This window comes from Pseudarthrobacter sp. B4EP4b (assembly GCF_006680095.1).
GTDB lineage: Bacteria > Actinomycetota > Actinomycetes > Actinomycetales > Micrococcaceae > Arthrobacter.
The window spans coordinates 55,910-112,180 of record NZ_VHIJ01000018.1 but is presented as its reverse complement, the minus strand read 5'-3'; the positions used below and the strand labels follow the sequence as shown (position 1 = coordinate 112,180).

52 protein-coding genes (2 of these 52 only partly in view) are annotated in these 56,271 nt (G+C 66.0%); 27 read left to right on the top strand and 25 right to left on the bottom strand.

Translation table 11 applies throughout. The features are described from left to right. The 8 genes in view from FNL14_RS06960 to FNL14_RS06925 are tightly spaced (at most 14 nt apart) and all read right to left on the bottom strand, a layout consistent with a single transcriptional unit that may run on beyond the window. On the bottom strand, window positions 1-1,064 hold the 5' portion of the coding sequence (locus FNL14_RS06960; protein WP_255470730.1) for a mannitol dehydrogenase family protein. Its footprint begins 334 nt before the window's first position; the window shows 1,064 of its 1,398 coding nt (coding positions 1-1,064); its start codon is at window positions 1,062-1,064; its stop codon lies off the left edge, out of view. Window positions 1,065-1,078: 14 nt separating this feature from the next. Continuing rightward, on the bottom strand, window positions 1,079-2,482 hold the full coding sequence (uxaC, locus tag FNL14_RS06955) for a glucuronate isomerase (RefSeq protein WP_142058777.1): 1,404 nt from the start codon (window positions 2,480-2,482) through the stop codon (window positions 1,079-1,081). Window positions 2,483-2,486: 4 nt separating this feature from the next. Then, window positions 2,487-3,392 (bottom strand): sugar phosphate isomerase/epimerase, encoded by a 906-nt coding sequence (locus FNL14_RS06950; RefSeq protein WP_142058774.1) that lies wholly within the window; start codon window positions 3,390-3,392, stop codon window positions 2,487-2,489. 4 nt (window positions 3,393-3,396) lie between these two features. After that, window positions 3,397-4,563 (bottom strand): Gfo/Idh/MocA family protein, encoded by a 1,167-nt coding sequence (locus FNL14_RS06945; protein ID WP_091422341.1) that lies wholly within the window; start codon window positions 4,561-4,563, stop codon window positions 3,397-3,399. Then, window positions 4,560-5,408, bottom strand: coding sequence for a sugar phosphate isomerase/epimerase (locus FNL14_RS06940; protein WP_091422343.1), 849 nt, complete (start codon window positions 5,406-5,408; stop codon window positions 4,560-4,562). Before FNL14_RS06940 ends, FNL14_RS06945 begins: the two co-directional genes overlap by 4 nt. Before the next feature lie 2 nt (window positions 5,409-5,410). Continuing rightward, a complete protein-coding gene (locus FNL14_RS06935) occupies window positions 5,411-6,334 on the bottom strand; it encodes a carbohydrate ABC transporter permease (protein ID WP_142058772.1) in 924 nt (307 codons plus the stop codon). Beyond that, a complete protein-coding gene (locus FNL14_RS06930) occupies window positions 6,331-7,344 on the bottom strand; it encodes a carbohydrate ABC transporter permease (RefSeq protein WP_142058770.1) in 1,014 nt (337 codons plus the stop codon). The genes FNL14_RS06935 and FNL14_RS06930 overlap by 4 nt, the downstream gene beginning before the upstream one ends. Window positions 7,345-7,350: 6 nt before the next feature. After that, window positions 7,351-8,709, bottom strand: coding sequence for an ABC transporter substrate-binding protein (locus FNL14_RS06925; RefSeq protein WP_170850868.1), 1,359 nt, complete (start codon window positions 8,707-8,709; stop codon window positions 7,351-7,353). Window positions 8,710-8,920: 211 nt separating this feature from the next. Between FNL14_RS06925 and FNL14_RS06920 the strand changes: the two genes are divergently transcribed. Next, a complete protein-coding gene (locus tag FNL14_RS06920; RefSeq protein WP_142058768.1) occupies window positions 8,921-9,964 on the top strand; it encodes a LacI family DNA-binding transcriptional regulator in 1,044 nt (347 codons plus the stop codon). 84 nt (window positions 9,965-10,048) lie between these two features. On the opposite strand, the gene FNL14_RS06915 is transcribed toward FNL14_RS06920, so the two are convergent. Continuing rightward, window positions 10,049-10,393 (bottom strand): hypothetical protein, encoded by a 345-nt coding sequence (locus FNL14_RS06915; protein WP_091422354.1) that lies wholly within the window; start codon window positions 10,391-10,393, stop codon window positions 10,049-10,051. A gap of 238 nt (window positions 10,394-10,631) precedes the next feature. Between FNL14_RS06915 and FNL14_RS06910 the strand changes: the two genes are divergently transcribed. The 5 genes from FNL14_RS06910 (at window position 10,632) to FNL14_RS06890 (ending at window position 14,358) form a co-directional block, all read left to right on the top strand. Further along, window positions 10,632-10,841: a hypothetical protein gene (locus FNL14_RS06910; protein ID WP_142058766.1), complete on the top strand. Its 210-nt coding sequence runs from the start codon at window positions 10,632-10,634 to the stop codon at window positions 10,839-10,841. Window positions 10,842-10,911: 70 nt separating this feature from the next. Beyond that, window positions 10,912-11,979, top strand: a complete 1,068-nt coding sequence (locus tag FNL14_RS06905) for a nitronate monooxygenase family protein (protein WP_142058764.1) — start codon at window positions 10,912-10,914, stop codon at window positions 11,977-11,979. Between the two features lie 206 nt (window positions 11,980-12,185). Further along, a complete protein-coding gene (locus tag FNL14_RS06900; RefSeq protein WP_370455808.1) occupies window positions 12,186-12,758 on the top strand; it encodes a hypothetical protein in 573 nt (190 codons plus the stop codon). Window positions 12,759-12,854: 96 nt separating this feature from the next. Continuing rightward, window positions 12,855-13,610: a YcnI family protein gene (locus tag FNL14_RS06895; RefSeq protein WP_142058760.1), complete on the top strand. Its 756-nt coding sequence runs from the start codon at window positions 12,855-12,857 to the stop codon at window positions 13,608-13,610. Between the two features lie 103 nt (window positions 13,611-13,713). Then, entirely contained in the window at window positions 13,714-14,358 is a 645-nt protein-coding gene (locus FNL14_RS06890) for a DUF4232 domain-containing protein (protein ID WP_142058758.1), read from the top strand. A 128-nt stretch (window positions 14,359-14,486) separates the two neighbouring features. On the opposite strand, the gene FNL14_RS06885 is transcribed toward FNL14_RS06890, so the two are convergent. Then, window positions 14,487-14,957: a DUF4383 domain-containing protein gene (locus FNL14_RS06885; RefSeq protein WP_370455807.1), complete on the bottom strand. Its 471-nt coding sequence runs from the start codon at window positions 14,955-14,957 to the stop codon at window positions 14,487-14,489. 182 nt (window positions 14,958-15,139) lie between these two features. Here FNL14_RS06885 and FNL14_RS06880 point away from each other — a divergent pair, with 182 nt between their 5' ends. From FNL14_RS06880 to FNL14_RS06870, 3 genes are all read left to right on the top strand, one after another. Beyond that, the gene (locus FNL14_RS06880; protein ID WP_142058754.1) at window positions 15,140-16,690 is read left to right on the top strand and encodes an FAD-dependent oxidoreductase; all 1,551 of its coding nucleotides are present in this window, start codon (window positions 15,140-15,142) and stop codon (window positions 16,688-16,690) included. A gap of 86 nt (window positions 16,691-16,776) precedes the next feature. After that, complete coding sequence (locus FNL14_RS06875) at window positions 16,777-21,873, top strand: DNA glycosylase AlkZ-like family protein (RefSeq protein WP_142058752.1); 5,097 nt, start codon at window positions 16,777-16,779, stop codon at window positions 21,871-21,873. Next, entirely contained in the window at window positions 21,866-22,696 is an 831-nt protein-coding gene (locus FNL14_RS06870) for an Fpg/Nei family DNA glycosylase (protein WP_142058750.1), read from the top strand. The genes FNL14_RS06875 and FNL14_RS06870 overlap by 8 nt, the downstream gene beginning before the upstream one ends. Here FNL14_RS06870 and FNL14_RS06865 read toward each other — a convergent pair. After that, on the bottom strand, window positions 22,693-23,349 hold the full coding sequence (locus FNL14_RS06865; protein ID WP_142058748.1) for a YitT family protein: 657 nt from the start codon (window positions 23,347-23,349) through the stop codon (window positions 22,693-22,695). The two genes, FNL14_RS06870 and FNL14_RS06865, sit on opposite strands and share 4 nt — an antisense overlap. 61 nt (window positions 23,350-23,410) lie before the next feature. Between FNL14_RS06865 and FNL14_RS06860 the strand changes: the two genes are divergently transcribed. Then, on the top strand, window positions 23,411-24,958 hold the full coding sequence (locus tag FNL14_RS06860) for a PLP-dependent aminotransferase family protein (RefSeq protein WP_370455806.1): 1,548 nt from the start codon (window positions 23,411-23,413) through the stop codon (window positions 24,956-24,958). On the opposite strand, the gene FNL14_RS06855 is transcribed toward FNL14_RS06860, so the two are convergent. Continuing rightward, window positions 24,948-25,454: a DUF4188 domain-containing protein gene (locus tag FNL14_RS06855; RefSeq protein ID WP_142058744.1), complete on the bottom strand. Its 507-nt coding sequence runs from the start codon at window positions 25,452-25,454 to the stop codon at window positions 24,948-24,950. The two genes, FNL14_RS06860 and FNL14_RS06855, sit on opposite strands and share 11 nt — an antisense overlap. Before the next feature lie 77 nt (window positions 25,455-25,531). Here FNL14_RS06855 and FNL14_RS06850 point away from each other — a divergent pair, with 77 nt between their 5' ends. Next, entirely contained in the window at window positions 25,532-26,107 is a 576-nt protein-coding gene (locus FNL14_RS06850; RefSeq protein WP_255470729.1) for a TetR-like C-terminal domain-containing protein, read from the top strand. 150 nt (window positions 26,108-26,257) lie between these two features. Here the strand turns inward: FNL14_RS06850 and FNL14_RS06845 are convergent, their stop codons facing one another. Further along, the gene (locus FNL14_RS06845; protein WP_142058742.1) at window positions 26,258-26,950 is read right to left on the bottom strand and encodes an SRPBCC domain-containing protein; all 693 of its coding nucleotides are present in this window, start codon (window positions 26,948-26,950) and stop codon (window positions 26,258-26,260) included. Further along, window positions 26,943-27,602: a helix-turn-helix domain-containing protein gene (locus FNL14_RS06840; protein WP_142058740.1), complete on the bottom strand. Its 660-nt coding sequence runs from the start codon at window positions 27,600-27,602 to the stop codon at window positions 26,943-26,945. The genes FNL14_RS06845 and FNL14_RS06840 overlap by 8 nt, the downstream gene beginning before the upstream one ends. 99 nt (window positions 27,603-27,701) lie before the next feature. On the opposite strand from FNL14_RS06840, the gene FNL14_RS06835 reads away from it, so the two are divergent. Beyond that, on the top strand, window positions 27,702-28,679 hold the full coding sequence (locus tag FNL14_RS06835) for an RluA family pseudouridine synthase (protein WP_142058796.1): 978 nt from the start codon (window positions 27,702-27,704) through the stop codon (window positions 28,677-28,679). A 79-nt stretch (window positions 28,680-28,758) separates the two neighbouring features. Next, window positions 28,759-29,382, top strand: a complete 624-nt coding sequence (locus FNL14_RS06830; RefSeq protein WP_142058738.1) for a DedA family protein — start codon at window positions 28,759-28,761, stop codon at window positions 29,380-29,382. 5 nt (window positions 29,383-29,387) lie between these two features. On the opposite strand, the gene FNL14_RS06825 is transcribed toward FNL14_RS06830, so the two are convergent. From FNL14_RS06825 to FNL14_RS06815, 3 genes are all read right to left on the bottom strand, one after another. Then, window positions 29,388-29,693 (bottom strand): hypothetical protein, encoded by a 306-nt coding sequence (locus FNL14_RS06825; protein ID WP_091422388.1) that lies wholly within the window; start codon window positions 29,691-29,693, stop codon window positions 29,388-29,390. A gap of 114 nt (window positions 29,694-29,807) precedes the next feature. Further along, window positions 29,808-32,618, bottom strand: coding sequence for a phosphoenolpyruvate carboxylase (gene ppc, locus FNL14_RS06820; RefSeq protein ID WP_142058736.1), 2,811 nt, complete (start codon window positions 32,616-32,618; stop codon window positions 29,808-29,810). 113 nt (window positions 32,619-32,731) lie between these two features. Further along, the gene (locus tag FNL14_RS06815) at window positions 32,732-33,274 is read right to left on the bottom strand and encodes a hypothetical protein (protein WP_142058734.1); all 543 of its coding nucleotides are present in this window, start codon (window positions 33,272-33,274) and stop codon (window positions 32,732-32,734) included. Between the two features lie 117 nt (window positions 33,275-33,391). Here FNL14_RS06815 and FNL14_RS06810 point away from each other — a divergent pair, with 117 nt between their 5' ends. Then, on the top strand, window positions 33,392-34,228 hold the full coding sequence (locus tag FNL14_RS06810) for a DUF1684 domain-containing protein (RefSeq protein ID WP_142058732.1): 837 nt from the start codon (window positions 33,392-33,394) through the stop codon (window positions 34,226-34,228). Window positions 34,229-34,286: 58 nt separating this feature from the next. On the opposite strand, the gene FNL14_RS06805 is transcribed toward FNL14_RS06810, so the two are convergent. Both FNL14_RS06805 and FNL14_RS06800 read right to left on the bottom strand, forming a co-directional pair. Beyond that, entirely contained in the window at window positions 34,287-35,492 is a 1,206-nt protein-coding gene (locus FNL14_RS06805; RefSeq protein ID WP_142058730.1) for an acyl-CoA dehydrogenase family protein, read from the bottom strand. Beyond that, entirely contained in the window at window positions 35,489-36,295 is an 807-nt protein-coding gene (locus FNL14_RS06800; protein ID WP_091422400.1) for a 3-hydroxyacyl-CoA dehydrogenase, read from the bottom strand. Before FNL14_RS06800 ends, FNL14_RS06805 begins: the two co-directional genes overlap by 4 nt. Window positions 36,296-36,430: 135 nt before the next feature. Between FNL14_RS06800 and FNL14_RS06795 the strand changes: the two genes are divergently transcribed. The 4 genes from FNL14_RS06795 to FNL14_RS06780 all read left to right on the top strand — a co-directional run bounded on the left by FNL14_RS06795 (window position 36,431) and on the right by FNL14_RS06780 (window position 41,599). Continuing rightward, window positions 36,431-37,636 (top strand): glycoside hydrolase family 76 protein, encoded by a 1,206-nt coding sequence (locus tag FNL14_RS06795; protein ID WP_142058728.1) that lies wholly within the window; start codon window positions 36,431-36,433, stop codon window positions 37,634-37,636. 162 nt (window positions 37,637-37,798) lie between these two features. Then, on the top strand, window positions 37,799-38,848 hold the full coding sequence (locus FNL14_RS06790; RefSeq protein WP_142058726.1) for an iron ABC transporter substrate-binding protein: 1,050 nt from the start codon (window positions 37,799-37,801) through the stop codon (window positions 38,846-38,848). A 4-nt stretch (window positions 38,849-38,852) separates the two neighbouring features. Next, the gene (locus FNL14_RS06785) at window positions 38,853-40,445 is read left to right on the top strand and encodes an iron ABC transporter permease (RefSeq protein ID WP_181762559.1); all 1,593 of its coding nucleotides are present in this window, start codon (window positions 38,853-38,855) and stop codon (window positions 40,443-40,445) included. Further along, window positions 40,442-41,599, top strand: a complete 1,158-nt coding sequence (locus tag FNL14_RS06780; RefSeq protein WP_181762558.1) for an ABC transporter ATP-binding protein — start codon at window positions 40,442-40,444, stop codon at window positions 41,597-41,599. Before FNL14_RS06785 ends, FNL14_RS06780 begins: the two co-directional genes overlap by 4 nt. 12 nt (window positions 41,600-41,611) lie before the next feature. Here the strand turns inward: FNL14_RS06780 and FNL14_RS06775 are convergent, their stop codons facing one another. Further along, window positions 41,612-43,594 (bottom strand): glycoside hydrolase family 32 protein, encoded by a 1,983-nt coding sequence (locus tag FNL14_RS06775; RefSeq protein WP_142058724.1) that lies wholly within the window; start codon window positions 43,592-43,594, stop codon window positions 41,612-41,614. Between the two features lie 111 nt (window positions 43,595-43,705). Next, window positions 43,706-44,305: a YdeI family protein gene (locus FNL14_RS06770; RefSeq protein WP_142058722.1), complete on the bottom strand. Its 600-nt coding sequence runs from the start codon at window positions 44,303-44,305 to the stop codon at window positions 43,706-43,708. A 104-nt stretch (window positions 44,306-44,409) separates the two neighbouring features. On the opposite strand from FNL14_RS06770, the gene FNL14_RS06765 reads away from it, so the two are divergent. The 6 genes from FNL14_RS06765 (at window position 44,410) to FNL14_RS06740 (ending at window position 49,765) form a co-directional block, all read left to right on the top strand. Next, the gene (locus FNL14_RS06765) at window positions 44,410-45,144 is read left to right on the top strand and encodes a VOC family protein (RefSeq protein WP_142058720.1); all 735 of its coding nucleotides are present in this window, start codon (window positions 44,410-44,412) and stop codon (window positions 45,142-45,144) included. 9 nt (window positions 45,145-45,153) lie between these two features. Then, a complete protein-coding gene (locus FNL14_RS06760; RefSeq protein WP_050056434.1) occupies window positions 45,154-45,693 on the top strand; it encodes an NUDIX hydrolase family protein in 540 nt (179 codons plus the stop codon). A gap of 87 nt (window positions 45,694-45,780) precedes the next feature. Beyond that, the gene (locus FNL14_RS06755) at window positions 45,781-46,833 is read left to right on the top strand and encodes a DUF6707 family protein (protein ID WP_142058719.1); all 1,053 of its coding nucleotides are present in this window, start codon (window positions 45,781-45,783) and stop codon (window positions 46,831-46,833) included. Between the two features lie 60 nt (window positions 46,834-46,893). Continuing rightward, complete coding sequence (locus FNL14_RS06750; RefSeq protein ID WP_142058717.1) at window positions 46,894-47,619, top strand: SRPBCC domain-containing protein; 726 nt, start codon at window positions 46,894-46,896, stop codon at window positions 47,617-47,619. A 33-nt stretch (window positions 47,620-47,652) separates the two neighbouring features. After that, window positions 47,653-48,981, top strand: coding sequence for a tRNA guanosine(34) transglycosylase Tgt (gene tgt, locus FNL14_RS06745; RefSeq protein WP_142058715.1), 1,329 nt, complete (start codon window positions 47,653-47,655; stop codon window positions 48,979-48,981). A 34-nt stretch (window positions 48,982-49,015) separates the two neighbouring features. Next, complete coding sequence (locus FNL14_RS06740) at window positions 49,016-49,765, top strand: dienelactone hydrolase family protein (RefSeq protein ID WP_142058713.1); 750 nt, start codon at window positions 49,016-49,018, stop codon at window positions 49,763-49,765. Here FNL14_RS06740 and FNL14_RS06735 read toward each other — a convergent pair whose 3' ends face one another. Then, window positions 49,766-50,482, bottom strand: coding sequence for a queuosine precursor transporter (locus tag FNL14_RS06735; protein WP_142058711.1), 717 nt, complete (start codon window positions 50,480-50,482; stop codon window positions 49,766-49,768). Window positions 50,483-50,642: 160 nt separating this feature from the next. On the opposite strand from FNL14_RS06735, the gene FNL14_RS06730 reads away from it, so the two are divergent. Continuing rightward, entirely contained in the window at window positions 50,643-51,500 is an 858-nt protein-coding gene (locus FNL14_RS06730; protein ID WP_142058709.1) for a hydroxymethylpyrimidine/phosphomethylpyrimidine kinase, read from the top strand. Between the two features lie 6 nt (window positions 51,501-51,506). Here the strand turns inward: FNL14_RS06730 and FNL14_RS06725 are convergent, their stop codons facing one another. Beyond that, window positions 51,507-52,115 carry a TetR/AcrR family transcriptional regulator gene (locus FNL14_RS06725; protein WP_142058707.1) on the bottom strand — a complete coding sequence of 203 codons (609 nt, stop codon included), beginning with the start codon at window positions 52,113-52,115 and terminating at the stop codon, window positions 51,507-51,509. Window positions 52,116-52,213: 98 nt separating this feature from the next. Between FNL14_RS06725 and FNL14_RS06720 the strand changes: the two genes are divergently transcribed. Then, window positions 52,214-52,513: a hypothetical protein gene (locus FNL14_RS06720; protein ID WP_142058705.1), complete on the top strand. Its 300-nt coding sequence runs from the start codon at window positions 52,214-52,216 to the stop codon at window positions 52,511-52,513. A gap of 38 nt (window positions 52,514-52,551) precedes the next feature. Here FNL14_RS06720 and FNL14_RS06715 read toward each other — a convergent pair whose 3' ends face one another. Then, a complete protein-coding gene (locus FNL14_RS06715) occupies window positions 52,552-53,793 on the bottom strand; it encodes a serpin family protein (protein ID WP_181762560.1) in 1,242 nt (413 codons plus the stop codon). Between the two features lie 344 nt (window positions 53,794-54,137). Continuing rightward, on the bottom strand, window positions 54,138-55,529 hold the full coding sequence (locus FNL14_RS06710; RefSeq protein ID WP_142058702.1) for an MFS transporter: 1,392 nt from the start codon (window positions 55,527-55,529) through the stop codon (window positions 54,138-54,140). 346 nt (window positions 55,530-55,875) lie between these two features. Between FNL14_RS06710 and FNL14_RS06705 the strand changes: the two genes are divergently transcribed. After that, window positions 55,876-56,271 carry the 5' portion of a response regulator transcription factor gene (locus FNL14_RS06705; RefSeq protein ID WP_142058790.1) on the top strand. It continues 273 nt past the right edge of the window, so 396 of the gene's 669 nt are visible here — the first part of the coding sequence; it begins with the start codon at window positions 55,876-55,878; its stop codon lies beyond the right edge, outside the window.

Here is a 56,271-nt window from a genome sequence, read left to right as displayed (position 1 = left end):
CGGTGGGCTATCCGGGCATTACCGAAGCGCTCCAGCAGTGCCCGCCGGTACTGCGGGATCTCCAGTCCCTCCCCCTGCAGTTGTCTGGCTGCCTCGTCCCAGAAATCCTCCACGGCTTTGCGGCAGAGCGGGTCGGCCAGCGCCTCGGCAACGGTGGTGTGGCCGCGGAGCTGCCCGGCATACGCCAGGATCGAGTGGGAACCGTTCAGCAGCCACAGTTTGCGGTTTTCGTAGGGCTCGATGTCATCAACAACGACGGCGCCGGCTTCCTCCCAGCGCGGCCTGCCGGCCGGGAAGTCCCCGCTGAGCACCCAGTTCCGGAACGGTTCGGCCACGACAGGTGAGCTGTCCCGGTATTGGCAGCGCTCCGCCACTTCCTCGATGTCCGTGTGCCTGGTCCCCGGGGTGATTCGGTCCACCGAGGTGCTGACAAAGCTGACATTGCCGGCGATCCAGTCAGTCAGCTCCTGACCCCAGGCGGCGGCCATACCCAGGACAGCGCGGCGCGCCACGTCCCCGTTGGCCGACAGGTTGTCACAGCTCACGACGGCGAGCGGCCCGGCGTCTGCGTCCTTCCGGCCTGCGAGCGCCAGCACCAGCCGTCCCAATGGGGTTGAGGGTGTCCCGGTTCCCCCGGCTGCTGCCGCTGCCAACTCACGGAGGTCGCCGGCCGCGGCGGGAGCATCGGCGTCGAAGGTACCATCTGCGGCCAGCCCGTAGGCGGCCTCCGTGATGGTCATGGTGACGATGGCCGTCTCCCTGGCCGAGACCAGTTCGGACAGGCGGCTGATGTTGGCTCCGTCCACCGCCTCGACGATGCTGCCGATGACTTCGAAGCTGTCCCCGCCGGCCGACCGTTCTATCAGGGTATAGAGGCAATCCTGGCCGGATAGTGCTTGGGCGGCATCAGGGCGGCGGCCGGTGAAGGCAGCTATCCCCCAGCCCCCGGCGTCGGATGAATGCTGCGTGTACCAGGCCTGGTGGGACCGGTGAAAGGCACCCAGGCCAAGATGCACGATACGTACCGGTGCCTTGGGCAGCGGTTTCAGGCTGCGGTCCAGCACAGGGGGGACACCATTCACAGTTTGAACACCCGCCGTGGGGATGCATCAACGATGTCCACAATCAGCTCATGGGCGCGCTCCTCGCTGATCCGGTGCTCGGCCACCAGCCGGGCCAGGAAGGAAGCCTCAATTCGCCGGGACGTATCGTGCCGGGCTGGTATGGAACAGAAGGCGCGCGTGTCATCAATGAATCCTGAGGACCGGGAGAAACCAGCCGTTTCCGTCACTGCGGATCGGAAACGCAGCATTGCGTCGGGTGCGTCAAGGAACCACCACGGGGCACCGATGTACACGGAAGGGTAGAAACCAGCAAGCGGTGCCAGCTCACGCGAGAAGACGGTTTCGTCCAGCGTGAACAGCACGAGGTGGAAGTCCTTGGCCGTGCCAAAGTCCTTCAACAGCGGACGGATGGCCTCGGTGTAGTTCACGGCGAATGGAATGTCGTGGCCCGTGTCGGCGCCAAAGGCGTCAAATGTAGGGCCGTGGTGGTTTCGGTACGAGCCCGGGTGGATGGTCATGACCAGCCCGTCCTCTACGGACATCCGGGCCATTTGATAAATCATGTGGGCCTCGAAGGCATCCCGCTCCTTCGGGCCCGCCTGGCCGGCCCTGCCCCGCTCGAAAAGCCGCTCCGCCTCGGCGTCGTCCAGCTTGAGGGTGGCGGGAGTGAACACGCCGTGGTCCGCTGAAACTGCTCCGCGCTCAACAAAGTGTCGCCTGCGTGCCTCGAGCGCCCGGATATATCCCGCGTAACCGGAAGCACCCCCGCCGGCCACAGCAATGAGCCGTTCCACGTTGCCCTGCCAGGCCGGGTGGGCCATGTTGAGGTACTGGTCCGGCCGAAAGGTGGGCAGCACCCGGCCCGGAAACGCGGGGTCTGCCTGCAGAGCGGCATGGCTGTCCAGCGAGTCCAGGGGATCGTCCGTGGTGGCGAGCACCTCTATGTTGAACTCCTTGAACAGTTGCCGCGGCCGGAATCCAGGCTCTTCAAGCTTGGATGCGAGCGCGTCGTAGAGCCTGTCGGCGTTCTCCACCGTGGGCTCTTCGTGCAGACCGAAAACATGCTCGAACTCCTGGCGGATCCAATACCCGGAAGCCGTGCCCTCGAAGGCGGGCCATGCGGCACAGAAGTTGCGCCAGACCTCACGGGAGCCGGCCGGTGAAGCACCAAGGCCCAACCGGTCCATGGGAACACCGCCTGCGTGGATCAGACGGGTCACGTAGTGGTCGGGGGTGACCAGGAGGGCGGCAGGATCGGGGAACGGCAGGTTCTGCTCGATGACCCCTGCATCTACGTGTCCATGCGGCGAGATGATCGGCAGGCCGGCTACCCGGCTGTACAGGGAACGGGCGATCTCCCGGACTGCCGGCTCTGCCGGCAGGAGCCGGTCGGGATGTGCTGCTATTGAAGGTGCCATGGCCTTACCGGGCCCCGGCACTTGCGGTGAGGCCGGCGAGGGCAGCCGTGCGGCGCAGGTAGTCAAGGTTGCCGGCAGTGCGTTCGGCCAAGGGAAGTTCCGTAGAGAAGTCTTCCACCGTAACCCAGCCGTCGTAGCCATGGGCCGCCAACGCCTTGAAGTATTCCAGCACGCTCCCCTGCCCTGACTGCAGGGGTGCCCACTCGTTGCGGAAAACGACCGCACCGGACTCATCCGTCTCGTCGGCGCGGACCCATACGGCGTTTTTGACATGGATATGCGCCAGGTACTCTCCCAGCAGTTCGAAAGCGGGGAGATAGTCTTCCTGGCCCTCGATCAGCAGGTTGCCAAGGTCGTGAATGACCCCCACGTGCCGGGGATCCAGGCCCTCCAGCAGGCGCCGGGCAGAGGAAGCGGACGCCGTAATGGTCCGATGATGCAGTTCCACCAGTGCTTTCACGCCATGGTGGGCCGCCCGTTCCGCCACCCATTCAAAGTCCCGCCGGGCGGCTTCGAACAAGTCGGGGTAAGGAATGCCGCTGGGCTGTTCGCCTCCCCATTCCGCCGTTCCCAACGGAAGGGTGGTGACGCGGACCTGGCCCGCGCCCAAGGCTGCGGTAGCCCCGAGCATCCGTTCGACGTCGTTGTGGTTGTCACACCGGGCGTATCCTCCGATGCAGGACATCTGGAGGCCTGCTTCCCGGGTGATGGTGGCTACTCTTTGCAGGTTGTCTTCAAGGCCGGACAGCGGAATGGTCGCCTTGTTGCCGGCCCAGAAACCGGGTTCGGCCGTCTCAGCCTGGTCGGTGATGCGCCATTCGATGCCGTCCCAGCCCTGGGCCGCAAGATGGTTTACGGCTTCTTCGGGAGTCCAGTCAGGCGTGGACGCGGTGAACACTGAAAATTTCATGGCTTCAGGCGCTTTCTGTCGAAGTATTGCCCGTGCGGACTTCGAGGTCGTTGTACTTGCCGGCCAGGACGTCGTCGAAAAGTACCGCCTGGTTAAGCGTCGCTGACACGTAGACGGCGCGTACCGTTGCGAGGGCATTGACGGCGTCGCTCACGGTGACGCCGGGCTGCCTGCCTTCGGTGATGGCAGCGATAATGTCGCGGTACTGGCGTACGTGCCCCGCGGGATACACGGTGGGATCCTTGGCCTCGTATTCTTCGGCCGGATACTTTGCCAGTTCTTCCTGGGCCTGGTTTCCCCCGCCCTGCAGCCCCATGTCGGCGGACGCTCCGCCGGCATCTTTGGTATGAAAGTAGTGAAGCTGGTCATTGTCCACCACCGCGGACCCTTCCGAGCCCATCAGCTGGACCCGGACGGTCAGGCCGGGGTAGGCCGCCGTCGTGGCGTGCAGCACGGCCAGGCCGCCGTTCTCGAAAGTTACGGTGGCCACGGCCGTGTCCTCCACCTCGATACGTTCGTGCGCCAGGCGTGCTGTGTGGGCGTGGATCTCCACCGGCCGGCCCATGAACCACAGCAGCAGGTCAACCGTGTGGACGCCCTGGTTCATCAAGGCCCCGCCGCCGTCCATTGACCAGGTACCGCGCCAGTCACCGGAATCGTAGTAACCCTGGCTGCGCCACCACGCCACTGAAGCGATGGCCGAGGTCAGGCGGCCGAATCGTCCCTTGGCAACAGCATCGGCAACAGCAACGCTGGATTGGTCGAACCGGTGCTGGCTGATCACGGAGGCGACGATGCCACGCCGTGCGGCCTCATTGGCGGCCGCCTCGATTTCCTGGGCCCGGTTCAGGTCCACGTCCAAGGGCTTTTCGATAACCACGTGCTTGCCGGCGGCGAGGACCTCAAGGCCCTGCTGGATGTGCAGTCCGCTGGGGGTGGCCAACGCCACCAGGTCGATCCCGGTTGCGGCGAAGGCCTCCTCGAGGGTGGCGTGCACAGAAGGCCTCGGACGGCCGCTCTTTTGGATGAAGTCAGCAAGGGACTCGGCGGCGTCGGGGACCGCGTCCACGAGCGCCACGATGCTGGCTTCGGGAAACTCCTGCAGGGCTGCTGCGTGGGTTCGTCCGATGACGCCGCAACCGGTGATTGCGACCTTCAATGTCTCACTCATACCGTCTGGACTCCTGCTTCTGATGTGACTTTTGCGAAGGCGCGGGCAGCAATGCCAAATGCTGTGGGGCCGGAGAATCCGCCCAGGCCGTGGGCGCCGGCAAGGTGGGGTTCCAAGGAAGCGAAGCCGTCGAAACCGTCCGCTTTGAGTGCTTCCACCGTGCGCAGCACGTCGCCGTCGCCTTCCCCTGCCGGGACGACATGTCCGTTGGAGAAAAGGGCATCCTTGACCTGCAGGTACTCCAGGTGCGGGCGCAGCTTTTCATAGGCCTCATCAAACGGTTTGACGCCTACCTGCACGAAGTTGGCTGCATCCCATGCCACCTTCAGCGCCGGTGAATTTACGCTTTCAATGATGTCCAGCACGCGGTCCGGGACATCCCCGAAAATATCCTTCTCGTTCTCGTGCAGCAGGACCACACCTGCCTCCTCGGCGACAGCAGCGAGCGCACGCATGCGCTCGATCACGGCCTCGCGGATGCTTTCGACCGGGACGGTTTCACCGTAGTAGAAGGAGAAGATGCGGATGTACTTTGCGCCCAGGACCTTTGCGGCCTTGACGGCACGGTGCAGGCGATCCACTTCGTGCTCTACTGGCAGGCTGACATCCACTTTCCCAATTGGAGAGGCGATCGCAGACACTTTCATGTCCTTCGCGGCCAATAGTGACGCCAGGGACTGCAACTGCTCATCGCTGAGGTCCACGATGTTCGTGCCCCATGCGCTTCGAACCTCGATGTGGTTGGCACCGAGCGCCTGCAGCACCGCGATCTGGACAGCGGGGTCGTCGTCAATTTCATCGCCGAATCCGGACAGGGCCCAGGAGGCCTGGGGGGCTGAAACCATGCTTACTTAACTCCTCCGGCGGTGAGCCCGCCAACTAGATAACGCTGGAAAATCAGGTAGAGAATGACCACTGGAGCGGCGCATACGAGTGCCGCCGCCATCATCTGGCCATAGAACGGGATGGCGCCGCCCTCCTGCGACGCACCGAAGATCTGGAGTGCTACGGCGGCCGTCTGGCTTTCCGGCCTGGTCATCACGGATGCGAACAGGACATCGTTCCAGCCGAGCAGGAAAGCGAAAATTCCGGAAACCACAATCCCGGGCCAACTCAGGGGCAGGATGATCTTGAACAGGACACCGAGATTGCTGGCGCCGTCGATCTTGGCCGCTTCCTCAAGTTCTTTGGGAAGCCCGCGCAGGTAGGTGACCATGACCCACGTGGAGAACGGCATGGCGAACGTCAGGTACGTGACGAACAGTCCCCACTGGGTTCCGATGACCTGGATGCCCAAATATGTTGAGGCCGAGGAGAACAGCACGAACACGGGAAGCACCATCAGGGTGCCCGGCACTGACTGGAGTGCAAGAAGCCCGCGGAGGATGGTCAGGCGGCCCCGGAAGCTGTAGCGGACCAGGACGAATGCGGTCGAAACCGACAAAGCTGCCGAGACAACAGCTGTTGCTCCTGCAACCAGCACGCTGTTGGCAAGTCCCGTTGCCAGTCCCACGCTGGTCCAGATCTTCGAATAGTTATCGAGGTTGAAGCTGGAGGGCCAGAATTCGCCGTTCGCCACGCCGATATCCGAGTTCACCGATGCCAGGAAGATGTAAAGCACGGGGATCAGCACCAAGGCTCCGAGGAACACGAGGATGATCGTGAGCAAGGGGCCCGGGAGCAACCGCAGGACTTCGTGCTGGCGCTTTGAACCTGGACGCGGAATGTCCGTGGTGCCCGGACTCCGCCGGGTGGCAGTGGAGGTGCTCATTTCTTGGCTCCAGGTGACTCGGCGTCGTCGAGCTTGACGGCCCGGAGGTAGACGAACAGCGGGATGGCGATCAATACCAGGGAGATAAAGGCCATCGCCGCGCTCAGCCCGAACCGGAAGCTCTGGAAACTGGTGACGTAGGTGAGGATGGGAAGGACTTCCACATCAGCCGGCGCCGGGACACCGAACAGGACAAAGGGAAGCGTGAAGTTGTTGATGTGGTGCAGCATGCCAATCAGGAAGGCGAGCGACAGTGGGCCCTTCAGGTACGGGAACACCACGTACCTGAGCTTGTTCCACCACAGGGCGCCATCAAGTGCCGAAGCCTCGTGCACCTCATGGTCCACAGCCTGCAGTCCTGAGAGCGCCAGCAAGTAGATGAACGGCCACGATGCCCATATCTGCACCAGCACCAGCGTCCAGAACGTCTGTGGTCCGTTCAGCCACAGGCCGACGTCAATCCCCACCGTTCCGATGGCCTTGTCCACGATGCCGTCCGGCTGGAGCATGGTGCGCCATACCGTGGCCACTACGAAGGAAGGCAGGACATACGGAATCAGGAAGATTGACCGGATGACGGCGCGTCCTTTGAAGGCGTTCTGGGTTGCTACGGCGGCAGCGATGCCAAGCGGCAGCGTCACCACCATAGCGAGCAGTGAGTAGCTGACACTCAGCCAGACAGAGTGCAGAAGCGGAGAACTGGTCATTGCCTCAACGAAGTTTTCGACTCCGATGAACGGCGCGGAGACCCATTTCCGCAGCGTGTACTGGTCCAGGTTGAGGGCGGACATGAAGATGCCCAGCAGGAGGGGCACGACGATGATAATGATCATCAGCACCCCGCCGGGGATAAGCATCCAGAGCGGCCGGTTACGTTCGCTCAGGCCCTTGCGGCGCGGGCTGCTCGGCCCGCTGGGCTCTTGGCTGGAAGCATCACCGGCAGAGTGTGCCGCCCGGCTTGCGGCGGACTCCGCCGCAAGCCGGACTTCGTTGGAGGCGTCGGTTGACATCAGAAGTTATCCCTTGGAGGCCCGGTCCAGGGAAGCCTGGCCCTTGCTCTGGGAGTCCTTGATCCTCGATTCGAGGGCCGCCTCGTCCACCTTGCCTGCGGCAAGGTCCGGAACGGACTGCACGGTGACGTTGAGGAGGCCGAGCTGCATGTCGCCCCAAGCGCCGGTGAAGGGGGTTGCCTTGGACTTGGCGGCAGCGTCAGCGAGCGGCTTGAGCTTGGGGTCGGTCAGGCTGGCCAGGGCCTCAGCGTTCGCGGGCAGGTCGCCGAAAATTTTCTGGTAGTTCAGCTGTTCATCTTTGGAGGTGATCAGCTTAATGTAGGCGAAGGCGAGGTCCTTCTGCTTTGAGTAATCGGCCACCACGATGTTGTCCCCCGAGAGGATGCTTGCGGCATCACCGTCGGACTTGGACTTCGTCTCGCCCGGCGCGATGGTCGGCATCAGGGCGTACTCGTATTTTCCGGCGATCTCCGATTTATCCAGCGTTGGTATCGAGCTGGAAGTGGTCATCATGAGGTAGCCCGCCTTGCCGCTGGCAAAGGCTGCCACGGCATTGCTGTTGCTCCAGCCTACTGATGCGGGGTCAACCACTTTGTCTTCTGTGAGCCAGCCAAAGTACGTCTGGTAGGCCTTCTTGACTGTGGGATCGTCCAACTTGAACTTGTTGCCGTCCACTAAGGGGTTGCCGGCCTGGACGGACATCGCCCAGATGAACTTCCAGGGGTCGAAGTTGTCCTTGTAGCCGGTGGCGATGCCGAAGGTGCCGTCTTTGGTCATCTTCTTTGCCTGCTCCGCGAGCTCATCCCAGCTGGTGGCGGGCTTGTCGATTCCGGCGGCTGCCAGAAGGTCCTTGTTGTAGGCCATCACGAACGGGCGGCTGACGAAGGGAATGCCGGCCTGGTGGTCCGCATCGGGGCCGGAGATACCCAGCGTGGCGGGATTGAAGCGGTCCTTGCCACCCACCTTCTTCCAGTCATCGTCCGAAAGGGTGACGAAAGCTTTCGTGGCATAGGCGGTAGGAGTGAAGGTGGTACCGAGGCTGTAGACGTCCGGGCCCTGCCCCGAGACAACCGAGGTCTGGATACGGGTGAGCTCATCGTTGGCGGAGGCGAAAGTTTCAAACTTTACGTCGGCTCCGGTTTCAGCCTTGAATTTTGCCGCGATGTCGGCCTGCCACTGCTTCTGCTGTTCCGGATACTGGCTCAGAACGTTCACCAGGACGTTCAGGGTTTTGCCCGTTCCGTCCACTTTTCCGTCGGCGCTGGTGGAGCTGTCAGTGGACCCTGAGCCGCCGCCGCAACCGGTCAAAGCCAATGCCGCAGCCGTAACGATTGCCGCGAGCCCGGAAGATGATCTAAACCTCATTGTTTTCTCCTCTTTGGAAACCCGCATGGCCACAACGTCTAGTGGCGGACATCCCTGCAGGCGATTCGAAATTCAGTCTAGGAAGAGGGCAACAGTTGCGGCAAGCGGTTGCCAAAAGTTGCCAAAAGATGTTTTGATGAAGTCACGTCCTCCCTATGGACGTCGATCTCTTGTTTCATCGGCCGGGCTGCCCGGCACGAAAGGAATGGCCATGGTTACACCCGGAGCAGGGGGCGAGCCGAGAGAAGGGAGCGCGGTTCCGGAACGCATGCCAACCATCCGCGATGTCGCCCTGCTGGCAGGAGTAGCCACATCAACGGTTTCCCGCGCGCTCTCCAAGCCGGAACGGGTGAACCGCCATACCCGGGAACGGATTGAAGCAGCAGCAGCACAGCTGAACTACGTGCCCAGCTCACAGGCGCAGGGCCTCAGCTCGGGCCGCACCAACGCCGTCGCCGTCCTCGTGCCGGACATTACCAACCCGTTCTACTTCGACATCATTCGCGGCACCCAGCACCAACTCAAGGCCGCGGGATACACACAGCTCCTTGTGGACACAGAAGAGTCCAGCGAGATGGAACTTGAGGCACTGCACAAGATGCGACGGTCCGCAGACGGCTTCATCCTCGCGGCCTCCCGTTTGACGGACACGCAACTGGCCGAGGTTTCCGGGATCCAGCCCGTGGTAACCATCAACCGGGCATCAGCCAGCACCCCCACAGTTGTTATTGACACCCCGTCCGCCGTTGTACAGGCCCTGGAGCACCTGGCTTCGTTGGGTCATCACCGCGTTTGCTACGTCAGCGGTCCGCCCACCTCCTGGTCCAACCGGGCACGCTGGAATGTCTTCGAGGAGGAGTCATCCAAACGCGGCCTGGAAGTCCATCACATCGGCCCATTTACTCCCAAGACAACATCGGGCGCGGCGGCGGCGGATGCGGCGGCACGAACCGGCGCCACCGCATGCATCGTATTCAACGACCTCCTGGCGATTGGAATGCTCCAAAGGCTTCGCGAGCGCGGAATCCGCGTGCCTGAGGACATGAGCATCGTTGGGTCGGATGACATTTTCGGCGCTGATTTCTGCAACCCGCCGCTAACCACCATCGCCAGCCCCATCGAACAGGCAGGGCGGGTGGCTGTCTCCATGCTTCTTTCCCAGCTGAATCCTGTTCCCGGCCGCTCCAGCCGCCAGCTGGCGGTTATGCCTACGCACCTGACCATCCGCGCCTCCACGGGTCCTGCGCCGGCGTAGGCCTGACGGGACAATCAAGATCATAGGCACTAAGCAGAAAGCCCCGGCGGCGCTGCCGCCGGGGCTCCCCGGGATTGACTGCTGCTAGAGCCGGTCCGTCTTGTCGTCGCCCTTGTGGGTTGCCCCGCGCAGGTTCTCCTGGACCTTGCCGAACAGGTCCTTGATGGTGGACTCGGCGTTGGAGATAACGTCCACCGGCACATACACGTCATGGTTGAGCGGCAGGTCGTATTCGTCCTTCAGGTGCGTGCCGTTTCCCACCCCGGTCAGGGACAGGTAAACCATGGCCTCGGTGCGGGCGATTCCGGCAAGCTTGCCAAAAACCACCGTGAACTCGTTGGGCTGGAAGCTGATGGTCTGGCCGATATGGCTGCGGCCAAGTTCACCAGCGGGAACAACCTTTTCCGACTGGCTTCCGGTGTATTCCATAATTACTCCTCAGGTCGGGCGGGCATCTACGCCTGCAGTCTAGTCTCGCCCCGATCGCCCGGTACACCTCCCTGCCCCGGCACATCCCGCCGGCAACGTGTTGGTGCGGTGCACAAATCTGCGCCGCCCCGCGTGGCCAGTCCTCCATTGAACACGGCCTCACCGGCCCGCTTTGATGGAGGAGGGCCGGCATCATCCGTTCCCCAAATCCTCAACCAAAGAAAGCAGAGTGGCTTCGATGACGAATCGCGTCAAAGGTCCCGGCCTCTGGGAAGACGTACAAGTGGGCGACCCCGTGGAACTGAGCAGGAACGGCCGGGCAGCCTACGCAGGCCTGGTGGATGACCGCACTGCCGACGGAGACGTGGTGTGGGTCAGAACCCCGGTGGGAGGCCGCCGCCTTTTCCACATCTCCGACGGCTACGAGCTCGCAGTCGCCGCCTCCTGACGGGCTTGGGCGCAATGCCGCAAGCTGCAAGACTGGGTCCAACGCCTCAGTAGAACCACCAGGAGCTGCCATGACCGCGCATCACCCAGCCGAGAGTTCCAACCGCTTCACCAGCCTCCTGGGCATCGACGTTCCGGTGGTGCTTGGCCCCTTCGGCGGTGTCTCCTCGGTGGCGCTCACCGCCGCAGTGAGCGACGGCGGCGGGCTGGGTTCGTTCGGGCTCTACGGGTACGACGCCGCTGCCATCCATAAGACTGCAGCCCAACTTCGCGAGGCGACAGCCAAGCCGTTCGCCTTGAATCTTTGGGTGCCCACCGGAAGCGAAATCGCTGCCCTCCCGACCCAAGATTTCGAACGATACACCGCCACGCTGAAGCCCTATTTTGACGAGCTCGGCCTTCCCTACCCTGAGATGCCGGACCGGTACATGCCGGATCACGGCGAGCAGGTGGAGGCCGCACTCGAAGCGCGTCCCGCCGTCGTCAGTTTTGTCTTTGGTGTTCCTGGCCCCGACGTCGTGGAGGAGGCGCACCGCCGCGGCATCAAGGTGGTGGGCACCGCTACCACCGTCGCCGAGGCGGTGGCGCTGGAGGCAGGAGGTGTTGATGCGGTGGTGGCCACCGGGATGGAGGCCGGCGGCCACCGGGTGTCCTTCCTGAAGCCCGCCGAAGAATCGCTGGTGGGTACGTTTGCGCTGGTCCCGCAGGTGGCCGACGCCGTGTCCGTTCCGGTCATCGCGGCGGGCGGCATCGCGGACCGCCGCGGTTTCGCTGCCGCCATGGCACTGGGCGCTGATGCGGTGCAGGTAGGAACGGCTTTCCTGGCCACCCGTGAATCCGCCGCCGTGCCCGCCTACCGGGAGGTCCTGCACAGCCCCGCCGCTTCGCACACTGTGTTGACCCGCGCCCTCAGCGGCCGGCTCGCCCGCGGCATTCCCAACCGGATCATTGCTGAGCTTGAAGAAACCGGCGAAGTGGCCCCTTTCCCGGTGCAGAACTGGCTGACGGGGCGGTTCCGTCCGCAGGCCGCCGCCCAGGGAAACACTGACCTGATGTCCCTGTGGGCCGGCCAGTCGGCGCCGCTGCTCCGGCACCACACCGCAGCAGAGGTCCTCGCCGAACTGCTGGCCGGAGCCTGAGCGGGCCGGCTGCCTTCGGTTGCAGCCAGATACTGTTCCCGGACCGCGTGCCCCATCCACCATCAGCCGGACACCGAATCACCGATAGAATCTGAACGATATCTGACCGGCGCCGCCTGCCCGCGCCTGGTTCCGGCACCGGGAAGGGATGATCCGTGCGAACACACCGCCCGCGCGCGCCCTTTCACTTCCTCCGGACATCCGCGATGGCCACTGTCATCCTGGCGCTTGCCTCCGGCGCCCACCTTGCCGGCGGCGGGGAACTGCCGGCCCCGGCCATCCTGCTGGCGGTGCTGGCACTGACCACGCTCGGCAGCACCACTGCCACCCGCCTGAGGTTGGGGTTTCCAGCCATGGCCGGACTGTTGGGCGGCGGACAGCTGGCGCTGCACGAAGTGTTTACTGCCTTTGGTACTCCGGGCGCCGCGGCGGCGGGAGCACCCACCCTTCACGCCGGACACCTCGCGGGCGCCGATGTACTGCCTGTGGCGTTGGGCCACGCCCATGCCGCGGAACCTGCGTCCGGGCCCCTGATGCTTGCCGCACACGCCGTGGCAACGCTCGTTTGCGCACTCCTGCTGGCAAAGGGCGAGGAGGCCCTGTGGGCACTCGCGGCCTGGCTGCGGCCTTTGGCGGCCCTCCCCCACGCGGTGGCGCCCGACGCCGTTCCACCGGCTTTCGCTTCCTTTCCCACCGCTGCTGCGCCACGGCCACCCTGGCGGAACCTGCGTCAAGACAGCCGGCGCGGCCCGCCGCCCGCCGTCGTACTTTCCCGCTAGAACCGCCCCCGCACTCCCGGCGGCGGCACCCATACTTTTGCGCGCCTTGCTCCTATTCCTGTTCCTGACGGGACGGCGCGCCGGAAAGGCAACACCATGAACACCTCAGCACTTCGCCGCACCCTGCAAACAGCCGCCGCCACCGGAGGCGCTGCAGCCCTGCTGGTCGCCGTAGCAGGCGGGGCCTCGGCACACGTCGGCGTGACGCCGGACAAGACCGACGCCAACTCGTACGCCCTGCTCACCTTCGGAATCCCGCACGGCTGCGACACCTCAAGCACCACCAAAGTGGCCATCACGCTGCCGCAGGAACTCAACGATGCCCAGCCCACGGTCAATCCCAACTGGACCGTGGAAAAGGTCACCGAACAACTCGCCGAGCCGAAGAAGCTGGCCGACGGCACCTCCATTACCAAGCGGACCAGCCAGATTGTCTACACCGCCAAGGCGCCCCTGGCCCACGAGCTCCGGGATGCCCTGGTGCTCTCCGTGAAGCTCCCTGATGCTGCCGGCAGCACGCTGTACTTCCCCACCCTCCAAAGCTGCGAAACCGGGCAGACGGACTGGTCGGAGATCGCGAAAGACGGCCAGGACCCGCACGCCCTGAAGGCGCCGGCGCCCTCGATTACGGTCACCCCGGCAGCGGGCGCAGGACACAGCGAAGCCGCCACTGCCTCGGATTCGCACTCCAGCGCCGCCTCCACCGCGGAAGCCCTGGTGACGGACAGCGGGGCCGATGCCCGGAGCTGGGCGGGCCTGGCCGCGGGCATCGGCGGCCTGGTTCTCGGCGGCGTTGCATTCTTCCGCAGCGGCGCCAGGAGCAAGACCTCCGCGGACCCGGCGGCCAAGTAGGGCAAGGGCGTTGGTGCCCGGATCATCACGATCCGGGCATCAAATTGCCGCGCCACCTCGCCGCATCGTTGACGCGGCCCACCACTGCCGCGAAGGTGGTGCCATGAGGTCTCAGCGAATTTCACACGGGCTTGCCATCACGACGGCGGCAACGGCCGCCGCACTGCTGCTCAGCGGGTGCGGCCCCAGCCAGCCGCAATCATCAACGACCCCCACTCCGGGCACCAGCTCTGCCAGCCCCGGCGCCACATCCGCGTCGCCCACCCCGTCCGGGACGCCGTCGGACCCGCCGTCCACAACTGCTCCGGCTACCGCTCCCCCCGCAGGACCGGCGCTCTGCAAGGCCGCCGGGCTCTCCGCAGCCACGGACGCGTCCGGCGGCGGGGCTGCGGGCAGCGTCTACATGAAGCTCAACCTCACCAACACCGGTTCCGAGCCCTGCCTGCTCCGGGGTTTTGCCGGCGTATCCCTGACCGCCGACGCAGCCGGCGCCCCCATCGGTGCGCCGGCCATCCGCGACGAAGCCACCGCACCCACCGACGTCCTGCTGGCACCCGGGCAGACAGGCTCGGCCGTCCTGCGCTACACCCAGGCCGGCAACTATCCCGACTGCGCTATGGTGGACGCCGCCGGCTACCGGATCTATCCGCCGGAAGATACGGCGTCGCTCTTCCTGCCCCAGCCCACCAGGGCCTGCAGCAACGCGGAGATTACGCTGCTCACCATCGGAGCGTTCCAGCCGGCTTAGGTCCCCGAAGCAAAAGGCAAGAGCCCTCAGCACACAGAACTGAAGGCGGTCCGGCATGTGCCGGACCGCCTTCAGTCTGGTTTGGTTCGCGAGTCTTCCTAGTGGAGGTCTTCCTAGTGGAGGTCTTCCTAGTGGGCCGTGGTGGTTCGGCCGGCACGCGCGGTGCCGCGGGACAGCGCCACGCCCAGCCCGATCATGCCGACGCCCAGGACAAAGTGCAGCCAGTTGTCGGCGGTGTTCAGCGGGACGAAGTTCGCCGGCGTGTCATGTCCGATCAGCAGGCCGTAAAGCCAGAGAACCAGGTAGATGGCGCCACCAACGACCAGGTAGTTCCTCGACTGTGCAGCATTCCGGGCCAAGGCGATCCCGGCGACGCCAAACAGCAGGTGGACGATGTTGTGAAGAATCGACACCTGGAAAATGCCCAGCAGCAGGGCCTCAGAGTCATGGCCGGCGAAACCCAGGGATTCGTAGTTGCTGGTGATGCCCGGGATGAACCCCAGGATGCCCACCAGGAGGAACACTGCGCCCACCGCAAGGGTCGCTTTCTGGATATTAGTACGGCCCACGGTGCGACCGTTCGAACTCATACTTGTCATGATCACTCCTGCTGTTTTGTCGTTTCCGTTTACATCATGGCTGCCGGGTTGGGCCTGACCATAGACTTAAACACCGACATCATAAGTATACTTATCACCTACGCCACGCATAGATCAGGGCCGGTAACAGACCCATCACAAAAGGCCCGCCAGGGCCCGGACCAAAGGCAGGCTGAACAGGGATGACGTCGATTTGGTTGGACGGCCGGGAAGCATTCGCTTCCGATTCGTTCGAGCCCGGAAGCAGTTACGACACCGTGGTGGCAGGGGCCGGACTCACCGGCCTAGTGACCGCCCTCCTGCTGGCTCGTTCCGGGCAGAACGTCCTGGTGTTGGAAGCACGGTTTCCCGGTGCCGTGACTACCGGGAACACCACGGCCAAGGTCACCCTGCTGCAGGGCACTTTCCTGTCCCAACTGTCCCGCCAGTACTCGCAAAAGCAGGTGCAGGCGTACGTGGACGGCAACCGGGAGGGCCAGGCCTGGCTCCTGCGGTACCTCGATGAGCAGAACGTGCCCTACCAGATCCGGGATGCCTACACCTACGCGGCGTCCGCGCAGGGGACGGAAAAACTCCGCGAGGAAGTCAGCGCCGCCACGACAGCGGGCCTGGACATGGAATACGTGCGCGACGCCGGCCTGCCGTTCCCGGTGCACGGCGCCATCCGCCTCGCGGACCAGGCGCAGATCCACCCCGTCGACGTGCTGGACGCGCTGGTGGCGGACATCCGCGGCCGCGGCGGGTCAGTGGTGGGCGGCGTCCGGCTGCAGGACCTCACCGGCGGCCGCCCGGCCACCGTCCACACTGACCATGGGACCGTCACGGCCAACGAAGTGGTGCTGGCCACCGGGATTCCCGTGCTGGACCGCGGGCTGTACTTCGCCAAGCTCAAGCCCAGCCGCTCCTACGCGGCAGCACTCCAGCTGCAGGAGGACCAGGCGCCGCCCCCGGGAATGTACATCTCGGTGGAACAGCCAACCCACTCGTTGCGGGACTACGAGAGGGACGGCCGCAGGCTGCTGCTGGTGGGCGGGCACGGGCACCACGTAGGGCGGGCGAAATCGGAAAAACACCACCTCGGGAGCCTCCTGGACTGGGCCGCGCAGCAGTATCCCGGCTCGCAGGTGACGCACACGTGGTCGGCGCAGGACTACATGGCCGTGAACCTGATGCTTTTCTTTGGCAAACTGCCGCGGGGCAAAGGCCACGTGTACTTCGGCACCGGCTACAACAAGTGGGGCATGACCAACGCCGTGGCGGCGTCTTTGGGGATTGCTGCCGACATCCTCGGCGGCCATGTGCCGTGGGCCAACACCATCCACCACAGGATCACGTCACCGTCCGGAGCACTCTCGGCGGTTTCCCTCAACGCCGGGGTGGCAGCCAAACTGGCCTCCGGCTGGGGGCAGCTTGCCGCCGGAGGGCTGAAAACGGAAGGTGGGAAGGTCCTCAAAAAGGACAAGGACCAGCTGCCCCCGGCTCCCGCCCCTGTGGTCCCGGACGAGGGCCAAGGGCAGGTGTACCGTGAGGGCACCCGCCCGGTTGCCGTCTCCACCGTGGACGGAACCACCTGCAAGTTGTCCGCTGTCTGCACCCACCTGGGCGGCATTGTGCACTGGAACGACAGCGAGCGGACGTGGGACTGCCCGCTCCACGGCTCCCGCTTCAGCAATGAGGGAGAGCTCCTGGAAGGCCCGGCAACCCGGAATCTTCCCGCTGCCGGAAAGGCTTGAGCAGCCGCGCACCTCCGGGACAGCCGCATGATCCCGCCCCGGCAGAGGCCGGGTGGGCTGTCAGTGGGTTAGGGCATGATGGGAGCATGCAGCAGGAACAGGGCTCGACGCCGGACGCCTCCGCCTCCGGTACGCCCATGGGGCAGTTCAGCAGGCCCACCCGGGAGTGGTTCCTTGGCGCCTTTTCGGAGCCAACCCCTGCCCAGGACGGTGCGTGGCAGGCCATTTCCTCCGGCTCGCATGCGCTGGTAGTCGCCCCCACTGGCTCCGGGAAAACCCTGGCCGCGTTCCTCTGGGCTCTGGACCGGCTCCTGGTGTCTGGTTCCGCTGTGCCGGAAAGCCCCGTACCGGCACCCGAGGCACCGGCAAAGGGACGGCGTCCCCGGGCGCCAAAACGCAAGACCCGTGTCCTGTACATCTCACCCTTGAAGGCACTCGGCGTGGACGTTGAGCGGAACCTTCGTTCGCCGCTCATCGGCATCACCCAGACCGCCAAGCGGCTCGGACTGCCCGCCCCGCTGATCACCGTGGGCGTCCGTTCCGGCGACACCACCACGGCGGACCGGCGCGCGTTGCTGAGTAACCCGCCGGACATCCTGATCACCACGCCGGAATCGCTGTTCCTGATGCTCACGTCGCGGGCCCGCGAAACCCTCACCGAAGTGGACACCATCATCATCGATGAGGTCCACGCCGTGGCCGGAACCAAGCGCGGCGCGCACCTGGCCGTCTCACTGGAACGGCTGGATGCCCTGTTGCCCAAACCGGCACAGCGGATTGGGCTCTCCGCCACTGTTGAGCCGCGGGAACTGGTGGCCCAGTTCCTGGCCGGGACCGCACCGGTGGAAATCGTTGCCCCGCCGGCGAAGAAGAACTGGGACCTCACCGTTTCCGTCCCTGTCGAGGACATGTCAGACCTCCAGGGTGCCGCCGGCGCCTTCGATTCCGGCCCCGCGTCCGGACTGCAGCCGCAGGCGTCCATCTGGCCGCATGTGGAGGAAAAAATTGTCGACCTGGTGCTGGCCAACCAGTCCACCATCGTTTTTGCCAACTCCCGCCGCCTGTCCGAACGGCTCACGGCACGGCTCAACGAGATCTACGCGGAACGGCAGCTGGTATCGGCCGGGGGCGGCTGGGACGATCCCGAGCCGCAGCAGGCCGGCGTTCCAGCGTCCACGGCCACTCCGGCGCACATGATGGCGCAGGCAGGAAGCTCGGCCGGAGCGGACCCGGTGCTGGCGCGCGCCCACCACGGCTCCGTTTCAAAAGACCAGCGTGCCTTGATCGAGGACGACCTCAAGTCCGGCCGGCTGCGCTGCGTGGTGGCCACGTCATCCCTGGAACTGGGCATCGACATGGGTGCCGTGGACCTGGTGGTGCAGGTGGAATCCCCGCCGTCCGTGGCCAGCGGCCTGCAGCGGGTGGGCCGGGCCGGCCACCAGGTGGGCGAGGTTTCCCAAGGCGTCCTCTTCCCGAAGCACCGGGCAGACCTCGTGCATACGGCAATCACAGTGGAACGGATGCTGAGCGGAAAGATCGAGCGCCTCAGCATCCCCGCCAACCCCCTGGACATCCTTGCCCAACAAACCGTGGCCGCCACGGCGCTGGGCAGCATCGACGTTGAAGAATGGTTTGCCACCGTCCGCCGGTCAGCCCCCTTTGCGTCCCTTCCGAGGTCCGCGTTCGAAGCAACACTGGACCTGCTGGCCGGCCGCTACCCGTCCGATGAGTTTGCCGAGCTGCGCCCGAGGATCATCTGGGACCGTAACGCCGGCACCATCGAAGGCAGGCCAGGGGCCCAGCGCCTGGCGGTCACGTCCGGCGGCACCATCCCGGACCGCGGCCTCTTCGGCGTCTACATCATCGGCACCGAGGTGGAGGGAACAGCCTCCCCCTCAACGGACGGCAAGCCCGCTCCTGCGCCCAAGGGAGGCCGGCGGGTAGGGGAACTGGATGAGGAGATGGTGTACGAATCCCGCGTTGGCGACATCTTCGCGCTCGGTGCCACCAGCTGGAAAATCGAGGACATCACGCACGACCGCGTCCTGGTCTCCCCCGCGTTCGGCCAGCCCGGAAAGCTGCCCTTCTGGAAGGGTGATTCCCTCGGCCGCCCCGTGGACCTCGGCCGCGCCCTGGGCGCCTTCGTCCGCGAGCTGTCAGCGTCGGACGTCGGGCCCGCCACGGAACGCTGCAAGGCCAGCGGCCTTGACGACTTCGCCGCCAACAACCTCATCCAGTACCTGGGCGAACAGAAACAGGCCACGGACGTGGTCCCCAACGACACCACCCTGGTGGTGGAGCGGTTCCACGACGAACTGGGCGACTGGCGGGTGATCCTGCACAGTCCCTTCGGCATGCCCGTCCATGCGCCGTGGGCGCTGGCGGTGGGCCAGCGGCTGCACCAGAGATATGGCCTGGACGGGTCGGCCATGGCAGCCGACGACGGGATCGTGCTGCGCGTGCCCATGATGGAGGACGAGCCGCCCGGCGCCGAGCTGTTCCTGTTCGATCCCGAGGAACTGGAACAGATCGTCACCACGGAAGTTGGCGGCAGCGCACTTTTCGCTTCGCGCTTCCGTGAATGTGCTGCGCGGGCCCTGTTACTGCCGCGGCAGACTCCCGGCAAGCGGCAACCGCTGTGGCAGCAGCGGCAGCGGTCCGCCCAGCTGCTGGATGTGGCCCGGAAGTACCCTACCTTCCCCATCGTCCTGGAAACGGTGCGGGAATGCCTGCAGGATGTCTACGATCTTCCCGCGCTCAAAGACATCGCGGCGTCCGTGGAGCGGCGCGAGCTGCGGATCGTGCAGACCACCACCACCCAGCCATCACCGTTCGCAAAGTCACTCCTGTTCGGATACGTTGCCCAGTTCCTGTACGAGGGCGATTCGCCGCTCGCGGAGCGGCGGGCTGCAGCACTGGCCCTGGACTCCACACTCCTGAACGAACTGCTGGGCCGCGTCGAACTGCGGGAGTTGTTGGACGCGAAGGTTATCGACGCCACCGAGCGGGAGTTGCAGCGCCTGGCGCAGGACCGCCGGGCCCGCGGGCTTGAGGGCGTGGCGGACCTGCTGCGGCTCCTTGGACCGCTGGCGCCGGAGGAAGCTGCCGCCCGGCTGGAACCGGCCGCGGTGGTTGAGCCTGTCGAATCCGCGGTGGTTGAGCCTGTCGAAACCGAGCCTGCCGAATCCGCGGTGGTTGAGCCTGTCGAAACCGAGCCTGCCGACTCCCCGGTGGTTGAGCCTATCGAAACCGAGCCTGCCCAAACCGACACAGCCCACGCCAGCACGGAAACAGCCACCACCCACCTGGTCGCCCTGCAGCGCGCCAACCGCGCCATCAAGGTGAACATCGGCGGCGTGGAACGGTTCGCCGCGGTGGAGGATGCCGCCCGCCTCCGGGATGCCATCGGCGTGCCCCTGCCCATGGGGGTTCCGCTCGCGTTCATTGAACCCGTGGCGGATCCTTTGGGCGACCTCGTCTCCCGGTACGCCCGGACGCACGGACCTTTTACGGCGGACGAAGCGGCAGCCCGCTTGGGCCTGGGTGTGGCCGTGGTCAGCACTGCCCTGAAACGCCTTGCCGCCGACGGCCGGGTGGTGGAAGGCGAATTCCGGCCCCACGGCGGTGGATCTGCGGCACCCGACGTACCGGCCCTGGATGCACCAGCCACTGATGGGCAGCACCCCGAGACTCAACACCCCGAGGTGCAACACCCTGAGGCACAAAATCGCACCCCCGTCAGCGAGTGGTGTGATGCTGAGGTGCTCCGCAAACTGCGGCGGCGGTCCCTGGCAGCATTGCGCGCCGAGGTGGAACCGGTGGACGCGTCCGCCTACGGCCGGTTTCTGCCGGCCTGGCAGCACGTCCGGACCCCGGGCGGCGGCCGCGGTCAGCCGTCGTTGCGGGGACTGGACGGCATCGTCACCGCCATCGACCAGCTCTCCGGGGTTCCGGTTCCGGCCTCCGCCTGGGAGCCGTTGGTCCTGGCCAGCCGGGTATCCAACTACCAGCCCGCCATGCTCGACGAGCTCATGGCCGCCGGCGAGGTTCTCTGGTCCGGGGCCGGCGCCTTGCCGGGCAACGACGGCTGGATCAGCCTGCACCTGGCCGACTCGGCGGAACTGACCCTGAACCCGGCCATCGACTACGAACCCGGGGACGCCCAGCTGCGGCTCCTGGAGCACCTGCGCAACAACGGCGGCGGCTACTTCTTCCGGCAGCTGACAGACGTGGCCGGCGGCATGGACTCCGTCCTGACCGACCAGGAAGTGGTCACCGCCCTGTGGGACCTGGCATGGGCGGGCCGCATCACCGGTGACACCTTCGCACCGGTGCGGGCACTGATCGCCGGGGGCCACACCGCCCACCGGCAGGTGGCCCGCGCACCCCGCGCCCGCGCCCCGCGCCTCAGCCGGCTCGGGCGTTCGCACGGCACTGGGCTAATGGGTTCTGCCGGCCTGGGCAGCGGCCGCTATGGCGCGTCCTCAACGGCAACAGCCACCCCTCCCATGGCGGCGGGCCGCTGGTCAGCGCTTCCGCAGCCCGAACTGGACGCCACCATCCACGCCCGCGCCACCGCAGAGCTCCTGCTGGACCGCTACGGCGTGGTCACGCGCGGTTCGGTGATGGCAGAACAGATCCTGGGCGGATTCGGCCTGATGTACAAGGTCCTTGCCCGGCTGGAGGAGGCCGGCCGGTGCCGCCGCGGCTACTTCATCGAACACCTCGGCGCGGCGCAGTTCGCTGTTCCCGCAACGGTGGACCGGCTGCGTTCGTATTCTGAGGACACCCAGCTCGCCAAGCCGGAACCTGTTGCCCTCGCCCTGGCCGCCACCGATCCCGCCAACCCTTACGGTGCGGCACTCCCCTGGCCCGCCCAGCATGACGAAGCCGGAACCGGCCACCGTCCCGGACGCAAGGCTGGCGCCCTGGTGGTGCTGGTGGACGGGGCGCTGGTCCTGTACGTGGAACGGGGCGGCAAAACGCTGCTCGCCTTCAGCGACGACGAAAACATCCTGGCCGCGGCCGGCGCGGCACTGGTGGGGGTGGTGACCCGCGGCGCCGTGGACAAGCTGATTATGGAGAAAGTCAACGGGCACGACATCCTGGATACTCCGGTTGCAGCCGCGCTCAGCGCGGCCGGGGCCTACTCCACACCCAAGGGGTTGAGGATCCGTGCCTGAGGGGGATTCCGTCTGGCGCGCCGCCAACCAGCTGCATCAGGCCCTGGCAGGGCAAAAGCTCATCAGTTCTGACTTCCGGGTACCCCGCTTCGCCACCCTGAACCTCGCCGGCTGGACCGTGGCCGAGGTAGTCCCCCGCGGCAAGCACCTACTGATGCGGGTGGTAAGCCCGGAGGACAAAAAGCTCACCATCCACTCACACCTGAAAATGGAAGGCGCCTGGCAGGTCTACCCGCCCGGCGGCAAGTGGCGGAAACCGGGCTACACCGCCAGGTGCGTACTGCGCACCCCGGTGGCGGACGCCGTCGGATTCTCGCTGGGGATCGTCGAAGTGGTGGCCACCGCAGACGAAGACTCCATTGTCGGTTTTCTCGGCCCGGACCTGCTGGGCCCGGACTGGGACCTCGACGAAGCAGAGCGCCGGGTCCGGGCAGCTCCGGACGTACCCATCGGAGTAGCGCTGCTGGACCAGCGCAACCTCGCCGGCATCGGCAACATCTACCGCTGCGAAACGTGTTTCCTGTCCGGGGTGCATCCGGCGGCACCTGTATCCGCCGTCGAGGACGTCCGGACCCTGATGACCGATGCGAAGCAACTGCTCGAGGTCAACCTCGGTCCCGGCCGGCGCGTCACCATCCTCAATCCCAAAGGGATGCCGGTGGGCAGGATGGCGGGGCGGCCGGGCTACTGGGTCTACGGCCGGGAGCACCGGCCCTGCCTCAAATGCGGGACCCCCGTGCGGCGCGGCACCCTCGGCAAACCCAACGGCGAGGAAGAACGGGATATCTATTTCTGCCCGCGCTGCCAGCCGCTGTCAGGCTAAGCCCCGCTCTGCGCAGTCGAAGCAGCGCCGGCGGCAGCGGGCTTGCGCTCCTGTGTGTCGGCGTCCGCGGGCAAAGCCGCGGGAACCATAAACACCGGCAGCAGGAACTGGACCAGCGGACCGATGGCAAGGGCGTACACAACAGTGCCCACCCCCACCGAGCCACCGAGGAACCAGCCGGCGGCGAGAACCACAACTTCAATCAAGGTGCGGGACACCCTCACCGACCAGCCCGTCCGCCGGGCCAGCCCGGTCATCAGGCCGTCACGGGCACCCGGACCGAACCGTGCGCCGATGTAGCAGGCAGAGGCGATTGCATTGAGCAGGACGGCGCCTGCGAGCATACCGATCTGGCCGCCCAGGTGGGAGAAGGCGGGAATCACCGCGAGCCCGATGTCTGCAAAGACACCCACCAGAACCGCGTTGCACAGCGTGCCGAACCCCGGCCACTGGCGCAGTGGAATCCACAGCAGCAGCACCAGGAAGCTCACGATGATGACCACCGCCCCGATGCTAAGACCCGTCCTGCCCGCCACGCCCTGGTGGAAGACGTCCCACGGGTCGAGGCCAAGGCCGGCGCGGATGAACATGGCAAGGGAAATGCCGTACATGGCGAGGCCGATAAAGAGCTGGAGGAGTCTGCGGGTCAACATGCCCTTAACACTGCCAAGCAACTGGCCTTGAAATACATAGCCAGTTTGAGATACTGGCCTGATGTCTTCCCTGACCGCCTCCGCCCTTGCCCGCCTCTTGGGTGCGTGGAACCTCGGCGCCGCGCCCGCCTACCGCGAGCTGGCCGACGTCGTACGCCTTCTAGTGCTGGACGGAAGAGTGGCGCTGGATACGGCACTGCCCAGCGAGCGCGCCCTCGCCGAAGCCCTGGCCGTCAGCCGGACCACCGTCACGGCGGCCTACGGCCTGCTCCGCGACCAGGGATTCCTCAGCAGCGGGCAGGGCAGCAGGAGCCGGACCAGGATTCCGCGCGCGGCGACGGCCGGCACCACGATGTCCAGGGGGCCCCTGCCGAATACTCCCGATTCAGGCGGACTTGCTGCCGCCGGACTGGCGCCGGGACTCGCCGCACCCGGCCTGGCAGCACCGCCGGGACTGATCGACCTGGCATATTCATCCTTGCCGGCCAGCGGCGAGCTGGTCCACCGGGCGTTCGCAGCAGCGCTGACCGAACTGCCCGCCCTGCTCCCGGGCTTCGGCTATGACGCCATGGGCCTGCTGCCCCTGCGGGAAGCCGTGGCAGCACGCTACACGGCCGCCGGTGTCCCTACTGCCGCGGACCAGGTCCTGGTGACCTCCGGAGCGCAGCACGCCCTGAACATAGTGCTTCGCGCGCTGGCAGGCCGGCATGACCGGGTGCTGGTGGAACACCCGAGCTATCCGAACGCGCTGGATGCCATCCGCGCAGCGGGGTGCCGCGCCGTTCCGGTAGCCTTGGCAGCGCCCGTCGCCGGCAAACCCGAGGGAAGGGCCACGGTTGCCTGGGACATGCACGGGCTCCAGGCGGCGCTGGCGCAGCAGCGGCCCAGGCTGGCGTATGTGGTGCCCGATTTCCACAACCCCACCGGCCAGCTGATGCCGGACCTCCAGCGCCGCCAGCTGGTGAAAGCTGCCGCGGCCGCCGGGACCACCCTGGTAGTGGATGAGACCCTGCGGGAGCTGAATCTCGACGGCGCAGCCACCACGCCCGTTGCGGCTTTCAGTCCGGCGGTGGTCACCATCGGAACACTCAGCAAGTCGCACTGGGGCGGCCTGCGCACGGGATGGATCAGGGCCTCGCGGGACATGATCCAGAGGTTCGCGGCGGCGCGGACTTCCCTGGACCTCGGCGGGCCGGTGATGGAACAACTGGCGGCGGCCCACCTGGTCCGGGCCATGGACGAACCATTGCCGGCACGGCTCGCCGCCCTCCGGGAGAACCGGGCAGCCCTGCTGGAGCTCCTTGCCGGACACCTGCCCGAGTGGGAAACGCTCTACCCCTCGGGCGGACTGTCTGCCTGGTGCAGGCTTCCCGCCCCCATCAGCACCGCCCTGACGGTGATCGCCCCCGACTTTGGCATCCGGCTGGCCGCCGGGCCGCGGTTCGGGATCGGGGGCGCCTTCGAGCGCTACCTCCGGGTACCGTTCACGCTGCCGCCCGGGAAGCTGGAAACGGCGGTCCTGGCCCTGCGGTCAGCCCAGGACCGGCTGGATGCCGCTCCCCAGCTCCGGCGCAGCCTCAAGAGCGCCCCCGCTGTGGCTATTGCTTGACGGGTGCCGGCTGCCGGCCGAACCGGCCCATCCGCTGCTTGGCGGTATTGGTCCCGGCCCCGACAGGAACATGGGCGGTGGCCTTGGCCAGACCAAAAAGGGGCATTCCGTTGTAGATGACCTCGATCCCGGCAGCAGGCACCTGGTAGGTCTCATGCCAGACGCCCACGTCACCGCTGCCGGCCGTCTCCTTCATAAATTGGCGCCACGGCTCCAGATGCGGGGACTCCCGGTCCGCGGCAAATTTCCGCAGGTGTTCCGGGCTTTCCCAGTAGCTGAGCAGCATGGTGGTCCGGCCAAACCATTGCTGGTACCCCAGCATCCCGGACGCCGGATCCGCGGCCAGATGCTGGAGCATGCGGGGCATGGCGCCCGCCACCTTGCCGATTATTCCCAGCTTCCACCACCGGTTGGCCCGCATACCGATCAGGAAGACCGTCACTGAGTCCCGGCCTGGATCGGCGGTGTACCGACCCGGAAAAACACTCTGCGCCATGGCAGGCTCCTTGGGCTTATTTCATAACCTTGTTTTGTAACGGCGTTACGAAACAAGGTTATGAAACAATGGGACCCATGGCAAGACCTGTGATTCATAACGATTCCCTGCGGCAGGAACTGCTCGCTGTCACCGCTGAACTGGTGGACCGTGACGGGCCCGCCAAGGTGACGCTGCGCGATGTGGCCGCAGCCGCACGGACGTCCACCACCGCCGTCTACTCGCTGTTCGGCGGGAAATTCCAGCTCCTCACCGCCGTGGTGGACCACGGGTTCCAGTCCTTCCGGGACTCCCAGGTGGCAGCCGCCCCCGGGGGACTGCAGGGCCTCGGCCTCGCGTACCGTGCCTGGGCCGTGGAGCACCGGGCGCTCTACCGGCTGATGTTCGGCGGGGCACTGGCCGCGTACGTGGATTGCCAGCCCAGCCCGGAAGTTTCCGCCGGTGCCATGGAACCGCTGATGGAAGCGGTGGCTTCCGCCCAGGCGTCGGGCGCCCTGCGGGCTGAACCTGTGGAAGAAGTGGCCTTCGCCATCTGGGGCCAGGTGCACGGCCTCGTGAGCCTGGAACTGGCGCAGGTTGGACCACCCGGCGCCGACTGGGCTGCCGCCTACAACTCCGCCTTGGACGCGATCGCCCGTGGTTGGGCCGCCTGACACCGCGCTTTTCGACGCGCCCCCACCCTTGCCGCACTAAAAATGCCTGACGCGGGGGACATATCCCCCCGCGTCAGGCATTTCACCCTACCGATTTGTAGTTCGCGGATCGCTGCCCGTACAGGCCCGTCGCTGCCCCTTCAGAACCCTTTAGGCGTACACCTTTTCCAGGAAGTTGCCCCAGGCCTTGGCAGTGGTTTCGGTGTCACCGGCCCCGCTGAAATCGTGGACGGTCATTCCCACCGGCGCACCAAAGGCGTTGCGGCCGAAGAACCGGTAGAGCGCGTCCGAGGTGCGGATCCCCAGGAAGTGCTCGTTGGAGAAATCCACTTCGCCGCTCAGCCGGCCCACGCCGTCGAGCTCCAGCTCCACCTGCGACCCCGCGGCGGAGGATTCGACGCCCAGGGCCCGGCGCAGCTTCGCAAAACCGTCCGGGTTCTGCGACGCCGCGGGCGCCTGGATATCGGTGAAGACCACGGGGCGGCCGTCAAAATACTGCAGGTACTGGCCCAAGGTGTGGAGGTAGAACTCGGTGTGCCGGGAGGCGCCGTCGTACTGCCCGTCCCAGTTGTCCGCAAAGATCCCGCTGTGGACGTAGTGCAGGCGGGCGCGGCCGCCCACGAGCGGCTCCAGGACGTGCTCGAGCTGGTTGAACCAGCCGTCCGGGCCATCCATCCTGGACACGAGATGGCTCGGGTACTCCTCGACGGTTTTGACGTCCGGCCACTGGTCCGTAGGGAACATCCAGGCCGGAGTCCCTGCAGTCACGGCCTCCCATACCCGCTCCGGCGTGCCGGGCAGTTCGGTGTCGTAGACGATCTCGAATTCGCGCTTGTCAGTCATTGTCCTGCTCCTTTGCTGTAGGGATTTCCGGGCTTTCCGGCGTTTCCTTGGTCGTTTTGAGAGTTGTTGACTTGAGGACGGGGTGCAGCGCCACCACCAACCGGTGCCGCCTGCCGCCGGACGCCCCGGCACCGCCGTCGTGATACTTGTCCACCAGCCGCGTGACGGCCACGCCCAGCTCCTCCGCGAAAGCGGCACGGTCAGCGGCGGTCCGGAAGGTAATCTCGCCGTCGATGGCGAACGTTGCCAGCTTCTGCCGGGCAGCGGCAGCGCCGGCGATCAGCCTGCCCACCTCCTGGACCATACGGCCGGCAAGTGCCAGCAGCCAGAAGGCTGAGAAGCGGTCCGAAAACCGGTGCGGATCCGGCGATACCGAGGACAGGGCCTGCGGTGAAATCAGGTAGGAGGCCGCGCTGGCCTGGAGCACCCGCTCGGTCACATTGCCTTTGCGCCGTTCCTCCACCAGCTCCACCAGGCCGTGACGCTCGAGCGCCTTGAGGTGGTAGTTGACCTTCTGCCGGGGAAGCCCCACCTTCACTGCGATCTGCGTGGCCGAGCCCGGATGCGACAGTTCGTGCAGGATCCGCGTCCGGACGGGATCCAGGGAAGCTTCCGCCGCCGCGGGGTCCTCGATGACTGCTATGTCCAACATGCTTCAAGTCTGCCAACCGACAACTTTTTTTGTCAAGAACTTTTTTATCATCGGTTCCTAGATCGATGATCGGGCCGCGCCACGTAGAATTGTCCGGTGATGCAATCCCCCCTCCCCGTACGCGAAGGCGTGAACGCGACCCGCCTGCGCCTGCCCGGCGAGGGGCCCTGGGACACCGCGATGGACTACATGATGCACCGCTGGGGCCACATCGATCCGCAGGGCATCGAAGACAGGTTCGACGCCGGGGAGATTGTTGGCGAGGGCGGCGTTCCCCTGGACCGGGGTACTCCCCTGACGGACCACACCTTCATCTGGTACTACCGGACCCTGCCGCCCGAGACCCGCATCCCCGTGGAGCTGTCCATCCTGCACCAGGACGAACACCTCCTGGTGGTGGACAAACCGCACTTCCTGCCCACCACCCCCGGCGGGACCTACATCCAGGAATCCGCCCTGGTGCGGCTGCGCAACCAACTGGCTCTTCCGGACCTGATTCCCATGCACCGGCTGGACCGCATGACCGCAGGCGTGCTGCTGTTCTCCACCAACCCGGACACCCGGGGCAAGTACCAGGTGCTTTTTGAGAAGCGCCAAGTCCAGAAGGAATACGAGTGCGTGTCCGCAGCCGAGCCTGCGGAGGGGTACCCGGGCGTCGAATTTCCCGTGGTGGTACGCAACCGGATGACCAAGTCGCGCAGCTACCTGCTCGCCGAAGTGATCGAGGGCGAGCCCAACGCGGAGACGCGGATTGAGCAGCTGGCAACGTTCGACGTCGGCCCTGCAGCGCCCGGCACCGGCACCGCCGCTGCCGGGCCCGTTGATAACCCCCGCCGTGCCCTGTACCGGCTGGAGCCGCACACCGGCAAGACCCACCAGCTGCGGGTGCACATGGCCTCGCTCGGGCTGGGCATCATCAACGATGCCTTCTACCCGGACCTGCTGGACAAAGCTCCGGACGACTACAGCAAACCCCTGCAGCTCCTGGCCCGGGGCATCCGGTTTGTGGACCCGATGTCCGGAAAGCCGGTGGAATACCGCAGCGGCCTGCAGCTCAGCGAGGCCACAGGCGGCTGACCTGCGGAAAGGCCCCGTGGACGCACCGCTGTGGTTAACCTGTGGTCCCGGCAGGACCAATCTGCGGTACCTTGTGGCCATGGACTTTGGCAGCGCTGACAGCTGGGGGGCGGCCATCTATTTCTGGATCATCCCCGTCGTGCTGGGCGATGCCATCTTCCCGCCCATCCCGTCCGAAATGGTGGTGATCACCGGCGGAGCGCTGTCCGCGGACGGCCGGGCCAACGTGTTCCTGGTGGTCGCACTGTCCGCCCTGGCGTCCTGGCTGGGCGACATGGTGGTGTTCCAGCTGTTCCGGCGCCGGCTGAGCCACGTCCTTGACCGCTGGAGATGGGGCCGCCGCGTCCATTCCGGGATCCACGAAGCCCTGGCCAAGGCCGGGCGATCTTCCACCTACGGCGCCATTATCGGAGCCAGGTTCATTCCCGGCGGACGACTGGCCACCTCGGCTGCCGCGGGGATCGCCAACGTTTCCGTCCGCGGCTTCAGCCTGTGCGCCGGACTCGGCGCCCTGTTCTGGGCATGCTGGCTGGTGGGCCTGGGCTACTTCACCGGATCGGCCACCGGCCTGCCGTTCTGGGCCAGCTCCCTGATCGGGGTGGGGCTGGGGCTGGTGATCGGCGTCGTCGTCGGAATTATTGTTACGCGGCGCCGCGGCAACCGGTCCCCCGTCGTCGAAGAACCCGAGCCGCCCCTGCCGTAGCGGTTCTAAAGCGGCATCCAGCGGCCGCGGCTGCGCCGCAGGACCGTGAGGGAACCTGTCAGCGCAACGCGTTCGACGGCGTCGCGCATCATGGCTGCCGATTCGACCGCCTGGCGGTTCTCGCCGCTGTATTCGGTCGCCTCCACGAGGAAGCGCAGGTTCAGCTGCGGGACGCCGCCGGCAATCTGCAGCTGGTTGGACTCCACGTGGTGCCGCGTTCCCAGCGCCTCCACCGCTGCGTCCATCACGGCTTCGGGCGGGTTGCCGGGGCGCAGCCCGGTGATCTTCAGGCGGGTCTGGAACGAAGGCATGCCTTCAACCCTACCCAGACCCTCTCTCACTTAATGTCGGGAAATTCTTATCCCTCTCTCCTGAGTGAGAGAGCGATAAGGAAAAAGCCGCATCAAGTGAGAGAGCGTTGGTAGTTACCCGGTGTTGCGGAGGCCTGCTGCCACGCCATTGACAGTAATCAGCATGGCCCGCTGGAGGCGTTCATCGATCTCGCCTTCGCTGATGGTGCCGCTTTCGGCGCGGACGCGGCGCAGGAGTTCCACCTGCAGGTAGCTGATCGGATCGAGGTACTGGTCGCGGATCTCGAGGGAGCGCTTGAGCGTGGGCTGGGCGTCCAGGAGCAGCCGTTCACCGGTGAGGTTCTGGACCTCGGCCACGGTCAGCTCGTACTCCTCCCGGATGGCCCGGAAGATGTGGTGCAGGCCTTCCGGGACCAGGGTGGACACGTAGTATCCGGCGATGTCCATGTCCGTTTTGGCGAGCGTCATCTCCACGTTGCTCAGCACCGACCGGAAGAAATGCCAGTTCTCCCACATGTCCACCAGTTGGGCGGTGTTGCCGGCCTCGCGGGCGGCCTTGAGCCCTGAGCCGACGCCGAACCAGCCGGGCACGATCTGGCGGGACTGGGTCCAGCCGAACACCCACGGGATGGCGCGCAGGCCGCCAAGGCCCGCACCGGAATCCGGGCGCTTTGAGGGGCGGGAGCCGATATTCAGCGAGCCCAGCTGCTCCACCGGGGTGGAGGACATAAAGTACGCCGGCAGGTCCGGATCATCGATCAGCTTCCGGTATCGGTCAAACGCGGCATCGGAAATGGTTTCCATCACGTGCCCGTACCGTTCGCGCTGGTCCGCGGAGGTCCGGGGATCCCGGTGCAGGGCCGAACCCTGCAGCACGGCGGCGAGGGACAGCTCGAGGTTTTCGCGGGCCAGTTCGGGCAGTGAGTACTTGTCCGAGATGACTTCGCCCTGCTCGGTGAACTTGATTTCGCCTTCGAGCACACCGTTGGGCTGGGCCAGGATGGCGTCGTAGGTGGGTCCGCCGCCGCGGCCCACGGATCCGCCGCGGCCGTGGAACAGGCGGACGCGGACGCCGTGCTTGGCAGCCACGTCCCGCAGCTTGCGCTGGGTCTTGTGGATCTCCCACTGGCTGGTCATCACGCCGGATTCCTTGTTGGAGTCCGAGTAGCCCAGCATGATCTCCTGGACGTCCCCGCGCAGCCGCACCAGTTCGCGGTAGGACGGATCGGACAGCAGCCGGTCCACAATTTCGGCCGAGGCGCGGAGCTCCTCCACCGTTTCCAGCAGCGGCGCGAACCCGATCTTCGCGTAGGGCTTTTCGCCGAAAAGGTTCACCAGGCCGGCTTCGCGCGCCAGGACGGCGGCGGCGAGGACGTCGTCCGCGCCGCGGGTCATGGAGATGATGTACGTCTCGATGACATCCGGACCGTACGTGCGCAGGGCACGGCGGATCTCGCGGAAGACGTCGTACGTGCCGTCAGCGGCGCCGTCGAGCTTGATCGGGTGGCCGGACAGCGGACGGCGGGAGGCAAGCTCGGAACCGAGCACCTCGAAGCGTTCCTCACGGCTGAGCTCGGCGTACCGGAGGCCGGGGCCGCCGATCCGGTCCATCAGCTGGCCCACGGCGTCGTGGTGGTGGTCGGCGTGTTCGCGGATGTCCAGGGTGGCCAGGTGCAGGCCGAAGGAGGCGATGGCGCGGCGGACGCGGGCCAGGGCACCGTCCGCGGCGAGCGACGCCGAGTGGTTGCGGAGCGAGAGTTCCAGCAGCTCGAGGTCCGCCAGGAGTTCGTCGGTGCCGTTATAGTCCCGGCCGTGCTCGTGGTTGGAGTCTGCGGCCACGCGTTTGCCGGTGTTGATGAGTTTGGCTTTGATGCAGGTGAGCTTCAGCCGGTAGGGCTCCTGCGCGTTCAGTTCAAGGACACGGCGGTCCAGGCCGGGCAGCTTTTTCAGGTCCGCGTCGATGGACTCGAGCAGTTGCTGGTCCGCGCCGGCGAGCGCTGTGGAGTTGGAGAGGATGGAGATCAGTTCGTCGATCATGGCGATGCTGATCCGGACCGCGTGCTGGTTCTGGATCTGCAGGATTTCCCGGGTCACTGCCGCGGTGACGTTGGGGTTGCCGTCGCGGTCGCCGCCGATCCAGGACCCGAACCGGATGGGGGCTTCCTTGGACGCCAGGCTGACGCCGTGCTCGCCCAGCAGTTCGGAGAATTCGGCCAGCATTTCGGGCATGGCGTCGGTGAGGATGCCGCCCAGGTAGTAGATGGCGTTCCGGGCTTCATCCACCGGGGTGGGCCGGACCTGGCGGAGTTCGTCGGTCTGCCACATCTGGTCGATGATTTCAGCCAGCTGGCGGTCCTGGCGGCGGCGGGCTGTGGTCCCTTCGGCCGTGGGCTGGGCCAGGACGTCGGAGAGCTTGCGGATCTTGTCCAGCACCGAACGGCGGGAGGCCTCGGTGGGGTGGGCGGTGAAGATAGGCCGCACATCAAGCCCGTTCACTACTTCCTGGAGGACGCTGGGCCCGGCCTGGGCGGCGATCTCGTTGACGGTCTTGGCCAGCCAGCCGTCCTTCTCCGCGCGGGTCCGCAGGCCCCGCACCCGGTGGACCTGCTCGGCGGCGTTGGCGAGGTGGAAGTAGAAAGCGAAGGCACGTACCAGGTCCGTGGCCTGCTCGATGGGCAGGGAACCGAGGAGCTCGCGGACCTGGGCCACGACGTCGTGCGCGCTCCAGGGGCCGGTGGCATCGGCGCCGCCGCGGGCGGCTTCCTTGGATTCCTTGGTGAGGAGGCGGACCTGCTCTACCAGGTCCAGGAGCTCAGGCCCGTGCTGGCGGACCAGGGATTCGCCGAGGAGGGTGGAGACACGGCGGACGTCTGCCCTCAGTTCGGAGGCAAGGTCTGATTCGGGATGTGCTGCAGTGTGAGCCATGGAAGCTATCTTTCGAGGGTTTCGGACCGGGCTCGTACACTGCGCTGGATACTGTGAGCCACGTTACTAGCTAAAGATGCTACCCGCAGCGCGGCGTCACCGGGGAATCCGTCTCAGATAATGTCATCTGCCGGGTAACCTACGTGCCGCTTCACACGCTCAAGTTCCGCCCGCAGAGCCGCCAATTCGCTGCCATAGGCGGTGAGTTCGGCATTACGCCGCCTGGCCGCCCGCATGCTGGCGGCCAGGACCAGCAGGCCCACCGGCACGCACGCTGCAAAGGCCCAGCCGGCCGCGGCGAAAAAGTCGAGAGCCACCGGAAGCGCGGACTGGAAGTCCATAAAGCCGTTAACGCCGTCCGCCATGTCGCCGAGGGCCCCTTGCAGCGGCTTCAGGAAGTCCCCCACCACCGGGGCCTGAGTTAGATTGGGCGGCCGGACTTCCTGCCCGGTGCTGCCCCACCGCTGGTCACCCACGTGGTTCAGGACGTAAATTCCGGCGCCCACGCTCGCGGCGATAAACACCAGCAAGGCTGCCAGCAGCGCCTGGTCCGGCCGGCGCCGCCGCCAGGCAAGCATCGCCGCCCCGCACACCAGGGCAGCGATCCAGGTCAGGGCTTTGAGCCAGTCAGTGCTTATTGCTCCCAGGATGTCCACGCCACTATTCAACAGTGCGGACAGCCTCGGGGTTGGCATCCAGGAGCCGCGTTCTCCGGAATGAAAGCCGGTACAGTGCCGTTGTAGCCGGGGCATAACGAACCTCCGAAGGGAACCATGAACACCATTCCAGCCGCCAAGGTGGAACGCTGGCAGCGCTTCCGCGACAACCGGGACAAGGCCCTGGCCGCCCGCCACGGCTGGCTGACCCTCACCTCCTTCCAGTGGCTTGAAGACTCTCCGGCCGCCCTCGACCTGGTGCCCGGCCTCTGGTCCACGGACGGTACGACGGCGTCACTCACCGCAGTGCCCGCGGACGGTTTGACGCTGGTGGAGACAGGGCAATCGGTGGCTGGGACCATAACGGCGTCACTCGCCGACGAAGAATCACTGATGTGGGTCCAGTTCGGCGGTAAGGCCGGCGTCCGGGTGGTGGTTGAGCTGGCCATGCGGGGCGGCCGCTACGCCATCCGGACCAGGGACTCGGAATCCCCCGTTTTCACCGAATTCCAGGGCGTTCCCACCTACCCCTACAACCCGGACTGGGAAATTACTGGCCGGTTCGAGCCCTATGCGGAGCCCGTAAACATTCCGATCGCCACTGCCAACCCGCTGGTGGACGGCATCCACCGCACCGTGGGCGAAGTGGTGTTCCGTGTGCCGGGGAGTCCGCACGAAATGCGGCTGCAGGCGGAGGAGGAAAAGCTCGGGGCCCTGACTGTCACGTTCCACGACGAAACCAACGGCGAAACCACCGACGACTGGCGCAAGCTCACCATGCCCCGGCCGCGGCACGACGCAGCCGGAAACGCATCCGTGGTCCTCGATTTCAACCGGGCCATCAACTACCCCAGCGCCTTCACGCCCTATGGGACCTGCCCCATGCCGGTGAAGAACAACTCACTGGACGTGCGCGTGGAGGCCGGCGAGATGCAGCCGTACCCCGGTGAGTGAGCCTGAGGAATCCGGTGATTGAGCCCGTCGAAATCCGACCGGCTCAACCACCGGAAGGTCAGACAATGGCCGAAAGTCCGGTAATGGCCCGCCCCACGATCAAGGTGTTGATCTCGAACGATCCTTCGTACGTGTAGATGGCCTCGGCGTCCGAGAAGATCTTCGCCATCCGGTAGTCGGTGACAATGCCGTTTCCGCCCAGGATTGACCTGCCCAGGGCCACGGTCTCACGCATCCGCGCGCTCAAGTAGGACTTCGCGAGCGCCACCTGCGGCATGTCCGCGGCGCCGGCATCCTGCAGCCTGGCAAGCCCGGCCATCATGCCCATGCTGGCCACCGCATTGCCAAGCATGGTCACCAATTGCTGCTGGACCAGCTGGAACTGTGCCAGCGGGCGGCCAAATTGTTGGCGCTCCACGGCGTACTGCCGGGCCACGTCGAAGGCCGCCAGCTGCTGGCCCACCGTCTGCCAGGCCACCATGATGCGCGAGCCGCGCAGCAGTTCGTTGGTGTCATCAAAACTGCTGATGGCGGCGAAGCGGTCCGCCTCAGCTACCCGGACGTCGTCAAAGACGATGTCGGCATTCTGCACGGTCCGCAGCGCGATCTTGTTTTCGATCCGCGTCCGGGTAACCCCCGGCAGGGTGGCATCAACAATGAAGCCCCGCACCGAACCGTCCGCCTCGTCCCGCGCCCACACCAGCATGTAGTCGCAGAACGTCCCGTTGCCAATCCACCGCTTGGCACCGTTCAGCACCCAGGTGTCTCCGCCGTCGTCCGTTCTGCCTGTTGCGGAAGAAATCCGCCGGGCGCGCGTCTCCATGCCGCCTGCCACGTCAGAACCATGGTTCGGTTCGGTGAGGGCGAACGCGCCGGTGATCCGCAGGTTTGCGGCGTCGTCCAGCAGCCGCCGCTTCTGGCCGGGGCTGCCGAAGGCGTACAGCGACTCAACGAAGAGATCGTGATGGACCAGGAAGAACGTGGCAATGGACGTGTCCACCCGCGTCATCTCGGCGATCACCAGGCCGGCGAACAGGTGGCTGTATCCCCGCTGCGCAGGGGTGCTCAGCTGCAGGGCCGCGAGTTTGGGCAGGATGTGCGCGGGAAATTCCGCTTTGTTCCACCAGTCGCCGGCATAGGGAGCGATTTCCGCGGCCAGGAACTCCCGCAATTCAGCCAGCTTGTCCCGCTCCGCCTGGTTCAGCAGGGATTCGACGGCGAAAAAATCCGCCGACGGCAACGCGTCAGTTTTAGGAAGGGTCATTTCGGTCCCATCCGGATGGCGCCGTCCAGCCGGATGGTTTCGCCGTTCAGCATCGCGTTGTCCACGATATGCGCCACGAGGTTCGCGTACTCGGCAGGCTTGCCCAGCCGCGAGGGGTGCGGCACCTGGGCGCCCAACGAATCCTGGGCTTCTTGCGGCAGGCCCGCCATCATGGGTGTTTCGAAAATCCCCGGTGCGATGGTGACCACCCGCACCAGCGAGCGCGCCAGCTCCCGTGCAACAGGCAAGGTCATCGCCGCCACGGCACCTTTGGAGGCCGCGTAGGCGGGTTGCCCGATCTGCCCTTCAAAAGCTGCTACCGAGGCGGTATTGATGATGACGCCGCGTTCGGGTCCGCCCAGTTCCGAGGTGACGGGCTCGGTGGACACCATGGCTGCCGCGGCCAGCCGGAGCACGTTGAAGGTCCCCAGGAGGTTGACCTGGATGACCCGGTTGAACGCCTCCAGGGGAAGCACGCCATCCCGGCCCAGCACCTTGCCCGGGGTGGCAATGCCGGCGCAGTTCACCACGATGCGGAGCGGGCCCAGCTCCTGGGCGGCGTCGACGGCGGCCTGCACCTGCGTTTCGTTGGTGACGTCCGCGGGGACAAAGACGGCGGACTGATCCGTTTCGCCGCTGTCTGCTGTTCCGCCGTTCAGCTCCGCGGCAAACGCTTCACCGGCAGAGGATGGAAGGTCAACAAGAACCACCGAGGCTCCGGCGCCGAACAGCCTGCGGGCAGTAGCTGCGCCCAGACCCGAGGCACCTCCCGTGATCAGCGCAACGCTGCCTGTGACGTCCATACATCCTCCTTGATGTGCGCGCGCTCCGGCCGAAGTCCACGAAGCGTTAGTTAGTGAATGTTAACTGAAATTACCCCGCCCGCGCACCATCCGGCGTTGCCCGGCGCTGCCGTGGGCGCGGCTAGGGTGGATGCCATGACTTCCGCGGATGCTTCCACTCCTGCTGACTGGCACGAAAGGGCCAACGAGGCCGCCCGGTCAGTCACCGCACTCTTTGGCAGGAGGCTGTTCTTCTTGCCGGGCACACATCTTGGCGCCGTGCAGTGGCCGGTTCCCGGCTGGCGCGACGACGTGAAGGGCAAACTGCTCCAGCCTTGGCACTACTGGTGGCAGGCCCACTACGTTGACTGCCTGGTGGATGCGGGCCGCCGGGAACTGGGCAACGCCGCCACCCCCGCCGCTAGGTTCAACGGCCCGGAGCATCCCAGTGCTGGAAGGCTCGCCTCCCGGCTGGTGACCGGGATCCGGCTGCGCAACGCCCTGACATTCGTCAACAACTACTACGACGACATGGCCTGGCTTGCCCTGGCCACCCTTCGGCTGGACACACTCGCGGAGGAGACGCGCCGGCCGGGGCGGCGGCGCAACGAGGCCGTCCGCAGGACCCTCACCCTCCAGTTCGATGCGGCGTGCACCGACGACCTGGGCGGCGGTTCCTATTGGAGCAAGAAACGCGATTTCAAGAACACCCCGGCCACCGCCCCCGTGGCCCTCTTCTATGCCCGCACGGGACAGCCGACCAAGGCGCAACAGCTGCTGGACTGGCTAAATGCGACCCTCTTGGACAAGGAGCAGGGCCTGTACCTTGACGGCGCCCGGCTCGGCCCGGACGGGAATGTGGTGATCGAGCGGGCTATCTACACCTACAACCAGGGCCCGGTCCTGGGCGCACTCCTTGAGCTGGGCGGTGAGGCGAACCTTGCCAGGGCGGCTGCACTGGTGGCAGCGGTGGAGCGCCGCCTGACTGTTCCGGCAGGTGAATCAGGCGTGGCCGGCCCGGTCCTTCGCTGTGAAGGAACGGGCGACGGCGGGCTCTTTACCGGGATCCTGTGCCGGTACCTGGCCCTGGCTGCTGCGGACAGCCGGCTGCCGGCGGGTACACGGGAAGCAGCGGCCGGGCTGGTCAGGAACACGGCAGCTGCTTTTTGGACCGGACGGCGCCCTGTGGACAGCACCGAGGCCGGCAGCCCCGGACATGCTGCAAGCATTTTTTCGATGCATGCGGACCAGCCGGCGGACCGGCTGTACCCGCCCGGAAACGCCGTGGAGCTGTCCACCCAACTCCAGGCATGGATGACGTTGGAAGCGGCGGCGTCAGTGGAGTCAAGATTCCGGAATTAAGTCACGCCATAGTCACGTAATTTTTGAGAGCCTCGTCACAAATGGCCCCTTCCGGCTATATTCTTAGGTTTGCCTACCCTACAGTTCCTTGCGTGGGCATCTTCTCCGAAAGCCCATGGGGGCTTCGTTCCCCGAGACTTTTCCCCAGAAAGCAGCTCCTTAATGAAGATCCGCAACCGCGCCCTGGCCGGCATCGCACTCGCCGCCAGCGCCGCCCTCGGCCTGTCCGCCTGTGGCGGCAGTGGCACCCCCGCAGCCAATGGAACATCCGAAGCAGCAGAGTCGGGCGGCATCACCGTATACAACGCCCAGCATGAAAGCCTGACCAAGGAATGGATCGACGCCTTCACGGCCGAGACCGGCATCAAGGTCACCATGCGCCAGGGTTCGGACACCGAGCTGTCCAACCAGATCATCCAGGAAGGCGCCGCGTCCCCGGCGGATGTGTTCCTCACTGAGAACTCCCCCGCCATGACGCAGGTCGAAAACGCGGGCCTCTTTGCCGACGTTGACAAAGAAACCCTCAAGCAGGTCCCCGCAGAGTTCGCTCCCTCCACCGGCAAGTGGACCGGCATCGCCGCCCGCTCCACCGTCCTGGTGTACGACAAGAACAAGCTCACCGAGGACAAGCTCCCCAAGTCCATGCTTGACCTGGCCAACCCGGAGTGGAAGGGCAAGTGGGCTGCTTCGCCCACCGGCGCCGACTTCCAGGCCATCGTTTCGGCACTGCTCGAACTCAAGGGCGAGGCCGCCACTGAGGAATGGCTCAAGGGCATGAAGGAAAACTTCAAGGCCTACAAGGGCAACAGCACGGCCATGAAGGCAGTCAACGCCGGCGAAGTGGATGCAGCCCTCATCTACCACTACTACTACTACGGTGACCAGGCCAAGACCGGCGAGAACTCGCAGAACGTCGCTCCGTACTACTTCAAGAACCAGGACCCGGGCGCCTTCCTGTCCGTTTCCGGCGGCGGCGTGCTGAAGTCTTCCAAGAACGCCGAAGCTGCCCAGCAGTTCCTGAAGTTCATCACCGGCAAGAAGGGCCAGGAAGTCCTGAAGAACGGCACCTCCTTCGAGTACGCCATTGCGTCGGAGGTTGCCGCCAACGACAAACTGGTTCCCATCAAGGACCTGCAGGCCCCCACGGTTGATGCAGCCAAGCTGAACTCCACGAAGGTCACCGATCTGATGACCAAGGCCGGACTCCTCTAATACCGTGAGCACCGATCTATCGGCTCCCCCATCAGGGAAGGGCACGACGACGGCGGGCCGGGGCAAGCAGCCCCGCCCGCCTTTCGGCGTTTCAGCGGTGTCCGTCCTGGCCGTACTGATCGCCTTCTTCTCCCTCGTGCCCCTGGGGTACGTGGCGTACATGACCGCGGCAACCGGGTGGGACACCGCCGTCGGCCTGATTTTCCGGCCCAGGGTGCTCGAACTGCTGCTCAACACGCTGCTGCTCACCGTCATTACGGTGCCGCTGTGCCTCCTCCTGGGGGTGGCCGGCGCCTGGCTGGTGGAACGCACAACGCTGCGCGGGCACCGGGTCTGGGCAGTGCTCCTGGCCGCGCCGCTGGCCATCCCGGCCTTCGTCAACAGCTACGGCTGGGTCTCGGCGGTGCCGTCCCTGGGCGGCCTGGGCTCCGGCTTACTCATTGCGACGCTGTCCTACTTCCCCCTGGTGTACATTCCCGCTGCCGCGTCCCTGAGCCGGCTGGACCCCGCCATCGAGCAGTCGGCGGCGGCGCTGGGCCTGGGCAACTGGGCCACGTTCTTCCGGGTGGTGCTCCCCCAGCTCCGCATCGCCATGACCGGCGGCGCCCTGCTGGTGGGGCTCCACCTGCTGGCTGAGTACGGGGCATTCGCCATGATCCGCTTCGATACCTTTACCACCGCGATCATGGTGCAGTACCAGTCCACGTTCAACGGCGCCGCGGGCAACATGCTGGCCAGCGTCCTGGTGTTCTTTTGCCTGCTCCTGCTGCTGGCCGAAGTCCGCAGCCGCGGCTCGGCCAGGTACGCCCGGGTGGGGCCCGGTGCGCAGGCCAAGGCACTGCGGCTGCCGCTGCGCGGATACCAGCTTCCCGCCCAGGCCTTCCTGCTGGCGCTGACCCTGCTCGCCGTGGGGCTTCCCCTGTTCTTCGTCCTGCGCTGGACTGCCCTGGGAGGCGCGCCTGTATGGGCGGCTGCGGAGTTCCTGCCCGCACTCACCACAACCCTGGCCTACGGGCTTGCCGGCGCGGCCGCCACCACGGTTGTGGGGTTTCCGATGGCTTACCTCGCGGTCCGCCACCCGAGCTGGTTCAGCAAGTCCCTGGAGCTCTCCAACTACGTCACCAGCTCAATGCCTGGCATCGTGGTGGGCCTGGCCTTTGTCACCGTCAGCATCCGCGTGGTTCCGGGCATCTACCAGACCGCCGGCGTACTGGTGGCGGCCTACGTGCTGTTGTTCCTCCCGCGCGCCCTGGTGAGCCTGCGGGCAGGGCTCGCCCAGGCACCCAAGGAGCTGGACGAGGCTGCGCAGTCCCTGGGCAAGCCACCGCTGGCCGCGTTCCTTCGGGTCACCCTGCGGCTGACCGCACCTGCCGCTGCCGGCGGCGCCGCCCTGGTTTTCCTTGCCATCACCAACGAGCTCACCGCCACGCTGCTGCTGTCCCCCAACGGGACGCGCACCCTGGCCACCGAGTTCTGGAGCAAGAGCAGCGAGATCGACTACGCGGGAGCCGCGCCCTATGCGCTGCTGATGATCCTGCTCTCGGCACCCATGACGTACCTCCTTTTCCAACAGTCCAAGAAAGTGGCCGGACAGTGACAGCACAATCCACCTCACGGCTGCCGGAGCCAAGGATCGCCCCGTCCGTGGCAGCCAGCACCAACACACACCTGGAGATCGCCGGTGTCACCAAAAACTTCGGCTCGCAGGACGTCCTGCGGGGGGTGAACCTTTTGGTGGCCAAGGGCGGAACCACGGCAATAGTTGGTCCCTCCGGATCGGGCAAAACCACGCTCCTGCGGCTGATAGCGGGCTTCGAGCACCCGCTGGCCGGCAGCATCGCGCTGAACGGCAGCACAGTGGCCGGTGATGGTGTCTGGGTGCCGGCACATAAGCGGAAGATCGGCTATGTGGCGCAGGACGGGGCACTCTTCCCGCACCTGACAGTGGCCCAGAACGTGGCGTTCGGACTGGATCCGGCAAAGCTCTCCGGAGGCCGCCGGGGCGTCGCCGGCAGGGTGGGTGAACTGCTGGAGATGGTGTCCCTGGATCCGGACATGGCGAAGCGCCGCCCGCACCAGCTTTCCGGCGGGCAGCAGCAGCGGGTGGCCCTTGCCCGCGCGCTGGCACGCGAACCCGAACTGATGCTCCTCGATGAGCCGTTTTCCGCCCTTGATGCCGGCCTCCGGGTAGCCACCCGCAGGGCTGTGGCCCAGGTCCTGGCCGAAACGGGCGTCACCACCATCCTGGTAACCCACGACCAGGCCGAGGCCCTGTCCTTCGCCGATCAGGTGGCGGTGATGCGCGGCGGGAAACTGGCCCAGACAGGCAACCCCTTTGTGGTGTACACCCGCCCGGCCGACCGCGCCACCGCAGAGTTCCTGGGAGACGCCGTCATCCTCGACGCCTGGATGGAAGGTTCGCTGGCTACGTGTTCCCTGGGCGGGATTCCTGTCCGCCGGCCGCCTGCCCAGGGCCGGGTGCAGCTGATGCTCCGGCCCGAACAGATCCGGATTGCCGAGGACAGCCCCATCCGCGGCGTTGTGGTGGACACGGACTACTTCGGCCCGGAAACCACGGTGCGGCTGAAGCTGGCGCTTCCGCCCGAGCTTGCCGGCGGCGCAGACCACAGGTACCCGGGCGGGGGCGAGATCATCACCATCCGGCACTGGAACGCGTCCATCGCCCGGCCCGGAATGGAGCTGTGCCTTCGCGTGGTAGGCGAAGGCGTGGCGTTTCCCATCGAACCCTGACTGGGCTGCGCCTCAGCGGATTCCCGCGAGCGGTGTAACTGTGCCGCTTTTGACGCTCACGGGACCGCCCGCCGCCGTGACGCGCACCTCTTGGGTGCCCGATGGCGGGAAGACGAGCGAGGTGAGGCTCTGCCTGCCGCCATCCACAAACACTTCCACCGAGGACCTGTCCACGTAGGTCGTCAGGCGGACGGCTCCACTTCCCGGGCCGCCATCCGACGCCTGGACCTGGCTGTACGTGTCGCGCCCCGCGGCCTTATCGCTGCCTGCGTCAGGGCGCGGGGCGCCGGCAACGTCGTCGCCGTCCCTGGCAACAAAAGCTTTGCCGGTCGCAAAGTCGTAGCCGACGGTGGCATAGGTCCTGCCGCCGCTTTGCAGGAGCACACGGGCTTCGCCTTTCCCCGATTCCGGCTTCCCAAGCTCAACATCCACCTTGAACGCTCCGCTGGCCGGAATGGACAGCGGAGCGCCAGGCCCGTCCCGGAGCAGTCCAGCCGGTATCGGCGTCGGGGCACCCTCCAAGGATTTGAGGGCGGGGGTGGGCGTGGACACCAAGGCCAGCCGCCCGCCGTCGGACTCCAGACGGATGTCCCGCACCACTGACGCTGCACCGAACCAGTCCCTGGTGGGCAGCTCGCGGGCGTAGGCCCAGTTGTTCATCCACCCGATCGCGTGCCGGGAGGACTTGCGCTGCCCGTCGGTCAGCCGCGGGTCGTCCCAGGTCACGGCGGCATAGAAGTCAGATCCGGCGTCGAGCCATTGGTGGCCATCGTCTGCCGTGAATCCCTTGCCGTCCCAGCTGCCCGTCCAGTACGCCAGCCCGGTGGTCCGGCCGTCCGCGGCGCCGTTGGCACTGGCAGCCAGCACCCAGGTGCGCCGTGCCGGGTCGCCATCGATGTCCAGCTGGAAGAAGTCAGGGCATTCGAGGACGCCCAGGCCCTCGCGCTCAAAGCCGGAAACGTACTTCCACTGCTTCAGGTCCTGCGACGTGTAAAAGCCAATCTTGTGGCCTTCTGCAAGCAGCATCAGCCACTGGTTGTTGGCCTCGTCGCGCACAATCCGGGGATCGCGCCAGTGCTCCGCGCCGGGATTCTCCATCACGGGATTCCCGTCGTAGCTGGTGAAGCTGTACCCGTTGTCCGTGGAGTAGAACATGGACTGGCGCTGGACGCCGTCGTGCTGCTGGGTAAGGATCGCCACCACCGCGCCTTTGCCGAAGCCGACCGTACCTTCGGTGTCCACGATGGCTGACCCGGTTTCGATGTCCCCCAGCCCGTTACGGAACTTGGGGATGGCCACGCCTTCGTTCTTCCAGTGGACCAGGTCCGCGCTGGTGGCGTGGAACCACTCGGTGCCGTTCCCTTCGGGGTAGTCGGCGTTGTAGAGGTAGTAGTAATGCCACAGCCCGTCCAGGAAGAACGGGCGCTGCGGATCGTTCATCCACCGCTGCTCGGGGGTGAGGTGGTAAGCCGGGCGGTACCCGGGGTTCCCGGCAGGAGCCTGCAGTTGGGCCGCATCGGCCGCAGGCCAGGTCCGCTCCTCGCCCAGGTCCGCGAGCAGGGCGTCCCGCGCCTCGGAACTGATGCATTCCGGAAGCTGCACCTCCTCCGTATCCTGCCGCACGGCGTCCGCTGTGCTGCTGCGCAGGAAAACCTGGCCGTCCATCCGGACCCCGGCCAGCCAGCCGCTGCCGCACTCGATGCTGCGCACATCCTCCGCGCCCTCCGCAGGTATGTCCTTCCCGCGCTCCGCCAGCGTCCGGTCGTTACCCTTGAGCCACAGCGAGGCGTAGGCACCCGTCTGCTCCCGGGCAGCGGCCTGGGCAGCTGCGACGCTGCCAAGGACATGGCCGGCCTTGGCGCCTGCCCCGGAACCGGCGTTGCCGGACAGGACCAGGGAGAGGACCACCACCAGGGCGGCAGCGGCCGCCGCGGCTGCCCACCACCAAGGGCGGCCCGGGAAAGCGCGGGGAGTTTTGAAGGATTTGCGGATCATGGGTTTCGTTCCGTCGCCGAACACACAAATGCCGCCCCCCGGATGAGGAGGCGGCATCAGCGCAAGTGAACCATCAACCCTACGCGTTCACACGCCAGGACCCAATTACTGTTACATCCCGGCCGGCCGCTTCTTCTGCGGGTATGGCGTCTCGCCGCGGGCCAGCATCTCCACGAATCCGGCAATTTTCCGTTCGCGGGTGGCGGCCTGCTTGACAGAGTTGGTCCGGTAAATCAGGGCGAACCGGTTGGTTTTGGTGAGGACATCGAACATCGACTGGGCGGCCGGAACGGCGGCGATGGCGGCGGCCAGATCCGCTGGAACCTCGGCCGTGGCCTGCCCGTCATACGCCTTGTCCCAGCGGCCGTCCGCCTTGGCGGCATTCACGGCTGCCCAGCCGGCGTCTGTCATCCGGCCCTCGGCGTCCAGCCGGGCCACATGGCCGACATTCCGGGCAGACCACGGGCTTTTGGGACCACGCGGCGTCATCCGCTGCAGTGATGTTTCGCTGTCCCGGCTCTTGCCCTGGCCGTCGATCCAGCCGAAGCACAGCGCCTCATCCAGCGCCGCCGCATAGTCCAGCGCCGTGACCTGCCCGCCCTTTTTATGCAGGACCAGCCACACGCCACGGCTGGTCTTGTGGTTTTCCTCCAGCCAGCCGCGCCAGGCGGCGGCGTCCGGCACCAGCAGTTCCTCGAGTTCAACAGCCATGGCCCTATTCTGCCTGTGACCCGGGACGGCACAACCCCTCCCCGGCAGACACCGGCCGTGGCACCATGGCCTTACGCCCGCTTCACCGAACAAAAGGAAAGACCATGCTGCGTGTCCGACCGCTCCATTTCACGTCCAGGACCGATGTCTGGGAGCTGCTGCTCACCGAGTTGGGCATGGTCCGCACCGAAAATGAGCCCGGGTGGCAGGTGTTCGACGCCGGTTCGGGCCGCCTTGCCCTCCACGCCGTTCCGGACGGAGCAGTCGAGGACGGAACCACCGCATTCGCAGTGGAGGTGGGTGACCTTGCGGAGTTCGCCCGCCGCACCAACCTCTCGGCCCGGGATGCTGGAACCACCCCCGCGGAAATCATTACGGCGGGCCACGGCGAAACCTGCCGGATCACAGCACCGGACGGATTCACTTTCCTGGCCGACAAGGCCGTCCACACGGCCCAGTGCGCCGACGCTGACCCGGCCCTGGCCGTCGTCGGGGTCTGGTTTACGGAGGACACAGCCTCGGCAACACGGACCCTGCAGCATATTGGCGCCCGTCCCCGCCCGGTGCCTGACGCTGACGAAACCGCCGACTTCACGGCCAAAAACGGAGGGGTGCTTCTGGTGCGTCCGGCCGCGGGCACGCCCCGGTCCGGCCTGGGTTTTGAGTACGACGGCGGCCTGGAACCATTGCGGGCACGCCTCGCCTCCGCGGGGTTTGAGGCAACCGTGACGGAGGAGGCCTTTGGCAGCACCCTCCACGTGGCCAACCCGGACGCCGGGTCCGGCGCGGACCACGTGCCGGGGGCGGTGTGGGTCTCCGGGCGCCGTCCCATGGGGTAGAACTTAAGCATGAACGTGCGCACACCTGACCCGAATCCCGGCTGGCTCTCCGAAGAAGACCTTTTTGAGGCGCGCGGGCGGCTGCCCATGGTGTACGTGGAGGCTGTGCCGGTCCGGCTCGATCCGCTGGGTTTCGTCAACGAAGTGGGAACCCTGCTCCAGGCCGACGAGGACGGCACCATGGTCCGTTCGCTGGTGTCCGGGCGCGTCATCTACCGCGAAACCATCCGGGCAGCCCTTCTCCGGCACATGGAAAAGGACCTTGGCCCGCTGGCGTTTCCGCAGCTGCCCATCAGCCCCGTCCCCTTCACGGTGGCGGAGTACTTCCCTGCCCCGTCCCAGACCGGCTTCACTGATGAGCGGCAACACGCCGTGTCCCTGGCCTACGTCATCCCTGTAACGGGCGAATGCGAACCGCGCCAGGACGCCCTGGAGCTGACCTGGATGACCCCCGAGGAAGTCCTGAGCCCCGGCGTACAGATGGAGTTCAGCGGGGGGCGCGGCGGCCTGATCCGGCAGGCGCTTGCCTTCGCGGGCGTAGGGTTCTGACACCCTCGGCAGCACCCGGCGTCCCCGACTTCCGGCGCCCTCCTTTGTAGACTGTAGGGCGGACCGCAAGAGAACTTAAGGACTCCCATGACCGAAACACCAGCCGCCCGGAACTACAGCGAACAGCAGGCTGGATCTCTGACCACCGGCAGCCACATCCTGCTGCCGGACGGTGAGCGGACAGCGGAAATCCGCCAGGTTGAGCTTGAGCAGGACGATTTCGGCGCGCCCGCGCTGGTCCTCGCCAGCCTGTCCGGCGGAGGCACCTTGCGCATCGCCGTGGGCACGTCGGTGACTGTGGTGGACGGAGCGTTCGACGGCGTCACGCAGCTTCCGCTGCAGGCCACCCCCGCCGTGGTGGCGGGCACTGCCGGGGCCGTTGGCGCCGCCGGGGAAGCGGGACCCGCTAAGGAGGCCGGGCTGGTGCAGCCCGGCGGAGGGGCGGCTGCGGCACCTGCTGCTCCCGCCGTCGTCGTGCCACCCCTGCCTGCTGTCCCGCCGGCGGTCACCGGCCCCGGTGAAGAGGAACTTGCCCTGATCCCGGCGCCGAAGGGGACGCCGGAGTCTGTGGTGGAAGCCGCGGCCGAAGCCCACCCGGACGCGGAAGGTGTGCTGCTGCTGGCCGACCGGCTGGCGAAGGGGGTTAACTTCAAGTCCGGCAGCTGCCTGAAAGACCTTAGCGACCTCGCCCACGAACTCTTCATCACCCTCAAGGACTCGGACGGTTCCCTGGCCGTAGCGGACCTGCTCAACGTGCTGCCCTATGACGGGAACCCCGGCCGGTGGGCCTCCGTGGAAGCCTCCCTGGCGCTCTCCAGCTACATTTGCCGGCAGAACGGCCAGGAAGCGCGGGCCGAGGTCTACGAAAAGCTGCTCCGCACCCCGGAAAACCAGGAAACGGACCCCTTCAAGGCCCGGATGGCCGCCAAGGTGCGGCAGCGCTCGCTCAACGAGCCCAACCTGTACGACAAGGAAATCTTCCGGTCCATCGATAACTCCAACCACGAGGCAGAGCGCGAATGGCGGCTGCTGCGGCTCGAATCCCTGTTGTTCCTGCGGGCACACGGAGGCTCCGAGACCATCCTGCCCGGCGAGCTCGAGCGCCGCATCAGCAACGAACTTGAGGCCGTCCGCTCCTGAACTCCAGGGTGGACAAATACCCCCTACCCGGCGCCGGGCAGGGGTTGTACATTCGGGGCTATGACTAACAATCTGAGCGTTGTGATCAATGCTGACGCGCCGCAGGTCTGGACGATGCTGCGCGAACCGTCCAAGGTGGCCCAATGGCACGGCTGGCAGGCCGAGGACCTTGACGCCGAGATCAAGCAGATCTACTTCTCAGGGGACCAGGAGGAGTCGCCGGACCACACCAGCTTCACAGTCCACGGCGGCGACGTCTTCGAGCTCCATCCTGAGCCGAACGGGACGCGCGTCAGCATCACCCGGGCAGCGCTGGACCATAATTCAGAGTGGGCTGCCTGGGATGAGGACATCACCCAGGGCTGGCTGACCTTCCTGCAGCAACTCCGCTTCGCCCTTGAGCGCCATCCGCACGGCAAGCGCCACACCCTGTTCCTCCAGGTGCCCGGCGGCCCTGGTTCCGCCATTGAAAAACTCGGCCTTTCGGACGTTCCGGCCCCGGGCAAGGAGTACACGCTGACCTTGGCCACCGGCGAGGAGATCTCCGGGAAGGTCTGGTACCGGAGCAACCATCAGGTAGGGCTCACCGTCCACAGCTACGCGGAGCACGGCGACGGGCTGCTGATTGTTGCTGACCAGCCAAAGATTGCGGATGTCCGGCCCGACGGCGGGTCCCTGGTGGTTATTTCCACCTACGACCTGGGCGCGGCCAGGGTCGATGAAATCCGTTCGTCCTGGGACTCCTGGCGGGCTGAGAACTACCCCACAGCGGAACCCGTGAGCTGAGGGGCCTGCCCCATTTGCTGGCACACTGGTACGGTGCCAGCCAACACTGCTTCCGCTTCGTCCCCTTCTGCCCCGGCGGCTGCCCCCGCCGGGGAAACCGCGCTGTCCCGGCAGTCTGAGTTCGGTTTCCGCGTCGGTTCCCGCCTCGCGGAGGCGTGCCCGCCGTCCGCAGCCCAGGTTTCGGCCAACGGCGGGGAATTCCTGGGCCGCACCGGCACCATCACCACTCCCCATGGTGAGATCCGGACGCCGGCGTTCATCGCCGTCGGGACCAAGGCCACGGTGAAGGCCGTGCTGCCCGAATCCATGGCGGACCTTGGCGCTCAGGCCCTGCTGGCTAACGCCTACCACCTGTACCTGCAACCCGGCGCGGACATCCTCGATGAGGCCGGCGGCCTGGGTGCCTTTATGAACTGGTCCGGGCCCACGTTCACCGACTCGGGCGGCTTCCAGGTGATGAGCCTGGGCTCGGGGTTCAAGAAAGTCATCGACATGAAGTCCGTTGATGCGTCCGGGCCCGATGACGCCGTGGCCCCAGGCAAGGAGCGCCTGGCCCACATCGACGACGACGGCGTCTGGTTCAAATCGCACCTGAACGGCGACAGGCACCGCTTCTCCCCCGAAATCTCCATGCAGGTCCAGCACCAGATCGGCGCGGACATCATGTTTGCCTTTGACGAGTTGACCACCCTGCAGAATTCCCGGGGCTACCAGGAGGAGTCGCTGGAGCGCACGCGGCTGTGGGCGGAGCGGTGCATCGCGGAGCACTTCCGGCTGACGGATTCGCGGGCGGGGAAGCCGTACCAGGCCCTGTTCGGCGTGATCCAGGGCGCCCAGTACGAGGACCTGCGCCGGAAGGCCTGCCGGGACCTCGGCGCCATGCCGTTTGACGGCTTCGGCATCGGCGGGGCTCTGGAAAAAGAGAAGCTGGGAACGATTGTCCGGTGGTGCAACGAGGAGCTTCCCGAGGACAAACCACGCCACCTGCTGGGCATCTCCGAGCCGGACGACATCTTCACCGCCATCGAAAACGGCGCCGACACCTTCGACTGTGTCTCCCCCACCCGCGTGGCCAGGAACTCGGCGTTCTACACCCCGCAGGGCCGCTTCAACCTCTCCGGCGCAAAGTACAAGCGCGATTTCGGTCCGCTCCAGGACGGCTGCGACTGCTACACCTGCACGCATTACTCGCGGGCCTACATCCACCACCTGTTCAAGGCCAAGGAGATGCTCTCCGCCACCCTGATCTCCATCCACAACGAGCGGTTTGTGGTGAAAATGGTGGATGACGCCCGGCTGGCCATCGAATCCGGCACCTTCTTCGAGTTCAAGGCCGAGACGCTGGGCCAGTATTACTCCTGAGTAATGCCCCCGCCGGTTCCGATATCCTGACCCCATGCCCATCGAAATTCCCGCCGCAGCTGGCACCGCCGAGGCCCTCGTGGCCCGGCCCTCCACCGGCACCGGCCCCTTTCCCGGCGTCATCCTCTACATGGACGCCTTCGGCCTGCGCCCCCGCATCCAGGACATGGCCCAAAGGGTGGCCGATTGGGGCTACATCGTCCTGGCGCCGAACGTCTTCTACCGTGAAGGCAAGGCCGCCGAGCTCGCTCCCACCACTGACATGACCACGCCGGAGGGCAGGGAAACCGCCGGCAAGGCCGCCTTCCCGAGGGTCGGTCGGCTCACTGCGGACAGAGCAGTGGCTGACGTGGACGCGTGGGTCAAGGCGCTTGGCGCGCTCGACGGCGTAGCGCCGGGCCCGATCGGCGCCTTCGGCTACTGCATGGGAGCCAGGCTGGCCGTCCGCACCGCAACGGCACGGCCGGATGTGGTGGCAGCCTGCGCCGGCTTCCATGGCGGCGGACTGGCCACCGACGCTCCGGACAGCCCCCACCTCGGACTTGCCCGGGCCCGCGCCCGGTTTGTATTCGGCCACGCCGACCACGACCCAAGCATGGCTCCCGACGCCGTCGCCAGGCTGGGCGAGGCGCTCCAGTCCGCCGGCCTTGAGTCCTCGAACGAGATCTACCCCGGAGCCTCCCACGGCTATTCCATGGCGGACACCTCGGCCTTCCACGCCGAGGCGACGGAACGTCACTTCCGGGAGCTGCGGGCGCTGCTCGACGCCACCCTCAAGGGTTAGCTACGCGCCGTAGCTCGGTTCGCGCTTCTTGACCCAGCCGATCACCAGGGACGTGACCGGCACAAAAATGAATTCCACCAGGGTCTTGTACACGAAGCCCACCACCACGTAGTTCAGGAACGTTCCGAAGTCGGTGATGCCGATGACGGACGCGGCGATGCTGCAGAAGATCAGGGTGTCCACGAGTTCACCCGCACCTGAGGAGCCCATCAGCCGCGCCCACAGGGACTTCTCCCCGGAGCGGGCCTTCATCTTCACCAGGATCCAGGAGTTGATGGTCTGCCCGGCGAGGAACGCCAGCAGCGAGGCGAGCACAATCTGGGGAACGGGGCCCAGGGCGCCTTCCAGCGCGGCCTGCTTGGACGTTCCATAGTCGTCGTCGAAGCCGGGCAGCGCGATGATCACCCAGTAGCAGAGGGACGCGAACACGGACAGCGCGAAGGTGGTGAAGATGGCTTTGCGGGCCACCGTGAAGCCGTAGACCTCGCTGATGACGTCGCCCAGGATGTACGCCAGCGGGAACAGGAAGAAGCCACCGTCAGTGATGATGGGGCCGATCGCCACACCCTTTGAAGCACCGATATTGGACAGGATCAGCACCACGGCCATCACCGCCAGCATGATCCCGAAGTAGGGGGAACCGATGGAAGCGAACCTGGCGCCGCTGCCGGCATGAGTGGTTTGGGGCGCGGCGTTCTGGCCTGGGGCTGAGGGCATGGGGTTCCGTTCGTAGTGGTTCGCTCGGGGCCCGGAAAGAATGCGGGGCGGCCGGCTGTATTAGCACTGTCCGCCCCATTGTCCCATTGAACGGGTGCTGTTCGGGGCACTGTTCAGGCACACAAAGCGGACGGTCGACGGCGGATGGCAGGATGGTGCAATGACTTCCGTTTCTACCGATGTCCAGTCCCCCGCAGCAGCTCCCGCCGTCGTCCTGACGATCGCGGGATCCGAAGCCACCGGCGGTGCCGGTGCGCAGGCCGACCTGAAGACCTTCCAGGAGCTGGGGGTCTTTGGCATCGCCAACCTGACCTGCATCGTGTCCTTCAACCCGAACGACAGCTGGAACCACCGCTTCGTGCCGGTGGACCAGCAGGTGATCGCCGACCAGCTGGAGGCAACGACGGCAGCTTACGGTCCGTTGTCGGGCGCGCCGTCCGTACTGGACACGGTGAAAATCGGAATGCTGGGCAGCCCGGCCACCATCAGCACAGTGGCAGGCGCACTGGACGGGGGCGGGTTCCGCAACGTGGTGCTGGACCCGGTGCTGATCTGCAAGGGCCAGGAACCAGGACACGCCCTGGACACCGACCAGGCGCTGAAGTCGCAGATCCTTCCGCTGGCCACCTTCGTGACGCCCAACCACTTCGAGGCGGAATCCCTCTCCGGCCTGGAGATCACGGACGTGGAGTCCCTGAAGGCAGCAGCCGTGCGTATCCACGAGCTCAGCGGTGCAGCAGTGCTCGCCAAGGGCGGGGTGCGGCTGGAAGGCCCGGACGCCGTCGACGTTTTCTACGACGGCGAGACCCTTGAGGTGCTGCGCGCCGAGAAGGTGGGCGAGGTGGCGGTGTCCGGAGCAGGGTGTTCCTTGGCCGCCGCGGTCACCGCCGAACTGGCCAAGGGCGCGGCGCCGCTGGAGGCGGCACGGACAGCGAAAGCGTTTGTTACCGCCGGGATCCGGAACCGCGTGGCCTCCGGTGCGCCGTTTGATGCCCTGTGGCAGGGCGGCCCGCGCTAGCTTGTTTTACTGCCGGGCCGCAGCCACCGGAGCTTCGTCCAGGAGGGCTTCGGCCATGAGTGTAGCGGTCCGGGCGATAAAGGCCCGGCGGCGTTCCAGCCGGTCCGGTGCGGTGCCGGCCAGCAGTGCGTCGATCTGGGGCAGCACCGGCCAGCCGTCGCAGAGCGTCACGATGGTGATGACCAGGTCTGCAGCGTCGGTCCGGTCGATTCCCGGCAGGACGCGGAGCATCTGGTCAACCTTGGCGGCGCAGTGGTCTGCCCGGGTGGCACGGTCCACGGTGTTGCGGCCGCGCTCCAGCCCTTCCCAGAACAGCAGCCGCGCCAGGGCGCTGTCCTTGGTGTGACGGTCAAAGAGTCTGGCCGCGTACTCTCCCACGGCCGCAGCGCCATGCCCCTCAATGGGGACTTCGGTCATCACCCGGACGAGTTCCGCGGCCAGGACGGCGTCAAAAAGATCGTCCTTCTTGCCGAAGTACTGGTAGATGCGCTCCTTGTTCACGCCGGCAGCGGCTGCGATCCGGTCCACCCTTGCGCCGGCCAGACCTTTTTCGCTGAATTCTTCGGTGGCGGCAGCCAGCAGCAGCGCTTTGGTGCGTTCAGTGTTCCAGGCCATAACGGTATTCTACGCGATTCCAACCAAGTAGTTGCAGTTTTCCCGGCACGGGTCTAATGTCAATTCCAGCAAAAGCAACCGTCTAGTTGGAGATTCCCGTGAACAATCCCGCCGCTCCCGCCGCCGTCACTGCAGCAGCCGCTCCCGCGTCCGTCCCGGTTGCTGTCCCCTCCCCGTCCATCCACGTACGGGCAGTCATCACGTGGCTGGCCATCTTTCCCCTCGTCGCCGTGGGCATGCTGTTGAGCGCACCGGTGACGGAAAGCTGGCACCCCGTCCTCCGTGCCCTGGCCCTCACGCTGGTGGTTGTCCCGGCGGCCGTGTACGTGGTGCTGCCGCGGCTGTTCGCGGCGTACGGCGCGATCGTCCGCCGCGCAGTGGAAAAGTCCCGCCGCTAAGCCGCACAGGCCCGCCGCACCGATCAACCGCGCAACCATCAGCGCGGGTCGGTGACCTTTCCCATAAACAGCGGCAGCCCAGTGTCCGTGTGCACGATCTGGTAGTGGAACGGCCGGTCGAAGGTGATGGACCTTTCGGGCTCGGCCGGGGCACTCGTGGCCATGCCGTTGATCTGGGTGACGGCCGCGGCCACCGTTCCCTTTTCCGCGACGGTAATGTTCGCGTCCTGCGCAGCCTGGGTGAGCACCACGCCCGGCTGGATTGCATCAAAATCCGTGATGGTTTCCAAGGTTTTGCGCAGGCCCATGTGCTCGAACACTTCCCGTAAATCAAAGCTGCTCTTGTGGTCCCAAGTGGGCAGCGCGATGTCGACCATCCCGGGATCTGCCGCCTCCAGGGCATCTGCCACCCCGGCCAACACGTCCGCCTTGATGGCGGCAGCACCGCCGTCGGAACCCCGCGCGGGAAGAACCAGCCGCATCACAAACCCCTCGCCATACGGCAGGTCCACCGCCTGCCAGCCGGCGCCCTCTGCGTACGCCATATACTGCGAGCCATGCATCATGGGCACGCTGGCGGTTCCCTCCGCAGTGGCAAACGCGGCATCGGACGTAGCCTCAGCAGCAAACGGGGTCTCCCAGACGCCGGCAAAATACACAGCGTTCAGGAGGCTGAAGGTGTTCCTGGTGTCGTACTTGGCGGGCGCCTTCTCGATCCGGCCGCCCGTATTCCTGTTGACCCAGGCGTCCAAGGCCGGCTTGGTGGCGGCCTCGTCAGGAAAGTCCACGGGGTACACGCCGGTGCCGTAGTGCTTCGCCAAGGTCTTCAGGTAGTCCTCCCCGGTAGGAGTGCTCCGGCCCACAAACAACCCGTTCGCCGTGTGCATCAGGGGCTTGGCGGGCGGGTTTTCCTCGTCCACTAAGCCCGGGTCGCCGTCGTACTCCTCCAACGAGGCGAGCAACGCGTTCATGGCCTCGTCCCGGCCGGCAGCGGGGAGGCCGAGCACGGCATCATTCTCCGCGGCAGCCTCCCCGGTTGCGCCCGCGCGAAGCATGGCGAGGGCAATCAGCAGGCTGCCGGGCGACGCAACCACGTTGCCCTCTCCCCCACTGGCCAGCAGGGCATCCCCCAGCGTGAAGGCGGAATTCCGGAAACTGGCCAGCTCATCCCTGAAGGCCGCGCTGTCCACGGAGGCACGCTCCACGCCGTCTGCCTTGAGCAACTGCGGCGGCGCCGGTGCAGCACAACCCGCCATGGCCAGTACGGCGCCAAACGCCATTGCCCGCTGGAAATACTTCACGGCTGTTGCCTCCCCCGGCATCACACGGCAGTAATCCGCCTGATCCCAGTGAAACAGCGACGACGGCAGCGGACCATGCCGGTAGGGTCACGCTTTGCACTCATTTAGGTCTCGCGCCCCCGCGATGTCCCCCGCAGGACGCTCTCTCACTTAACGCGGGGAAACCCGGAACGCTCTATCACTTTCCTGAAGAGAGTGATGGAGCGTTCGGGTATTTACCGCAGGAACTGATAGAGCGTCCTGCAGTGGTGGGCGTACGACGGCGGGTGCCCACCCGCCGTCGTACCCTCCTTTGTTTTCCGTCTTTGTTCCTTCTCCCGGCGTCACACGCCGAGGGAGTCCTTGTCCTTGCCGCTGCCCGTGGGCGCCTGGTCCCAGGCGTGGCCCTGTTCGTCATCCAGGTGCGTGGCCTTCTTGTTCTTCAACGCGAAGATGTAGACCAGCAGCGAGATGGCGATCGCAACGGTGACGTAGGTGAAGAACAGGTCCTCCCGCTCCGCCTTCTGGAAGGCGGCGCCGATCAGCGGCACGGTGCCGCCGAAGAGCGAGTTGGCGATCGCGTAGCCCAAGCCAACGCCCAGCGCGCGGATGGAGGCTGGGAACAGCTCGGCTTTCACCAGTGCGTTGATGGAGGTGTAGCCGCCCACGATCAGCAGTCCGCCCATCATGAGCAGGAACGCGGTGAACGGATCCTTGGTGCCGGCCAGCGTGGACAGCAGGGGCCAGGTGAAAAGCACGCCGGTGATGCCGAACCACAGGAGCAGCGGCTTGCGGCCAACCTTGTCCGAGATGATGCCGTAGACGGGCTGCAGCAGCATGAAGATGAACAGGGCCCAGAAGTTGATCACGGAGGTGTCGGTCTTGGCGATGCCGGAGGTATCGTTCATGAACTTCAGGATGAAGTTGGTGTACGTGTAGAAAGCTACGGTGCCGCCGAGGGTGATGCCGATGCAGATCAGCAGTGGCTTCCAGTACTGGGTGAACAGCAGCTTCATGGTGCCAGGCTGGGCTTCCCCGGCGGCCGGGGCCTTGGCGGCCTGGATCTGCTCGGCCGACACGGTTTCTTCCATGGAGCGCCGCAGCCACAGGACCACCAGCGCTGCCACGCCGCCGATGGCGAACGGGATGCGCCAGCCCCATTCGGTGAGATCTCCCTTGGGCATGGCGTTCTGCAAAATCACCAGGACCAGCAGCGCCAGCATCTGGCCACCCACCAGGGTGACGTATTGGAAGCTGGAGAAGAACCCGCGGCGTTTGCTGGTGGCCGCTTCCGACATGTACGTGGCGCTGGTGCCGTACTCGCCGCCCACGGAGAATCCCTGGATAACGCGGATGAGGACCAGCAGGATCATCGCCCAGAGCCCGATCACGTCCTGGGTGGGGAGGACGGCGATGGCGAAGGAACCGGCAGACATCAGGGTCACGCTGAGCGTCAGTGCTGCCTTGCGGCCCTTCCGGTCCGCGTACCGGCCGAAGAACCAGGCACCGATGGGGCGCATCAGGAAGGACGTCGAGAAAACGGCCATGGCTTCAAGGCCGGCCTGGAGTTCGTCCTTGGAGTTGAAGAAGTGCGCCTGGAAGTAGGCGGCGAAGACTGTGTAGACGTAGAGGTCGTACCACTCCACCAGGTTGCCTGCGGAGCCCTTCAGAATGTTGCCCACGGCGCGCCGGGTCTGTGCCGATTCGCTGACTGTTGCGGTTTGCTGGCTGCTCATCGCTGAACCTTCCTTGGCTGCGCGGTCCCCGCTGTCCGCTCCGGCCTGATTTTTGTGCTGTCCATGGCAGCGTTGCTCATGGTTCCTCCTTGAGGTTGTTCGTCCCCTCGCAAAGCCTGAGGACCTTATCCAAGCTATGCGTGAGCCACGGCACAGCCCAAGCGGAAACGGAATTCCTAACACTTCCTTAGGTATTCGTTCCTTTTGCCGTGGTGCCGGATGGCTCCTGCGCGCGCGGCGGAGAACCGGTGGAAGGGGTAATCTGCCAAGGGCAGGCAGAGCGGTGCGGGACAGTCGTCAAGGGAGCCGCGACATCGTGCCGCTCGAAAGGGAACAGGAACTGGCTATGGATGTGCTCATCGTCGAGGATGACGACGCCATGGCATCCGCCCTCGAAGCAGCGGTGGTTTCCGCCGGGCACACCTCCAGCCGGGTTTCCCGCGGCGCGGACGCGCTCCTTGGGCACCGGCGGTTCGGAGTCATCTTGCTGGACCTGGGACTCCCGGACATGGACGGGCTGGAAGTCCTGCGCAAGCTGCGGCAGGTCACCGATGTTCCCATCCTGATTCTGACCGCGCGCGACGACGAACGCAGCGTCGTTCTGGGCCTGCGCTCCGGAGCCGACGACTACCTGGTCAAACCGGTCAAGCTGGTGGAGCTGCTCGCCCGCATTGAGGCTGTGACCCGCCGGGCGGCCAGGTCGCAGGACACCAGGCAGTGCCTCATCACGCTGGGCGAACTG

Bases quoted from the DNA above. Each gene is read 5' to 3' on its own strand.
- uxaC (WP_142058777.1), bottom strand. From the start codon at position 2,482: ATGGCACCTTCAATAGCAGCACATCCCGACCGGCTCCTGCCGGCAGAG.
- FNL14_RS06950 (WP_142058774.1), bottom strand. From the start codon at position 3,392: ATGAAATTTTCAGTGTTCACCGCGTCCACGCCTGACTGGACTCCCGAA.
- FNL14_RS06945 (WP_091422341.1), bottom strand. From the start codon at position 4,563: ATGAGTGAGACATTGAAGGTCGCAATCACCGGTTGCGGCGTCATCGGA.
- FNL14_RS06940 (WP_091422343.1), bottom strand. From the start codon at position 5,408: ATGGTTTCAGCCCCCCAGGCCTCCTGGGCCCTGTCCGGATTCGGCGAT.
- FNL14_RS06935 (WP_142058772.1), bottom strand. From the start codon at position 6,334: ATGAGCACCTCCACTGCCACCCGGCGGAGTCCGGGCACCACGGACATT.
- FNL14_RS06930 (WP_142058770.1), bottom strand. From the start codon at position 7,344: ATGTCAACCGACGCCTCCAACGAAGTCCGGCTTGCGGCGGAGTCCGCC.
- FNL14_RS06925 (WP_170850868.1), bottom strand. From the start codon at position 8,709: ATGAGGTTTAGATCATCTTCCGGGCTCGCGGCAATCGTTACGGCTGCG.
- FNL14_RS06920 (WP_142058768.1), top strand. From the start codon at position 8,921: ATGGTTACACCCGGAGCAGGGGGCGAGCCGAGAGAAGGGAGCGCGGTT.
- FNL14_RS06915 (WP_091422354.1), bottom strand. From the start codon at position 10,393: ATGGAATACACCGGAAGCCAGTCGGAAAAGGTTGTTCCCGCTGGTGAA.
- FNL14_RS06910 (WP_142058766.1), top strand. From the start codon at position 10,632: ATGACGAATCGCGTCAAAGGTCCCGGCCTCTGGGAAGACGTACAAGTG.
- FNL14_RS06905 (WP_142058764.1), top strand. From the start codon at position 10,912: ATGACCGCGCATCACCCAGCCGAGAGTTCCAACCGCTTCACCAGCCTC.
- FNL14_RS06900 (WP_370455808.1), top strand. From the start codon at position 12,186: ATGGCCACTGTCATCCTGGCGCTTGCCTCCGGCGCCCACCTTGCCGGC.
- FNL14_RS06895 (WP_142058760.1), top strand. From the start codon at position 12,855: ATGAACACCTCAGCACTTCGCCGCACCCTGCAAACAGCCGCCGCCACC.
- FNL14_RS06890 (WP_142058758.1), top strand. From the start codon at position 13,714: ATGAGGTCTCAGCGAATTTCACACGGGCTTGCCATCACGACGGCGGCA.
- FNL14_RS06885 (WP_370455807.1), bottom strand. From the start codon at position 14,957: ATGACAAGTATGAGTTCGAACGGTCGCACCGTGGGCCGTACTAATATC.
- FNL14_RS06880 (WP_142058754.1), top strand. From the start codon at position 15,140: ATGACGTCGATTTGGTTGGACGGCCGGGAAGCATTCGCTTCCGATTCG.
- FNL14_RS06875 (WP_142058752.1), top strand. From the start codon at position 16,777: ATGCAGCAGGAACAGGGCTCGACGCCGGACGCCTCCGCCTCCGGTACG.
- FNL14_RS06865 (WP_142058748.1), bottom strand. From the start codon at position 23,349: ATGTTGACCCGCAGACTCCTCCAGCTCTTTATCGGCCTCGCCATGTAC.
- FNL14_RS06860 (WP_370455806.1), top strand. From the start codon at position 23,411: ATGTCTTCCCTGACCGCCTCCGCCCTTGCCCGCCTCTTGGGTGCGTGG.
- FNL14_RS06855 (WP_142058744.1), bottom strand. From the start codon at position 25,454: ATGGCGCAGAGTGTTTTTCCGGGTCGGTACACCGCCGATCCAGGCCGG.
- FNL14_RS06850 (WP_255470729.1), top strand. From the start codon at position 25,532: ATGGCAAGACCTGTGATTCATAACGATTCCCTGCGGCAGGAACTGCTC.
- FNL14_RS06845 (WP_142058742.1), bottom strand. From the start codon at position 26,950: ATGACTGACAAGCGCGAATTCGAGATCGTCTACGACACCGAACTGCCC.
- FNL14_RS06840 (WP_142058740.1), bottom strand. From the start codon at position 27,602: ATGTTGGACATAGCAGTCATCGAGGACCCCGCGGCGGCGGAAGCTTCC.
- FNL14_RS06835 (WP_142058796.1), top strand. From the start codon at position 27,702: ATGCAATCCCCCCTCCCCGTACGCGAAGGCGTGAACGCGACCCGCCTG.
- FNL14_RS06830 (WP_142058738.1), top strand. From the start codon at position 28,759: ATGGACTTTGGCAGCGCTGACAGCTGGGGGGCGGCCATCTATTTCTGG.
- FNL14_RS06825 (WP_091422388.1), bottom strand. From the start codon at position 29,693: ATGCCTTCGTTCCAGACCCGCCTGAAGATCACCGGGCTGCGCCCCGGC.
- ppc (WP_142058736.1), bottom strand. From the start codon at position 32,618: ATGGCTCACACTGCAGCACATCCCGAATCAGACCTTGCCTCCGAACTG.
- FNL14_RS06810 (WP_142058732.1), top strand. From the start codon at position 33,392: ATGAACACCATTCCAGCCGCCAAGGTGGAACGCTGGCAGCGCTTCCGC.
- FNL14_RS06805 (WP_142058730.1), bottom strand. From the start codon at position 35,492: ATGACCCTTCCTAAAACTGACGCGTTGCCGTCGGCGGATTTTTTCGCC.
- FNL14_RS06800 (WP_091422400.1), bottom strand. From the start codon at position 36,295: ATGGACGTCACAGGCAGCGTTGCGCTGATCACGGGAGGTGCCTCGGGT.
- FNL14_RS06795 (WP_142058728.1), top strand. From the start codon at position 36,431: ATGACTTCCGCGGATGCTTCCACTCCTGCTGACTGGCACGAAAGGGCC.
- FNL14_RS06790 (WP_142058726.1), top strand. From the start codon at position 37,799: ATGAAGATCCGCAACCGCGCCCTGGCCGGCATCGCACTCGCCGCCAGC.
- FNL14_RS06775 (WP_142058724.1), bottom strand. From the start codon at position 43,594: ATGATCCGCAAATCCTTCAAAACTCCCCGCGCTTTCCCGGGCCGCCCT.
- FNL14_RS06770 (WP_142058722.1), bottom strand. From the start codon at position 44,305: ATGGCTGTTGAACTCGAGGAACTGCTGGTGCCGGACGCCGCCGCCTGG.
- FNL14_RS06765 (WP_142058720.1), top strand. From the start codon at position 44,410: ATGCTGCGTGTCCGACCGCTCCATTTCACGTCCAGGACCGATGTCTGG.
- FNL14_RS06760 (WP_050056434.1), top strand. From the start codon at position 45,154: ATGAACGTGCGCACACCTGACCCGAATCCCGGCTGGCTCTCCGAAGAA.
- FNL14_RS06755 (WP_142058719.1), top strand. From the start codon at position 45,781: ATGACCGAAACACCAGCCGCCCGGAACTACAGCGAACAGCAGGCTGGA.
- FNL14_RS06750 (WP_142058717.1), top strand. From the start codon at position 46,894: ATGACTAACAATCTGAGCGTTGTGATCAATGCTGACGCGCCGCAGGTC.
- FNL14_RS06740 (WP_142058713.1), top strand. From the start codon at position 49,016: ATGCCCATCGAAATTCCCGCCGCAGCTGGCACCGCCGAGGCCCTCGTG.
- FNL14_RS06735 (WP_142058711.1), bottom strand. From the start codon at position 50,482: ATGCCCTCAGCCCCAGGCCAGAACGCCGCGCCCCAAACCACTCATGCC.
- FNL14_RS06730 (WP_142058709.1), top strand. From the start codon at position 50,643: ATGACTTCCGTTTCTACCGATGTCCAGTCCCCCGCAGCAGCTCCCGCC.
- FNL14_RS06725 (WP_142058707.1), bottom strand. From the start codon at position 52,115: ATGGCCTGGAACACTGAACGCACCAAAGCGCTGCTGCTGGCTGCCGCC.
- FNL14_RS06715 (WP_181762560.1), bottom strand. From the start codon at position 53,793: ATGGCGTTTGGCGCCGTACTGGCCATGGCGGGTTGTGCTGCACCGGCG.
- FNL14_RS06710 (WP_142058702.1), bottom strand. From the start codon at position 55,529: ATGAGCAGCCAGCAAACCGCAACAGTCAGCGAATCGGCACAGACCCGG.